At 33.3% G+C, this 43,045-nt stretch carries 25 protein-coding genes; 2 read left to right on the top strand and 23 right to left on the bottom strand.

Translation table 11 applies throughout. The features are described 5' to 3' along the window. The first annotated feature begins 233 nt into the window (after window positions 1–233). Window positions 234–1,229, top strand: a complete 996-nt coding sequence (locus tag ACXAHM_RS22000; RefSeq protein WP_474964963.1) for a LacI family DNA-binding transcriptional regulator — start codon at window positions 234–236, stop codon at window positions 1,227–1,229. On the opposite strand, the gene ACXAHM_RS21995 is transcribed toward ACXAHM_RS22000, so the two are convergent. The 14 genes from ACXAHM_RS21995 to ACXAHM_RS21930 all read right to left on the bottom strand — a co-directional run bounded on the left by ACXAHM_RS21995 (window position 1,226) and on the right by ACXAHM_RS21930 (window position 20,135). Further along, the gene (locus tag ACXAHM_RS21995; protein ID WP_474964960.1) at window positions 1,226–1,924 is read right to left on the bottom strand and encodes a bifunctional 4-hydroxy-2-oxoglutarate aldolase/2-dehydro-3-deoxy-phosphogluconate aldolase; all 699 of its coding nucleotides are present in this window, start codon (window positions 1,922–1,924) and stop codon (window positions 1,226–1,228) included. The genes ACXAHM_RS22000 and ACXAHM_RS21995 overlap by 4 nt on opposite strands. Next, window positions 1,924–2,922, bottom strand: a complete 999-nt coding sequence (locus ACXAHM_RS21990) for a PfkB family carbohydrate kinase (protein ID WP_474964957.1) — start codon at window positions 2,920–2,922, stop codon at window positions 1,924–1,926. Before ACXAHM_RS21990 ends, ACXAHM_RS21995 begins: the two co-directional genes overlap by 1 nt. Before the next feature lie 72 nt (window positions 2,923–2,994). After that, complete coding sequence (locus tag ACXAHM_RS21985) at window positions 2,995–4,230, bottom strand: glycoside hydrolase family 117 protein (protein ID WP_474964955.1); 1,236 nt, start codon at window positions 4,228–4,230, stop codon at window positions 2,995–2,997. Between the two features lie 87 nt (window positions 4,231–4,317). Then, window positions 4,318–5,325, bottom strand: coding sequence for an L-rhamnose/proton symporter RhaT (locus ACXAHM_RS21980; RefSeq protein ID WP_474964950.1), 1,008 nt, complete (start codon window positions 5,323–5,325; stop codon window positions 4,318–4,320). Between the two features lie 40 nt (window positions 5,326–5,365). Then, on the bottom strand, window positions 5,366–6,412 hold the full coding sequence (locus ACXAHM_RS21975; RefSeq protein WP_474964946.1) for an aldose epimerase family protein: 1,047 nt from the start codon (window positions 6,410–6,412) through the stop codon (window positions 5,366–5,368). Between the two features lie 48 nt (window positions 6,413–6,460). After that, a complete protein-coding gene (locus tag ACXAHM_RS21970; RefSeq protein ID WP_474964944.1) occupies window positions 6,461–7,582 on the bottom strand; it encodes a mandelate racemase/muconate lactonizing enzyme family protein in 1,122 nt (373 codons plus the stop codon). Window positions 7,583–7,604: 22 nt separating this feature from the next. Further along, a complete protein-coding gene (gene aldA, locus ACXAHM_RS21965) occupies window positions 7,605–9,068 on the bottom strand; it encodes an aldehyde dehydrogenase (RefSeq protein ID WP_474964942.1) in 1,464 nt (487 codons plus the stop codon). Window positions 9,069–9,103: 35 nt separating this feature from the next. Next, window positions 9,104–9,868: an SDR family NAD(P)-dependent oxidoreductase gene (locus ACXAHM_RS21960; RefSeq protein ID WP_474964967.1), complete on the bottom strand. Its 765-nt coding sequence runs from the start codon at window positions 9,866–9,868 to the stop codon at window positions 9,104–9,106. Between the two features lie 45 nt (window positions 9,869–9,913). Continuing rightward, complete coding sequence (locus ACXAHM_RS21955) at window positions 9,914–10,936, bottom strand: zinc-dependent alcohol dehydrogenase (protein ID WP_474964940.1); 1,023 nt, start codon at window positions 10,934–10,936, stop codon at window positions 9,914–9,916. 7 nt (window positions 10,937–10,943) lie between these two features. Next, complete coding sequence (locus ACXAHM_RS21950) at window positions 10,944–13,526, bottom strand: glycoside hydrolase family 2 TIM barrel-domain containing protein (RefSeq protein WP_474964935.1); 2,583 nt, start codon at window positions 13,524–13,526, stop codon at window positions 10,944–10,946. A gap of 179 nt (window positions 13,527–13,705) precedes the next feature. Next, a complete protein-coding gene (locus ACXAHM_RS21945) occupies window positions 13,706–15,052 on the bottom strand; it encodes a hypothetical protein (RefSeq protein ID WP_474964931.1) in 1,347 nt (448 codons plus the stop codon). Beyond that, window positions 15,036–15,233, bottom strand: coding sequence for a hypothetical protein (locus ACXAHM_RS21940; RefSeq protein WP_474964927.1), 198 nt, complete (start codon window positions 15,231–15,233; stop codon window positions 15,036–15,038). The genes ACXAHM_RS21945 and ACXAHM_RS21940 overlap by 17 nt, the downstream gene beginning before the upstream one ends. 74 nt (window positions 15,234–15,307) lie before the next feature. Beyond that, window positions 15,308–17,020, bottom strand: a complete 1,713-nt coding sequence (locus ACXAHM_RS21935; RefSeq protein WP_474964923.1) for a RagB/SusD family nutrient uptake outer membrane protein — start codon at window positions 17,018–17,020, stop codon at window positions 15,308–15,310. 19 nt (window positions 17,021–17,039) lie between these two features. Further along, window positions 17,040–20,135, bottom strand: a complete 3,096-nt coding sequence (locus tag ACXAHM_RS21930; RefSeq protein ID WP_474964919.1) for a SusC/RagA family TonB-linked outer membrane protein — start codon at window positions 20,133–20,135, stop codon at window positions 17,040–17,042. Window positions 20,136–20,418: 283 nt separating this feature from the next. Between ACXAHM_RS21930 and ACXAHM_RS21925 the strand changes: the two genes are divergently transcribed. After that, window positions 20,419–22,104 (top strand): helix-turn-helix transcriptional regulator, encoded by a 1,686-nt coding sequence (locus ACXAHM_RS21925; protein WP_474964915.1) that lies wholly within the window; start codon window positions 20,419–20,421, stop codon window positions 22,102–22,104. Window positions 22,105–22,166: 62 nt separating this feature from the next. Here ACXAHM_RS21925 and ACXAHM_RS21920 read toward each other — a convergent pair whose 3' ends face one another. The 9 genes from ACXAHM_RS21920 to ACXAHM_RS21880 form a co-directional block, all read right to left on the bottom strand. Next, on the bottom strand, window positions 22,167–24,293 hold the full coding sequence (locus ACXAHM_RS21920; protein WP_474964911.1) for a T9SS type A sorting domain-containing protein: 2,127 nt from the start codon (window positions 24,291–24,293) through the stop codon (window positions 22,167–22,169). A 220-nt stretch (window positions 24,294–24,513) separates the two neighbouring features. Beyond that, window positions 24,514–27,747 carry a T9SS type A sorting domain-containing protein gene (locus tag ACXAHM_RS21915; protein ID WP_474964909.1) on the bottom strand — a complete coding sequence of 1,078 codons (3,234 nt, stop codon included), beginning with the start codon at window positions 27,745–27,747 and terminating at the stop codon, window positions 24,514–24,516. A 434-nt stretch (window positions 27,748–28,181) separates the two neighbouring features. Continuing rightward, complete coding sequence (locus ACXAHM_RS21910) at window positions 28,182–31,286, bottom strand: T9SS type A sorting domain-containing protein (RefSeq protein WP_474964907.1); 3,105 nt, start codon at window positions 31,284–31,286, stop codon at window positions 28,182–28,184. A 718-nt stretch (window positions 31,287–32,004) separates the two neighbouring features. Next, complete coding sequence (locus ACXAHM_RS21905; RefSeq protein WP_474964902.1) at window positions 32,005–34,239, bottom strand: T9SS type A sorting domain-containing protein; 2,235 nt, start codon at window positions 34,237–34,239, stop codon at window positions 32,005–32,007. A gap of 397 nt (window positions 34,240–34,636) precedes the next feature. Next, window positions 34,637–35,893, bottom strand: a complete 1,257-nt coding sequence (locus ACXAHM_RS21900) for a glycoside hydrolase family 117 protein (protein WP_474964899.1) — start codon at window positions 35,891–35,893, stop codon at window positions 34,637–34,639. Between the two features lie 151 nt (window positions 35,894–36,044). Next, entirely contained in the window at window positions 36,045–38,543 is a 2,499-nt protein-coding gene (locus ACXAHM_RS21895; protein WP_474964897.1) for a glycoside hydrolase family 2 TIM barrel-domain containing protein, read from the bottom strand. Between the two features lie 23 nt (window positions 38,544–38,566). Then, the gene (locus ACXAHM_RS21890) at window positions 38,567–40,243 is read right to left on the bottom strand and encodes a sulfatase-like hydrolase/transferase (protein WP_474964894.1); all 1,677 of its coding nucleotides are present in this window, start codon (window positions 40,241–40,243) and stop codon (window positions 38,567–38,569) included. A 13-nt stretch (window positions 40,244–40,256) separates the two neighbouring features. Then, on the bottom strand, window positions 40,257–42,074 hold the full coding sequence (locus tag ACXAHM_RS21885) for an arylsulfatase (RefSeq protein WP_474964890.1): 1,818 nt from the start codon (window positions 42,072–42,074) through the stop codon (window positions 40,257–40,259). A 291-nt stretch (window positions 42,075–42,365) separates the two neighbouring features. Further along, window positions 42,366–43,045 (bottom strand): T9SS type A sorting domain-containing protein (locus ACXAHM_RS21880; protein WP_474964886.1); only part of this gene is annotated, 680 nt, incomplete at its 5' end.

Genomic DNA, 43,045 nt, shown 5'->3' with positions numbered 1-43,045 from the left:
CACCGAAACCTAGCTCAATATATGTGCAGGGGGATTTATTTTAATATTGAATGATTTTATACAATAATAATAGCTTAAACGTGCATTTTTTCAGAAAATGAAAACGTTTAGGACACTATTGTTTACAAATGTATAATCAAAGGACAAATGAAAAAAGTTTAACGTTTGCGCAATTACTTTTTCAAAGATTTATTTAAATTAGCAAAAGAATTTTTTAATAAGATTTTTTAGGTATGATGAGTGATAAAGGCAATGTAACGATTAAGGATTTAGCAAAAATGTTGAACGTTTCTCCAACAACAATTTCAAGAGCTCTTAATGGGGGGGAAAGAATTTCAGAAAAGACCCGAAAAAAAGTGGTAGAATTAGCAAAAAAATATAATTATCGTCCCAATCAATTGGCAAGAAATCTACAGAAAAAAAGCTCAAAAACAATTGGCGTTATCGTCCCAGAATTCAATCATAATTTCTTTTCTATGATGTTACACGGGGTAGAAGAAGCGACTCGAGAACATGGTTACAAAATGTTGATAAATACTTCAGGTAGAAACTATGAAAAAGAGAAAGAAACTTGCTTTGCTATGGCTTCTGCTCAAGTTGATGGAATTTTAATTGCATTATCGCAGGATATGGAGGATTATTCTTATTTAAATGAAATTAGAGATCAAGGAATTCCAATCATTCTTTTGGATAGAATCTGTGAAGATATAGATACATCAGCAGTTATCACAGATGATTTTTCAGGGGCTTTTAAAGCTGTAAATTATTTAATTAATAATGGGCATCAACGAATCATTCATTTAAAAGGGGAAGAAGGTATTTCTACTACATTTAATCGATATATGGGCTACATAGAAGCATTTAAAAGAAATCAACTTACTATAGAAAAAAGCCATATAATAAGTGATCAAGAACCAAAAATTCCACTAGAGGAAATTTTGCGTAAAAAAGAAATTCCTACTGCGATTTTTGCCTCAAGTGATTACCTTGCTTTCAGAGCTTTAGAGATTGTTCAATCTCTTGGGTTAAAAGTACCTCAAGATATTGCTATTATAGGATATGCTGATGAACCTATATCGAAATACACTACACCAAAATTATCCACCATTAAGCAATCTTCCTTTGAAATGGGAAAGAAAGCATTTGATCTTTTTCTTAATTATTCAAAGGAAGAGCAACACCACCATTTAATGATTGATACTGAGCTTATCATTAGAGAGAGTTCTTAAACAGATACTTTGGGAATAGTGTTATTTTGAATTCTGATAGCTTGAATTTGATCAATTACAAATCTCGTTTTTTCTTGAATCAAAGTATAATCATAAGCACCTTCATCGGATTGAATAAATAATTGATTCCCAATACCAACACAGTACGCACCAGCTGAAAACCATTCTTTTAAATTTTCATAAGTTGGTTGAACACCTCCTGTAGGCATAATGTTAGTCCATGGTTTAGGTGCTTTGACTGCTTTGATAAAACCAGGCCCGCCAACTTGAACAGCCGGAAAAACTTTAACAATTTCAGCACCTAGTTCTTCGGCGTATGAGATCTCTGATATAGAGCCACAACCTGGACTCCAAGCTACTTTTCTTCTGTTACATAATTTTGCCATTTCTGGATTCACAACAGGAGAAACAATAAAATCAGCACCTATCTGAATATATAAAGCAGTCGTTGGTGCTTCTTCTAATGAACCAATACCAATTGCTAACTCTGGTAAAAATTGATCTCTGTAGCTTACTAATTTACTGAAGATTTCATGAGCATTATCTCCACGATTAGTAAACTCAAAAACTCGGATTCCACCTTCATAGCATGCTTTTAATACGTTAATTGCTACCTCAATATTTTGATGATAAAAAACGGGTACAACACCCGTTTCTTTCATCTTTAATGCTACTTCAATTCTTGAGAACTTCATTATCTTAATATTTTTCCAGAACCATTAGATTCAATATAATGTTTTACTTCTTCTACAGAACAGATATTTTGATCTCCTTCGATTGTATGCTTAATAGCTGATGCTGCAATAGCAAAATCTATAGTTTCTTGAAGAGATTCAAAATTTCTAAGACCATAGATTAATGCCGCCATAAAAGAGTCACCACCCCCTACTCGGTCAACGATATGCGTTAGATCATATTCTTTACTTCTGTAAACTTTTTTTCCATCATAAAGTGCTCCACTCCAAGTATTATGATTAGAAGAAATAGAACCTCTTGAAGTAAATACTACCACCTTACAAAGTGGATATCGCTCCATTATTTTATCCCCTTCTATTTTAAATAAGTAATCGTCTATTTCTTCATTTAAAACATCTACATCTGGATGTGTACCTGACATTACATGGTTAAATTCCATTAATTCAGGCATAGTTTCTTCAGCGGTTTGCCCCCATTTCCAAAGATTACCTCTAAAGTTATAATCCATAGAGATCAATAACCCTTTTTGAGAAGCCATTTCAAGTCCCTCTAATAGTGCTTCTTTTGCTCCTTCGGATAATGCAGGTGTAATACCTGACCAATGAAACCAATCGGCATCTTTAAATATTGTTTCCCAATCAATTATCCCTCTTCTTAAAGTTGCCATAGAGGAATGTGCTCTGTCATATACTACTTTACTAGCTCTGCCACAAGAGCCATTTTCAAAGAAATATAATCCAATTCTATCACCACCATAACAAGTATCTTTCGTTTCTACACCAAAACTATTTAGATGCCTGATTGCAGCTGTAGTCATATCATTTTGAGGGACTCTAGTTACATAGTTTACGTGATCTCCAAATTGAGCTAAAGAAACTGCAACATTAGCTTCTGCACCTCCAAAATCTATATTTAGTGATCGAGTTTGTTGTAATCTTTGGTTACCAGGAGAGGATAAACGAATTAATAACTCTCCAAAACAGATAATTTTTTTCATGTTGAATATATGTATGTAAGTTTAAAAAATAAGGAAAGATAGCCCTATCGGATAGAGCTATCTAACTAAAACTTATCGTGTTGATTTTGTCTTTTTTGACGTCCTTTCATTTTTTGCAGAGTGAGATGTTTTTCGCTTTCCTGCAAAACGTTGAATATGTTGATAGTTATAGGATTTATATTTGTGAGTAAGACCCCATTCAAAAATTGCAAAAGGTTCATCACTATTGAGACTTCTATTCAATCCCATCGCATGAGGAGCACCGGGAATAACTGCTTGAATATTAAAATTAATTCCATCATTAGCATATTGAACCGTTCCTTTCTCAGGTCCATCGGTTGTGATTAATGAGATAATACCATCTTTGTGTTTGAATACACATATTTCATGACCTGAATTTGAAATTGGGTTGTAAGGTGACTTCACATAAGGGCCAAGTGGATTATCTGCAATGGCAACACCATGACGAATTTGACGTCCTCCAAAAGTAATTTCTTCACCCATTTGCTCCCCTTTGTAATACAAATAAAACTTTCCATTATAAGGAATTATACAAGGGTCATGCACTTTATGACTATCAAAGTCTCCTTTTTTCTCAACCAAAAAACGATTTTGCTCTGTTCCCTTCCAAACACCATTATTTGCAGGGCTTAAAATTGGTTCCTCTAATTTTGTCCAAGGTCCATTTGGAGAATCTGCATAAGCTAATCCTACTTGATTTTTAGTTCTTACATTATATGGTGATTTTATTGTTTGATAGCATAAATAATACTTGCCTTCATGTTCCATTACTTCAGGTGTAAAAACTGATCGATCATCAAATTTCCCTTTCTCTCCTCTCAAGACTGCTGGCCCTTCTTCTTTCCAAGTCCAACCATCTTCAGAAGTAGCATACCAAATATCACAACGATCCCAAGGGAATACTTTTTCATTTTCAATATCTCCACCAAATCCTTGTGTCTCTCCTACAGATTTTGAATAATAGACATAATATTTTCCTTCTATAAACAATAATGCTGAAGGGTCTCTTCTTACTACTCCTTCTTCATATGCTAAATCTCCTTTTAAATCATGAACAGTAAATTGCCCAAACCAATTATTATTTAATGAATCTGGCCAAGCCAATGCTCTTTTTGATGCAGCACTTAGATGTTCAGGATCCGTAATCCCTAAGAAATCTAATTTTTCTTGACTGATTTCATTTGTATTCTCTTTAACTTCAGTAAGTGGTCCTGTTGTCTTTGAACATGAACTCAACATCATTATTCCTAATAATGTAGCTCCTGATAATTTCTTTATTAAATTCATTTCAATAGTTATTAAAAAAATCGTTCTGTAAATAAGTAGTAAAGGATACCATAAATATATCTACATACTACTATTAAAAAAATTGGTTTAGATCAAACTGTTTCCTAAAGCAATCACACTGATTCCTACGACCATACATGATAAACCTACATAAAGCGATTTCTTTGCTTGTGGAGGTGCCTCAATCCATTCTTTTGTAATTAAACCACCAACGATAGCTACACCAACTGATACAGTATTGAAAATTGCATAACCTACTGTTCCTCCATTTTGCCCCAGTTTAAAGGCTGCAAAAGCAAATAATGCAGAGGCTGCAAAGTTAAAAATACCCATAATTGTAGTTAATAGTGTATTTCTTGGTAATTGTGGAGTGACAAAATTACTCCAAAGTTTTTTAGCAGATAATTGATAAATAAAATAGCTAGCAATAGATAATCCACCAAAGACATAAATAATGTACATTACAACTATTGAACTTACCCATTCTGCATTACCACTAGCAACTACAGCATCTCTAATGATCCCTCCGCCAACAGTGTTTGCATAATTAAAACCCGTAGCTAATAAGCCACCTACTACTGCTATCGCAATACCTGTAATCATATTATCACTTTGAACATCTGAATTTTTATCCGACTCTTTTTGTTTCAAAATACCTGCACGACCATTACTCATTACTCCGATGAGTACGATAATGATTCCTAACATTATGGTTCCGAAAACTTGTAAATCAGGTAAACCATCAATCATAAAAGGAATTAATGAGCCAATCAAAATAATTGTACCAATAAACAGAGAGAAACCAAGAGAAAGACCGATATAATTGATTGCTTTACCCCACATCATTACGCCTATTCCCCAAAGGAAACTTGCAATACCCATTCCTAAAATTACATTTATTGGTATACTCTGTACAATATCTACAAAGTTATCTACCAATAAAAAGGCTGCAATATTGGGGATAATAAATGTATTAATAATGAAGAATAATCCCCATGTATTTTCAAATTCAAACTCTTTTGTAAACTTCTCTGGCAAGGCGTATAATCCAAGCATTAGACCTGCAAATACAGACCATAAAATTCCTTCTAACATAATGTGTTGTGTTTAAAGTAGAACACTTTAATAAGGTGTACTACATGTTTGTAAATTTAAATACTGTTGTACTTTCAAATGGCTTTTCTGGTGTTGTAAAAACATCAGGTGCTCCATCAATATTAGGTCCGTTTGGATATCTATGTGTTTCACAACAGAAAGCTTTGAACCTTCCAAATTGATCTCCTGATTCTCTTTTGAGATTATCAGCTGTAAAATATCCTGTATAAAATAACATACCCGGCTCTGTAGTTTTGATGGTTAGTCCTAAGCCTGATTGTTTGTGTTGGAATGAAGCAACTTCCCTTAATGAAGTAGATGTATCAAATAAGAAATAATGCTCACACCCCGTTTCTAATTGTTGAAATGCTTCTGAAAGCAATTTTGATTTAGTAAAGTCTAAAACACTTTCGTTTACGGCTACTACCTCACCAACAGGTACGTTAGTTTCGTCTGATTTTAAATATTCTAATGCATTAATTTGAGCATAATGCTGTTCGATCGTGTCTTTAAAACCAGATAGATTAAAATAAGTATGATTCGTAAATGATAAGGGTGTTTTAAGATCTGTTGTTGCATGGTAATTTATTTCCAATGCATTGTCGTAAGAGAGCGTAAAAGTAACATTCACAACTATATTACCAGGAAAACCTTCTTCCATATGTTTACTTTTACTTTGGAACGTAATCGAATCACCAACTTCTGATTTTACTTGGTTTACACAAGTCCAGATACGTTTGTCAAGTCCTTCCAATCCTCCATGTAAATGATTTGATCCATCATTAGTTGCTAATGAATAATCTTTTCCATCTATACTGAATTTTCCATCTTTGATACGTGAAGCAAAACGACCAACAGTACAACCAAAATAAGGAGCATTCGCTTTATATTCTTCAGATAAATATCCATCCAATTGATCAAATCCACAGGCTACTTCTTTCAATTGACCTTCTTTATCAGGAACTTGAATTGAAGTAATAGTTGCCCCAAGTGTCATAATTTTCACACTCATTGCATTTTTATTGGTCAATTCGAATTGAGTTATTTTATATCCTTTATATACCCCGAATAGTTTTTCTTTAATCATATTGCTTGTACTTTTGGTTCATTCATTTCATTATAAACTGAAGCTAATTTATACTTGCTTTAGTACTTCAGATGTATTTTTAACTTCAAAACTAGAGAGCTTATTCCAATCAAATGTAACTCCAACACCTACTTCATCTGATGCAACTGCTCGATAGTTTTTAACCACCAAAGGACGTGTAGTATATTCATCAATTGGGAAACTATGTACTTCTAACCAACCGCTATTTTCTTGTGATGAAACTAAACTCACATGTAACTCTTGCATACCGTGAGAACACACTGGAATATTATTTTCTTTTGCTAATTGTGCTGCCCTTAACCATCCTGTTACCCCTCCACAATTTGATGCATCAGGTTGAACAAAAGATAATTTTGATTGCTCCATTGCATACTCAAATTCATGAATTGTATGCAGATTTTCTCCCATTGCTACAGCTACTCCCGTTGCTTCTGTAATTTCAGCGTATCCTTTATAATTATCTGGAATAGTAGGTTCTTCAAACCATAAGATATTGTATTTTTTAAAACGATTAGCAGCTTCTATCGCTTTTTCAACAGACATAGAATAATTAGCATCTACCATGAAAGTAATATCTTCCCCAATGTATTCTCTGACTGCTTTGATTCTTTCTATATCTTCGTCTAAATTTTCTCTTCCAATCTTAATTTTAACAGCATTAAAACCTCTGTCCATATAGGACTGCATGTTGTTTAATAACTTTTCGATAGGGAACATTAAGTCTATTCCTCCACAATAGGCTTTACATGTATTATTATGTCCCCCTGCCATTTTCCATAAAGGCTGATTGGTTCTTTTACCTTTGATATCCCAAAGGGCAATATCTATTGCAGAGATTGCAAATGAAGCAACTCCACCTCTTCCTACATAATGAATGTGCCACTCCATAAAATCATAGATCTCATCAATTTGAGTTCCGTCTTTTCCAATTAATGCAGGACCAAGATCATAATCCAGCATAGCTTTTATTCCTCTACCGCCTTTGCCTCCAGTGTAGGTATATCCTGTTCCAGATTGTCCATTTTCAAGGGTAATTGTAGAGGTGACCAATTCGAAATGTGTATGATCTCCATGTTTGGCATCTGAGAGCACCTCTGGAAGAGGTACCTCAAATAACCTATTTTCAACATTAATTATTTTCGTTTTCATGTCTGCTGTAAGTAGTCAATTATTAATATTTCACATAAAAAGTCTTCTTTTCCATGTACTGTTCAAAACCATACTTTCCGTCTTCTCCACCAGTACCACTTAACTTATACCCATTATGGAATCCTTGATGTTGTTCACCATGCCCTCTATTGACATAAATTTCACCAAATTCTAATTCATCATTCAGCTTCATAATCGTATTCATGTTTTGAGTAAATACCATTGCAGCCAAGCCAAATTCACAATCATTGGCATATTCAACAACTTGGTCAAAGTCATTGAATTTCAGGACAGGTAAGATAGGACCGAAAGATTCTTCATGTACTATTGTCATATCTTGAGAAACATCAGTAATGATTGTAGGTTCAAACCAGAATCCTTTTTCAAACTCTTTCCCTTTTGGTTTATTTCCACCAAAAGCGATTGTAGCACCTTCTTCAATCGATTTTGCCACCAAATGTTCCATATTTTTCACCTCAGATGCGTTCACTTTTGGTCCCATCGTGGAGGCAGTATCTAATGGATTGCCCACTTTTATATTTTTCACTTTTTCCATGAATTTTTCCATGAAAACATCATAGATAGATTCGTGAACATACATTCTCTCATTACAAGTACATACTTGACCACAATTATCAAAACGTGAATGGAAACAGGCTTCTACCGCTTGGTCAATATCAGCATCTTCAAAAACTATTGCCGGTGCTTTTCCCCCTAATTCTAATTGCACGTGAGCGAGGTGATCAGCTGCTGTTTTAAAAATTTGTTGACCTGCTGGCGTAGAACCTGTCATCGTTACCATTTTCGTAATAGGGCTTGCTACTAGGGCATTTCCTAATACTCTACCTTTACCCGTAACAATATTTATTAAACCTGATGGGATACCTACTTTCTCAGCAATAAATCCTAATTCTAAAGTGGCTAAAGGTGTTTCTTGTGTTGGCTTGACAACAATGGCATTTCCCGCCACTAAAGCTGGTCCAATTTTTCTACCTGCAAGTGCTAACGGGAAGTTCCATGCTGTTATCGCCACAATCACTCCACGAGGAATTTTTTGAATCCAAATTTGTTCCTTTGGATTGTTAGAAGGAATAATATCTCCTTCAATATGTCTTGCCCAATCACATGCATATTCAATAAAAGTAGCTGTAACTTCTACTTCCATTTCTGCAACGGATAATAGTTTACCTTGTTCTCTTGTCAATAAGTTGGATAAGTACGCCTTATTGGCTCTAATTTCAGCTGCAAATTTGCGTAATAAATTAGCTCTTTCAATTGCAGGTACTTTTTTCCAAGCTTTTTGGGCTTTTTCTGCTGCTTCTAAAGCTAAATTTGCTTCATGCTCATCACCCATTTGAACTTTTCCAACTACCTCTTCATTAATAGGGCTAATGACATCTTCACTCATCTTAGAAGATGCTTCAATCCATTCCCCACCAATAAATAATTTATATTCTTTTACTTCTGTTTTTGTAAGTGTATTCATAGTTATTGTTTTTATGGTTATGAAAAAAAATGAGATTATCTACCCATCCATCCACCATCCACAAGCATTACACTTCCATGCATATATGCTGCAGCTTCAGATGCTAAGAATACTACTGGTCCAGCGAAATCTTCAGGGTTACCCCATCTTGCTGCAGGTATTCTTGATAAAATAGATTCCGATCTTTCAGGATCATTTCTCAATGCTTCAGTATTGTCAGTACTGATATATCCAGGTGCTATAGCGTTTACATTCACCCCTCTACTTGCCCATTCGTTGGCAAAAGCCATTGTTAATTGACCAATTGCTCCTTTACTTGCAGCATAACCTGGTACTGTTATACCTCCTTGGAATGTTAGTAATGATGCTGTAAAAATCACTTTACCATGGCCTCTTGTCAACATTTCTTTGCCAAATTCTCTCGTTAAAATAAACTGTGCATTTTGGTTTACTTCGACCACTTTATCCCACATTTCATCAGGATGATCAGCGGCTGGAGTCCTCAAGATTGTACCAGCATTATTGACTAAAATATCAACTTTTGGATGATTACCTTTTACAGTTAAAATAAAGTTGTATAGAGATTTTCGATCGGAAAAATCACATTGATATGCCTTAAACTTTCTTCCTCTTTTCTCTACTTCCTTTTGTACTTCACTACCCTCTAGTTCCAATGAGGCAGAAACACCAATAATATCTGCTCCTGCTTCTGCCAAACCAATTGCCATTGCTTTACCAATACCTCTTTTACAACCTGTCACTAAAGCAACTTTATCGTTTAATTGGAATTTATTTAAAATACCCATGAGCTTATTTTTTTAATTTCGTTTGTTATATGAATTAGATTAGTTGTCGTTACATTTGATTAAATATTTCATCCCTTCAGGATTTTGATCTATTTCATCAAATACAGATTGTATGTTGTCTAAAGAATCCACTTTTGTAATTAGTTTTTCAAAAGGAACAAACCCTGAATCTGCGATTCTTATTGCTTCTTCATAATCTGCTTCTTCATATAATCTAGCGCCTAACAACTCAATTTCAGACCAGAAAAATTTGAATAAATCTACTTTCTTTTGTTCTCCACCATGGATAGCAACCATTACAATTCTTCCTCTTACATTCACCACTTCAGTCATAGTTTGCACACCTGGTGCAGAGCCTGAAACTTCAAATGCACAATCAATCATCTTCTCATTTGTCAAATCAGAAATACGCTCTATTAAATCTTCTTTGGCTGGATTGATAGTTTGAAACCCTAAGTCATTTAACATTGAAAGGCGAGTTGTATTGACTTCAGAGATAAATACATTAGCCCCTTTTTCTTTTAACACATAAGCGATTAAAGTACCAATTGGTCCTCCACCAATTACTAAACAATTCTCTCCTTTTTCAACTCTACCAATTTTCACATCATGGCAAGCAACAGCTAGAGGTTCAATAAAAGCACCATGCATTAAACTAAGTTTTTCCGGCAACTTATGAAGAGTATAAGCGGGAACAGTCCATGAATTTTGAAAAGCTCCACTTGAATCAATTCCTATAAATTTTAGATTTTTACCAACATGTTTAAATCCTTTATCAAATGGATGTGCATCCCCAAAATTTAATGGTCTTACAGCTACTTTATCTCCGACTTTTACATTTTCTACACCTTCACCTATTTCAGCTACCACAGCCGAAGCTTCATGACCTACTGTTTGTGGAGGGCTTACCCTTTGATCCATAACACCATGAAAAATGTGTACGTCAGTTCCACAAACACCACAATAAGCGACATCAAGTCTTACTTCTCCTTTCCTGGGTTTAATCTGTTTTCCTTGTCCTACAGAAATTTTCCCTTTCGATTCATAATATGCTGCTTTCATGTCTTTTTTAGTTTAATTCTGCTAATACCTCTTCATTTTCATTCTTTTCAATACCAATTGTCAGTTGAACGACATCTTCTTGTAGACCATCAACTTTTGCTTTGATATCTACTTTTCCACTTTCAGTAGTCGATTGTAGTACCAATAAAGCACGACCTTTATCTGTTTCTATTTTTCGTGAAATATGAGGTTGAATATTTTTATTAGATCCATTATCCACTCCCAACATTCTTAGATAAGAAGGAATTTCAAATTCTATTACCTTTTCAATATGCTTGACAGGATTTCCATTTTTATCAATCAACTGTGCTTCAACGTGTGCTACATCATATTGATTATTGATTAGCTGCGTTTTATCGATAGTTAACTGTACCGCTACCGGCTTCTCAGCTGTTGTAATTTCTGCAGTGAATTTTTGACCATCTTTGTAACCCACAGCCGTTAAAGTTCCTTTTTCAAATGGCAATCCCCATTTATAAATATGGTCCTCAAATTCTATTAACTGTCTTTTTCCTTTACTTTTACCATTTAAGAATAGCTCAATTTCATCACAATTAGAATACAATTCAACACTAATCATTTCTCCTTCATCATAATTCCAATGTTCATTCACATCGTGCCATTCCCATAGTGCTTTTTTCCATGCATCAGGCTTTTTCGCTACCATTAAACCTGTTTCTTGATCTATTTTATTAATCGACCTAGAAAGTTTTTGCGTAGCGATATATGTATGTGGAGTATCATCCCATAACGTTTTAATCATATGATAAGAAGGCTTTGGAAAACCTGCGAAATCAATCATTCCCGCATTGTTCCCTTTTTGTGGCCATGGACCTCTAATTTCACCTAGATAATTAATTCCTGTCCAGAAGAAAGTACCTGCAATAAAAGGTCTATCCATTACTGCTTTCCATTCATGATACTGAGCCAAGTTTTCAGTTCCCATGATTACTTTATCAGGATAATTTTCATGTCCATAATCATATAAAACTCTTCTATAACTATATCCCACAATATCCAATGACTTCCCATATTCTGTTTCATGTGATGCAGATGGAAGAATACAATTGGCAATTACAGGTCTTGTACTGTCCAGTTCTTTTGTCCACTTCACTAGATTTTTAGCCGTTTCGTCAATTGTTTTTTCTTCCTTTGGAAGTGTCTCTAATTGATTTTTTATCTCTTCTCTTGAATAAGGTGATTTTGACCAGAAGTAATTACCCTTCCAATTCATATTTCCAAAAAATCCTGTTGCTTTTGAAATTCTTGGGTAAGTCCATTCAATCTCGTTTCCAATACTCCATTGGAAAATAGATGGGTGATTTCTATGTGAAAGCATCACTGCCTCTAAGTCACTTTTTGCGTATTTATGGAAGTAGTTTGAATAGCCTTCTGTTTCTTCATTCTGTGTTTTTTCCTTTTGGTTAAAACGCTTATCTTTTGGATAATCCCACTCATCAAAAAACTCATCTTGTACCAAGAAACCCATTTCGTCACAAAGATCCAATAGTTCATTTGAAGCTGGATTATGTGCTATTCTAATGGCATTACAACCACCTTCTTTCAATACTTTTAACCTTCTTCTCCAAACATCTTTTGGCACAGCTGTACCTACTAATCCAGCATCATGGTGTAAGCAGACTCCTTTAATTTTCATATTACGTCCATTCAAATAAAAACCGGAGTCTGCCTTAAAAGCAATACTTCTTACACCAAATCTATTAATTAGTTCGTCCTTAGTTTCGTTGTTTTCGTTAACCTTAGTAACAACTGAGTATAAATAGGGATTTTTCACATCCCATAAAATTGGTTTTTCGATTTTAGCTTTAAGAATTATCTTCTTTTTACTATTTGCTTTTATCAGTTGAGTCGAAGTAACTCTATTCACTATTTTACCATTTCTATCCTTAATTTCATGGATCAATTCTATGTTTTTATCTTTTGGATAACTATTATTTATATATGTTTCAATAGATACCAATGATTCTTTTTCACTGCTCTCTTCAGTACTAATAAAATTGCCCCAAACTGGGATATGCAATTTATCTGTGACTATTAATTCAACATTTCTGTAAATACCAGCTCCAGTATACCATCTACTATCAGCATAATTAGAATGGTTCACTTTTACGAGTAATGTATTTTTTTCGTCTTTATTTATAAACTTCGTTAAGTCATAATGGAAAGGTGAGTAACCATAAGGATGAAATCCCAGCTTATGTCCATTTATAAAAACTTCAGAGTTATTGTAAACTCCATCAAATAAAATAAATGCTTTCTGATCTTGGTTTAAAGCTAAATCAAATTCTTTTTTATACCATCCAATACCACCACCATAAATATAGCCAGTTGCAGGAGCGAACTCATGATTTGCAGAATCATAGTGATTTTGAATTACCCAATCATGAGGAAGTCGAACAGCTTCCCAATTTTCATTTTGGAGCTCTTGTTCTGTTAATTTATTATCGGAATCCAGTAATACAAAGTCCCAATCAAAATTGAAGTCTTGTTGTCTTTCGTGCACTACCGATTCTTCCTGACAAGAAGACATTGCCAAGAATAAGCACAAAATATAGATATATAGTTTCATTTTTATCATTCAGTTCAGCACCTCTATATTCATAAAAATTTCAAGTATTTAATAGAGGTAAATGTTGTAATCAAAGATAAGGGGTAATTAGCTATTAAAGAGGGTGCATTTTGTTAGAAATAGATGCCTCAAAACATAATGCACCCTCCTTTGTAAGTTATTTTTCTTTTACATTTTATTTATGGTCTCAATTGTACTTCTGATACCACAAAGTTATCTATGTAGAATACTAAAGGACTTGGATTACCTTGGTTATTCGCTCTAATCATGAATGTGTAATCACCATCTGCTTGAGGAGTATAGAAATCTAGCTTTGCATAAATCCATTCTCCAACTTGAGTATAAGAATTAAAATTAAATCTACTAGCAGCCCAATTGGTACCTGGTTTAGTAAACACAATTAAATTTGGTACTTCACCTGCACTATCATCAATTGTAGATAATCCACTTTCAACTTTAATGTATACTCCAATTTCATAAGTAACTCCACTTGTCATAGGTACTGTTTGATCTTCTCCAACATCATTTCTATGTCCAATGATTGCTCCAGTTGTCACTTCTAATTTTGCACTTTTTGTTCCACTATACGCTTCCGAAGACATCGATAATGTATAACCGTCCCATGGTGCACCCCACCATAAATACGGCCAATTGGCTTCAGTTGAATTTTCAAAACCATAATCCACAGTACCACTAGTTGCTAAAGTGTTGCTACTTGGTAGGAATACCATTGGATTATCTTCAATAGCATCTATATTTTTAAAATCTGCTGATCTTAATGTTCCTGGAGTATAACTTACCCATACTTGGTCATCATTGTATAATTTTTCTCCATCTAATTCAAGAAGAACAATATTTCCTGAAGTAGGATCAATTGTCGCATTTCCAATTGAAGGAGTCCATTCAGAACCCTTATTCATCAATCTTACTGAGAAATTATCCACATTAATACTAAGTGGATCAATCTCTCTAGAGAAATCAATAGCAACTTTACCATCTTTAGCATATACTCCTGTTAAATTAACGGGGTCTGTAGAAGGAATAACTTCAATTAAATTTTCAAATACTAAAGTATCAGCGCCTGCTGGTCTCTGACGACCTGCTTGCAATGCTACATCATATAGGCCAAGTCTTTTGTATTGAATATCTGTCTCATCTGCAGTTCCATCAACAATTTGACCTTCATTGTAATGAATTGATTCAGGTGAAGCTCCAGTAGCTGTATAATACAAGTTAGCTGGCTCACCTACAGCACTAAAATAAAATCGTATGCTTCTACCTGCTGGCATCTGATTCGTAGATGTTAAATCTAGCTCCTCTCCAATTGTACCGTCAGGTAGCACAAATCGAGCAGATACTGTCATATCCACAGGCTCTAAAACAGTAACCGTATAACTTGTATCGATCTCATTCCCCACTTGTACTTCATCAACATAAGCAGAAGAATTGAAAATTTGTGATAAGGCTACCTCATGTTCTCCAACTTCATTAAAAGTAACATGGATAATATCATTTCCAGATGTCATTTGAGTAGATCCATCCTTCCGGAATTGTCCAAGTTCTTGATGAAACACCTCTTGATATATCACCAAAAGAGATCTTTCCACCTATTTCTACTCTATTTTCAAAATCTTGTTCTGAAGTAAAAACAGCGTGATGTGAAGGGTCAGCCATTGGAGCGTCCCATTCATTTAAATTACAGCTCATACCTAGAGCTACAATTAAAAGAAATACTATATAATTATTTTTAATCATAATAATTCATTGTTTGCGTTAGGTAATTACTGAGGTAAACCAGTGTTTATTTGTGTTTCATCAGTTGGAATTGGGAAATAATCATGTATTGCTGAGCTATACGTTGAAGCGGCTACCTGATAATCTGGTCTGATTCTTTCTGCAATATTTAACGGTGGTTGTCCTACAATTGTACTAAAATTGTCCAATCTCCACTGTTCATCCGCTTTGTTCGTATCCAATACTTCCTGTACAATACCCCAACGCACTAAATCTTTCCATCTATGTCCTTCATAGCATAGTTCAAGTGGACGCTCCACCATTCTTAAATGTGTCATTACATTTTCTATAGTAGGAGACACCATTTGATGAGTACCATGTACTTGTTCTGATCGATGTAAAGCAGGGAACGTGTTTCCATTTTCCAATAAATAAGTACTTATCGTTTTCACGCCTGCTCTGGTTCTTACCATATCTATATATTGAATTGCAGTAGCAACATCTCCTGTAGATTCTAATACTGACTCAGCATACATTAATAAAACATCTGCATATCTCATATGTCTCCAGTTGATACCAGATCTTTGTTGAGCTGATTCAAACTCAACTTGAAACCAATTAGAATGTTTTTTTACATAAGCTGATTGACCATACGCCCACCCTGTTTTTGAGCCTGCAGGTTCCATATAGTAATCTCCATCATAATCTTTTGGTACAATAGAAGCGTTCATTCTTAATGAATGTTGTAACCCCGTATTCTTAGGATTTAATGGATCTAATTCATCATTTAGCATCAATTCATGTAAATAATATGAAGCAATTACTGTATTATAACCACCAGCACTTAAGGGTGCTGTAGCCACACAGATTGAAGTAGCTTCTCCAGATGTTTCATTAGGGTTGTCATCGACAGTAGCTCCGCCTGCTCCAGGTTTTAAAACATCAGAATAAGTCGTTTCAAAAATTGACTCTGAATTAAATTCATTCTCATCAGAATGATTATCCAAAATCTCTGCTACTAAACTATATTCTCTACTATCAATTACTTCTTTAAAAAGAGCTGCTGCTCCTGCAAAATCCTTAGCATACAACTTCATTTTCCCTAGATAAGCTGTTGCCGCTCCCCAAGTTACTCTACCAATATCACTGCTATTTTCCCATTTTTTAGGTAATGTTGCCCTCGCAAATTCTAAATCGGGTTTTATCACAGTTTCATACACCTCTAAACGATCTGTAATGGGTTTGTTAAATTCCTCAGGTGAAGTCACAAGAGTAGTATGTACAACAGCACCATTGTATGAATTTACCAATTCAAAATAATAGAATGCTCTTAAAAACCTCACTTGACCTTCAATGAGACTTTTTTCTTCATCTGTCAATTCAGAACTTTCATTATTAAGGTTATCCAATACTTGATTAGCTCTGAAGATACCTACATATAATTCATTCCATTTTTCTCTTATGTATTGAGAAGCATCATTAAATACTAAATCTGCAAAAGGGTGTTGTGGATACCAGTTTTCTGTCCCTGCCAAATCTCCCATAACCATTTCATAACTTCTATTTTGACCACTTATTGATCCAAATTGAGAAGCAGCATAAACAGTAATTGTTGCCTTATTAAAATCATCACTCGTCTTCCAAAAACTTGCAGGAGTTATGGTATTAGGATTTAGTTGTGTAAGAAATTCATCTTCACTACAACCTGCTAAGGTTATAAAGGCTAACGTTAACCCTATAATTCTATATATATTTTTCATAAAAAAGTCTTAATCTAGTTTAGAAGTTCAATTTCATTCCTGCTAAAAATCTTCTTGTTACAGGGTAACTTCCTGCATCCACTCCTCTTGTATATAAACCATCTCCCCCTACTTCTGGATCATATCCTTCATAACCTGTAATTGTAAATGGATTTTGAGCAGTTACATAGAAACGTAAATTGTTTATTTTCTCTTTGAATAATTTAGAAGGTAGTGTATAGCCTAATGTTATATTCCTTACTCTTAAATAAGTACCATCTTCTAAGAAATAATCAGAGCGTGCTCTAGTATTTTCATGCTCTTGATTACCTCTAGCTGTTGGGATATTAGAGTCTGGATTTTGTGGAGACCACATGTATTGTAAATCTTTATGTCGTGAAACTCCATGGGCAAACAATGATGATCCATTATAGATTTTTGCACCATGTGAATAATACAACTGCATATAGAAATCAAAGCCTTTATAAGCTACATTGAATCCCATACCCATATTAAACTTCGCTTGACCAGAACCAGCATATACACGATCGTTATCGTTAATTACACCATCACCATTTTGGTCTTTATACATCATATCTCCCATCATAGCAGAACCATTTAATACTTGATATTCTTCAAGTTGTTCCTGCGTTTTAATTACTCCTTGATTTTCTAATAAGAAGAAAGCTCCAGCTTCGTAACCTTTGATCAAGAATGTAGTAGGATCTGTTCTACCTGCTCTAGTTTGGACAGGATAACCACCACTTAAGGCAAAACCTTCTAATCCATTTAGGTCAGTGACTTTATTTTCATTCTGTGCATATGTAGCAGTTACACTCCAATTTAAACCACTTTCATGCATCTTTTTATATGACATTGACAATTCAATACCTTGATTATACATGTTACCAGCATTTACAACGATATTGTTGTAATAATTCACAGCTCTTGTAGCCCAAGTACCTGATGAAGGAGCCAGACGTTGGTTTAATAACATGTCTTTCTTATCATTTTTATAAACATCGGCAGTGAATTGAATTTTATCATCAAATAAGCTAACGTCAATACCTATATTTTTAGAGATTGTTGTTTCCCATTTAATATCCTGGTTAGCATATTCTCTTTGGATTGCACCAACTCCTAATTCTTCACTTCCTTCAGGTCCAAATGGATAATCTACACCAGCTTCAATTACTGGCATCCACATATATGCTTGAATATTTTGATTACCTACTTCACCATAAGAAGCACGAAGTTTTAAATTATTGATAAATGATAGTGTTTCTGAGTTCTTGAAGAATTGTTCTTCTGAGATATTCCAACCAGCTGAACCACCAAAGAAAGTACCATATCTGTTTTCCTCTGAGAAATTAGATGATCCGTCATTTCTCACTGAAAAAGATAGAAGGTATCGATTATCATAGTTGTATTGAGCTCTCAACATTTTACCAATTAAAGTTCTTGTATTTTGAGAGCCATATGGTTTTGTTGCTGTCTCTCCTGCTCCTAATACTGGTGTATCATTAGATAATAACCCTACAACACCTACACCAGATCTTTCATGATGATATTCTTCCCATGAATAAACGCCTGTTACACCAATTGAATGTTTACCAAATTTTCTATTAAACTTTAATACATTCTCAAATGTAGTACTTGAGTTTTGCATATTATCTTTGTTTAATTGAGCATCTAACGTAGAAGCAAGTGGTACTAAACCATTGTTATTGTAAACCAAAAACTGTGGTCTCAAGAAAGTTCTGTCATATTCCCAAGTATTTCTACCCAGATTTACTTGATATGATAGGCCTTTAATTATCTCATACTCAAGCTGTAAAGCCATATTGGTAGACATTACATCTCGAACATCTGTGTTTTGTAATTGACGAGCTAACCAACCATAAGTCACATCATTTTGAGATTCTACAAATACTGAACTTTGGTTAAAAACATCTCCAAGAGGTGCATTATAAGGTTTTTGTAAAACTGCAAATTCATAAAGTCCCCATGGTTCTTGATTTGTTTCTTCATTCGTAACAGATAATGCGGCAAATGCTCTGAATTTATCTTTCTTAAACTCTCCATTAATACGTGTTGAAATACGCTCAAAGCCTGAGTTAATCATCACCCCATCTTGGTTAAAATAGTTTGCCGAAGCATTTAATTTTAAATTTGAAGTGCCACCAGAAACGGATAAGTTATAAGATTGCATTCCAGCATTATTATTTTGAACGTCACCTACAAAGTCACTATCATTATATAATGCATTAGGATTGAATAAGAAATGTATTGGTTCTTGATCAATTGCATTTAATTGAACTTTATCCACATACATCTGTTCTGTTGTATTCATTAAAGGTGTACCTGATGTAATATTTTGAATACCTGCATAAGCTGATAAATTTACATTCAAGTCATTATCTTTACCTCTTTTCGTTGTAATTAGGATGACACCTCCTGCTGCTCTACTACCATAAATTGAGGCAGCAGCACCATCTTTTAAGACTTCTAATCTTTCTATTTGTTCAGGTGCAATATTTGGGTTTCCTTGGAAAGGAATACCATCTACTACATAAAGTGGTCCTCCTGCAGATGTTGCTGATACGACACCTCTAATTTGAATATTAGAACCATCGCCTGGTCTACCAGAACTAGCTTGAACATCTACACCAGCAATTTGACCTTGTAATGACTCACCAACATCTGAAGTTGGGATTTTAAGAATCGTTTCAGAATCAACTGAAGCAACTGAACCAGTAATTTCTCTTTTCGATTGTGTACCGTAACCAATCACAACCACCTCATCTAGTGCTTCAACATCTATTGAAAGTTTAATATCAAAATAAGTCTTATTACCTACTTTAATTGTTTGCTCCCTATAGCCAATGAAGGAAATAATTAAACTCTGTTCAGGAGTTGCTGAAAGTGTAAATTCACCATCAAAATTAGTAGTTGTACCAGTAGTAGTATTTTGTAATTTTATATTAACTCCAGGTATTGGTTCACCTGACTCAATATCTATTACTTTACCTCCAACAATATTTTCTGAAACTCCTTGTGCAAAACTCTCAATATAGCAAAGTGAGAGGATACATAAGGTCAGAGTAATTTTAAAAATTCTATAAGTCTTACTCATACTTTAAAAGTTAATTTAGATTAAAAAGAGCTAGTCAGTATTCGATTTCATTTCACAACAAAAAAGTGTATTGAGATTGACTAGTGTAAAATAAGAATAAGTGTTCGCGAAACCCTTAACAAAGATGAGAAAAATTAAATTATTCCTATTATATTTGACTAGATCAAAACTGTACAGCACATTAAAGCAATGATATTTAAGCTTCTATAAACTATACAATCTATTTTTAAACAACTGATTATCAGTATTTTTGATTTTACAAAAACAAGACTTTTATTAAATTATGACTAGACAATATTTACTATTTTTTATCTTTATTTTAGGGCAAAACATTTACTCTTTTTCAGCTAATTTTCAATTTGACAATGATACGTCATTTAATTTCATTAACAAAAATGACGATGTTCAGGAAAAATTGAGTGTAAAAGATACACCTACATTATTTGAAGAAGCAGAATTGTTAAAATTTCAAAATCCAGATAGTGCAGAAAAATTATTTCAACAGTCTATTACAATAGCAAAACAAGAAAAGGATAGTACACAATGGATAAAGTCCTTGACGAGTTTATCTTACTTGTATGCCCACAATGGTGATTTTGGAAAAGCCTATGATGGATATTGGTGTGGACTCTCCATTGCAAACCAAAAAGAAGATGACTTATTGAGAGTTAATATATATAATGGACTTGGGTGGCTTTATAGTTTTTATGAAAGGGAACAATTGTCTAACCAATATTTTGACAAAGCAATTTCAATCTGTAAAATGAATAAAGCCATCAATAGATATCTTTTAATTGATAACTATTATGCTAAAGCAACACTTGCTCGAAAAAGTAGGGAATATAATCTAGCAAGAGCTTATTTAGATACATGTCTATTGGAAAAAAGTTTGATTAAAGAAATCAGCGAACAAAAAAATAACAACAGTTTTATTGATGCAGAATATGGTTACCTCCTGTATGAGGAAGAGAAATATGAAGAGGCACTAGCTCAATTATTACCATTAAATGATTATTTTTCAACAAAACAACATAGTTATCTCGTTATCTTTCACTATTTCATTGGTAATATCTATCAAAAAATGAAAAAATTAAACACAAGTGAGAGATACTATATAAGTGCACTAGAGGCTGGTAACCTTCATAAAAGTCATTCTGATTTATTACCATTGATTAATGAAGAAATTTCTAAAGTGAAATTAAAATTAGGTCAGCATCAACAAGCTTATGCCTATCTAAAAAAGGCAAAAGAACTAAATGAAAAACAGTTTGGGAGTCGATCTATTAGTAATAGAACTTTCTTAGAGATAAAGGATCAATTTAGAAAGGAACAAGAACAACAGAAAAAAATTCTACAAGAAAAAGAACTCGAAAAACTTATTCAAGAAAGTAGAATTAACTATCTAAGAAATATTATTTTCTACATCACAATTTCTGGTTTAGTTCTCGTTGTTTTCTTCATTTACAGAAATTTTAGGAATAAATATAAAGCAGATAAGAAACTGTTTTTGGAAAAACAGAAAATGGAAGAAGAAAAAATTAATGAGGTTCTTGAAATTAAAAACAAAGAACTTACTTCTTCTGTACTTCAAATTATTCAGCATGAAGAAACTTTAGCAGAAATAAAGAAAGAGTTAATCGAATTAAAGAAAACTCCTGACGCTAATCAAATCAATCGACTATCAAAGAAAATTAATTTAAATACAAATAATAACTGGAAAGAGTTTGAGGCTCGATTTGTAGAGGTCAATAAAAACTTTTACGAAGAATTGAATGCTCTTTTTCCTAAATTGACTCAAGGTGATCAGAAGATTTGTGCCTTAATCAAACTAAACTTTGATAGTAAGGGAATGGCAAAATTATTAGGAATTTCTACCGAATCTGTACATACAACAAGGTATAGGTTACGCAAAAAACTTGGCCTTTCAAGACAGGAGAATTTAGAGGAATTTATCTCAAATATTGGATAAGAAAACATTAAAAAAGGGTAAGAAAACAATTGTTTTCTTACCCTTTTTTACTCCTCAAGCTTCTAATTTAATACAACTTTTTTTGAGAGAAATTGACCATCAATATTCAGTTTTAAAACATAAATACCTTTTTGATATCCTGTTAGATTGATTGTTGAAGATTCTAACTTCTGATTGTCTATTATTCTCTGACCATTGAGGTTAAAAATTGAAAAAGAAATAGAGTTTGATGATTGAGGTATTATTAGAAAAACCTTACCATTAGATGGGTTTGGATAAATACCCACTTTTTTACTTTTGCTATCGATAGCATTAATAATATCATCTTTTTCTTCTTCTTCCTCCTCAATTTCTGTAATATAATCCTTAGGCATCCAATCTGCTCCTGGTATCCAATTCTCTCCCCCTCTTTCATAGGCACCTATATCTGGAGAAGAACCCACAAAGTTATTTGTAAAACCTGGTATTTCTTTGCCTGCATCTATCAGTACAGAACCTACTTGAGGCATAAAGTTCATTTTCGAAAGATCTTCAAATGGATCATTGGCATCTATCGCATTTTCATTTTGAATATCAGTTCCAATCCATGGAGCTTTACTACCATAATTATTAATGATAATTACATCGTCCATTGTGTAACCATTTTCCCATCTACCCATCACTTCAGACACTTGATAGATTGAATTATTATAAATTTCCAAGCCCCAATTATCCCAATTGATCTGTATACCAGTCCAAGAAACATCATAAACGACATTATTATATACTTTATACCCTTTACTGTGATTATCTAGATAAATCCCTGCCACTTTGTACCCTGCATGAGGGGCTGCATTAGAATGATGAAACCAATTGTGATGAATCTCAGAATTTTTATACTCTTCATTTCCTACTGTATAAAAAACACCTCCATCCGCATTGATTTTCATTACATCATATACATCATTGTAGGCTACGATGGCATTCTCTGCACTTACATATATACCACTTCTTCCACTTCCATGTATAGTATTATTTTCAATCACCGTATTTGGACAATTGGAACGAATTGGTTCTGCGTGAATTCCAATAGTATTAAAATTACGTACAACATTATTTTTAATAGTAGTATGTGAAGTACCTTTCCACCTCGAAAGCATAGAAATACCATTTGCAGTTCCTTTCTCAATAAGATTATTTTCAATTAAAGTATATTTTCCTTCAACTGTTACAGCGCCACTTCCGATTTGAGCATCTGTATTGTCCAATTCATCTAAAATAGGAATACCATGTCTTACAGTAGAATTTCGTAGAATATCATAATTTCCTTCTAATAAAACTATTCCTCCAAAAGTTTCAATACCATCAATTACAATATAATTGTGAGATACTTTAAAAGTAAATTCTCTTGCTCTGAAACCTGCATTTCCTGTTGATGGATTTACCCCATTGGGTGCTTTAAAAAACACTTCTTTTTTATTTTTATCATAAAAGTATTCTCTCTCACTATCCAATGCTTCTAAACTGTTGAAAAGGTAAAAAATGCCTCTATGATCATTTCTCAAAACGGTAGGGTTATGTACACCAAAAGGCCATTTATTGATATTTACTGCTTCAAAGTTAACTTGACTATTAGTTGTCGAAATAATTTTACGAGTCCAACTTGCTCCAGAGTGACCACCTAAATACCACATGTAACCTTCACTCCAATCAAAATTAGGAACACCATTATATTCAATATGACTTGCTGAACCTCCACTAATATATTTTGCATCTGGAGTATAAGGATCATTGTCTATATTATTTGGCCAACGAGCAATATCCATCATGTCATCATTATAAAAAAATGCATTTTTTTCAATTCCCAAAGGCATTGTCACACTCGCTTTAAAAATACCATTATCAACAGCTTCCCAATTTTCAAGTATATCAATAGCTGAAATCACAACAGAATCACCTTCTACGGCTTTGAAAGTAATTGGTGCACTTGCTGTTCCATTTTTCTGAGTTGTCACTGTTTCTCTATACACTCCCTCATGAATAAGAATAATATCTCCTGCTTGAGCAACATTAGCTGCTTTTTGTATAGTTAAAAAAGGTTGATCAGATGTACCTATATTAGTATCTTTTCCTGCCTTGGACACATGTAATTCAGTGGCATACATTATATTTGTACAACATAATAAAATACTAGTTATTAATTTTTTCATGATATTGATTGCTTGTTCTAGAAGTTCATTAACTCATTTCTTTTTATTTCATCAATGAATATATCATAGTACCTTGAATTACATGAGGTTTAAACACTCAAAAAAGAATATCAATGTAAAAAGACCCTTCTATTTATTACGCATTCTCCCCCTTGCATCACTGCAACTAAAAACACCACAAATAATGAATACATTGTGGTGTTTTATGATTAATAGAATATTATTGCTTTACTATTTTCTTATTAATTGTTTCTCCATCAACATTAAATTTCAAAATATAGATACCTTTTTCAAGATCAGAAATATCAATTTCTTTTTCTTGAGTTAACTGTTGATCAAATTGGTATGACTTCATCATTTGCCCTTGAATATCATATATTAATAATGTTGCTTCTTGAATCAAATGCCCCCAATGAATAGTAAGATTCTTGTCAGTTGGATTCGGATAAATATTTAATTCTACAAGTTCTTTTTCTAGTGTAATGATCCTTGCAGAAGAAGAGGATATAGGAACTTTTGTCAATTTAAACTTTTGCCAAGCTGTAGCTTCTTGACTAGTACAAAGCATATTGTTTCTCACATAAAGATCATTATTCCCTTTTAAGGCGTAGATTTCGTTACCAAAATCTTCTAATGTAAATTTCTCCCAATTCCCTATATTTTCTCTTGTGCAAGTTAATTCTTTAGACCCATTTTCAGAACTCACAAACAACCCATTATTACCTTTAAAAGAAACAGTTCCATCTTCGTTTTCTATTAATTCAAAAGTTTCAAAATCACCTACATTAGAAGAAGTCGTCTGTAGTTTTTCCGCATTCTCACTTGTAACATATTTGAAACTCCCCTGATTTTGTAATGAATACCTATTGTTGGGACTAGTTACTTCAAAAAATGTTGATTGATAATCTAGATTTGAAGCAAAATCACCTCCTTTAGGACGTATACAAATTCCTAATTTATAGTTTGAGCCTAACGACCATTCCGTCGTTGGAGTGATACTAAGTTCCACTGTTCCTGTCCCTGCATTAACCCTTGTTGTTTTATTAGCAAGCCAATAACCTTCAGGTGAATTCACAATCGCTACAATATCTAGTTGCTCTGCTGCTTCATAGGCGACATTAACCTTTACATCTTGCCCTGACTCAACCGATGTTGGTGCTTGATCGAAAGCTACCGTGTTTAAATTTACAGCATCAGTGATATTAAAATTAGAGGTCTTGTACTCATAATTCGAATCAAAACCTCCTTCTACAGGTCGTATGGAAACCCCTACTACATAGCCATTATCAACGGTCCAATTTTCATTAATAGGTAGCGTCAATGTCGTGGTACCAATTCCCTTTTCAATTGTTTTTCTTGTACTTGTCAACCAAGTACCTGAAGGATTATTTATTAAGGCTACTATATCATTTTGGGTTGCTGATTCATAATTTACCTGTACAGTGAAATTATCTCCTGATAATATATTATTGGGATGATCTGCAATCGTAATTTTGTTATTGAGATTACTTTCAAATGATCTGTTTATTTCTGTAGAAAAATTATACACTCTCATATTTACACTACTAATATGTCCACCATTATCTGGGAATTGAACTGTTACGGTAGTATTCGCATTCAATAAATGATAAGGAACAGGAATTTCTAATACTCCAAAAAATGCATCTCTATCTTCTTGTAATTCTCCTTTCACATTATTAGGAACTTGTACTAAACTTCCATTGACTTTTACAATTGGATTTTTTGATAAATCATGATCTCTACCCATACCAATTCTTACGATTGCTTCACCATATTGTGAAAGATTAAGCCCTGAAAATTGAAAAGTTTCTTCATTTCCTGAAATCGGTAAATAATATTTATTTGCATAATATTTTGTCTCATTTGAAGTTTCATCAACCTCTACATCATTTTGGAAAGTATACTCTATCACCATTGCAGATTCTGATAATAATGTCACTTGATTGGGAGCAGAATTATATATGTTTTCATCAAGTACCGGTAAACCATTATTACCATATAGATGTTTAATCTTCACTTGGTTTAAAGCATTTCCTTCATAACCATTTATATTAAGATCAATAGTTTCAGCATTTCTATTCAAATTATTTAAAACGACAAATAAGCGATTTCCATCGACTGTGGCTAAAGTTTGTATATCTACATTATTTGAACGGATATCTACTCTAGTACCGTTTACATCTTCCCAAAAGTCGTAAAACTTAATGAGTTCAGTGTATACCCAATCACCATTCGAAGAATTTGGCTCACCCTCTTTCCTTAGTAATCGAGTATTGTATGGATTACCATTGGGCTGTGTCCCCCATGTTGCTTTTAGAACAATAAAAGGCCATGCTTTAGCAATATGTTGAGATCGATCCATAAACTGCATGCCCAAGGTAATATAAGACCTCAATAAATGCCAATCCCTTTCCTTTGACCAAGTAGAGGTAATCAGCGTATGTACTTGAGAACCGTATTCAGAAATTAAAATGGGTTTTACTTCACCAAATTTATCCATACTTGCATGTTCCAACATATCCAGAGTAGCTTCGACTCTACTTCCCTTTCTCATGAGCCTTTTATTTCTAATTTCTGGCCAATCATAAAGATGTACAGACCAAAAGTCCATATTTTCACCACACATATCCATAAATTTGTTCCATCGTTTTTCCCATCTTTGAAAATTATCATAATCAAAATTCGGAAATGCAGAAGTATACCCACCTACAAGTAGATTAGGGTTTACTTTTTTAACTTCATGAGCTACAGCATTGTGATATCTAAATATTGCTTCAATATCTTCATCCGTCTCTCCACAATCTTCACAGCCATATAATCCATAAATTGGTTCATTGATGACTTCAAAATATTGGGGAGTTTGTTCAGACCCATTTCCATAAAATTCCTTGATAAAATGAGCAATATATTCTCCAGAAGCGGTACCAAAAGGTTCATTTTCAGTGTCCTTTTGAGAAAATGACCAACCTTTGTTTGTCAAAGTACCATCGGGATAAAATGGGTGTGCTTGCGTTGCTAAAATACTTGAATTATTTCTGCCTAAATAATTCACAAAATCTGCTCTATTTCCAAAAGCATCTCTATATTTTTTAGCCTCACTTCTTAGGTGATTTAAATCGACAAATCCCGGACGATTTGGGTCTTCTCTTAGTACTGAATTGATATTCCAGGTGATAGTACCTGTATTTCTACCCAAATAAACATCTCTATTATTTAAGAGATCATTTTTGATATCTACAGGATCTGAAGCACCATATTGTGTCCAATCATTTTCTCGAATCCCTGCATGCACACCGATGTACTTTTCTCTGTCAAAAGTAGATTCTCCTTCTTGGCTATGCATTACATTTAGATTGACATCTACCTCAATATTTTGGGCATAAGAAACTAGCCCCCAAAAGGTAAAAAGAACATTTAGAATAATTCGTTTCATTTTATAAAAGTATAGTTAGTAAAAATTTAGTTTTGGGTGAAAATGAATTTATAAAGTCAATGATACCGCGGTTAAAATAATCATTTTTCTTTATGGAAACATTTATGTATACAATGTATATAAATTGTACTTTACCCATTATTTATATTTCAATATTTGAAATTTACAGCTCAAAAAGCAAGAAAAAATACTAGACAAAAACTGTATATAGAAGATTTAAGGGTGCTAGAATTGATAAAAATATTGGCTTAAACATAAATAAACTGCATTTTAACTCAACAACATAAGCACTTCATACTTTATGTATATATTTCGAAATAAATTCAACACCAAAGTATCAAATATTGTATTTATTCGATATGTAAATATTCAAAAAACAAAAAAAGTAGAGCTGAAAAATCAACTCTACTTTTTTAGTGATTAGTTTTAAATAATTATTGAATCACTATTTTTTTCAAAATATTTTCTCCACCTAATTCAATTCTAAGAATATAAACACCATGATGAAATCCACTTAAATCTAATCTTGTTGAAGCATATTTTTCATTAAATTCTTTTTGTAATAATTCTTTCCCTTCTAAGTTGAAAACTTTGATATTTTTTAGATATTTTTCAGTACCCCATGAGATTTTCACTTCTCCTTTTGAAGGGTTTGGATAAAGGGACAATTCTTCTTCAAGGGTAATTCTTGATATTGTTCGAGCTGATGAACTTTCACCATTTAATTTAAATTTTTGCCAGTTCGAAGCTCCTGTACTTGTACATAACATATTGTCACGTACATATAAATCATTATTCCCTTTTAAAGCATAAATATCATTTCCGAAATCTTCTAATATAAACTTTTCCCAGATTCCAATACTTGTTCTAGTACAAGTCAATTCCTTTGTCCCATTTTCAGAACTCACGTAATTTCCATTACTACCTCTTAAGGAAATAGTACCATCTCCATTTTCAATAATTTCAAAATATTCTGTACTTCCAACGCTACCAACAGTTTCCAGTTGATCTGGGTTTGCACTACTTATATAGTTAAAACTTCCTTGATTTTGGAAAGAATATGATGTACTTGTAGCAGTTACATTAAAAAAAGTTGATTTATAATCTAAATTAGAATCAAAATCTCCTCCTACAGGTCTTATACAAATTCCTAATTTATAATCTGACCCAATATTCCAATTATAATTTTGTATTACATTTAATGATATCGTTCCTGCCCCTGCATTTACTCTAGTTGTTTTATTGGCTAACCAAGTTCCATTGGGTGCATTGACAATAGCCACAATATCTAACTGTTCAGAGGCTATGTAATCCACTTTTACAACTACATCCTCACCAGTTTTTACAGATGATGGAGATGAATTAAACTCGACTGAATTATCATTGATTGTATTGGTGACATTGAAATTGGCAGATACATAGTCAAGATTAGTAGAAAAATCTCCACCAATAGGGCGGATAGAAACACCTAATTGATAATTATTATTTACAGTCCAATTTTGAGGTTGATCAATCGTCATTACAGTTGATCCATTACCAGCACTGACAGTTTGTTTTACACTTGTTATCCAACTTCCTGAAGGATCATTTACCAATACTACAATTTCATGTTGTGCTGTAGAGCTATAATCCACATTAATCGTAAATGTTTCTCCACTTTGTACATTTGTTGGAAATTCTCTGATTACAACAGAATTTATTGATGTATTGTTATCATCAGGTGTCCAATCAGCTCCTGGAACCCATCTTGTACCACCATTCTCATAAGCTCCGATATCAGGTGCACTTCCATTGTAACCATCAGTATATCCAGGAATAATTTTACCTGAATTGACTAGATAAGAACCATTTACTGGTTCAAAATTCATGGCATTACTATTTTTAAAAGGATTATTTTCATTGATGATATTTTCGGGTTGAATATCCGTACCATACCAAGGTCCAGTGCTTGCATAATTATTTATGAGTACAACATCATCCATTGTGTAGCCATTTTCCCATCTTCCCATACCTTCCGAGGCATTATAGATGGTATTGTTGAAGAAGTCCAATCCCCAATTGTCCCAATTTATTTGAATTCCTGTCCATGAAACATCATACACAACATTCCTATATACCTTATACCCCTTGCTATTATTATCAAGATAAATACCAGCTACTTTATAACCTGCATGAGGTGCTGCAGTTGAACTATGAAACCAATTATGATGAATTTCAGAATTTTTATAATTAGCATTTCCTACAGTATAAAAGACGCCTCCATCCGCATTAATTTTCATCACATCGTATACATTGTTATACGCTACTTCGGCATTTGCACCACTAACATATATACCACTTCTACCACCACCATAAATGGTATTATTTTCAACAATCGTATTAGGACAATTAGAACGAATAGGTTCTGCATGAATACCCAAAGTATTAAAATTTCTTATGACATTATTTCTAATAATAGCATCTGTAGATCCCTTCCATGCAGCGAGCAATGAAATACCATTGGCTGTTCCTCCTTCAATTAAATTTTTCTCAATTAAAGTATGGCTACCTTCGATTGTGAGTGCTCCACTTCCAATTTGGGCATCTGTATTATCTAACTCATCTAAAATTGGGATACCTTCTTTTATTGTTGAATTTTTCACTGAATTATGATCTCCAGTAATTAATACTATACCACCAAACGTAGTTATTCCATCTAAAATAATATAGTTTTTTGTTAGCTTAAAAACATATTCTCTTGCTCGATATTCACAATTTCCGTTGGATGGATTCTCACCTGATGGAGCTTTAAAGTAGACTTTCTTTTCATTACTATTATAAAAATATTCTCTTTCGATATCTAGTGCTCCCTTGCTATTAAAAAGATAAAAAATCCCTTTATGTCCATTACGGTTAACGGTAGGATTATGAACGCCAAAGGGCCATTTTGAAATATCAACTGAATTAAAATTAACCCTAGAAGTGGTTGTCGATGTAATCTTTCTTGTCCAGCTTGCACCTGAATGTGCTCCAAGATACCACATATACCCTTCACTCCAATCATAATTTGGTATGCCTGAATATTCTATGTGTGAACCAGATCCTCCAGAAATATATTTAGCATCAGGAGTATATGGATCATTATCAGCATTATTAGGCCATCTAGCGATATCCATTCTATTGCTATTATAGAACAATGCATTTTTTTCAATTCCAAGTGGCATTGTCACATTGGCTTTATAAATCCCATTCGCATCTAAAGTCCAGGAATCGATTTTATTTACAGCAGAAACAACTACTGATTCATTATTAGCAGCTTTAAAAGTAATTGGGTTTGTCGCAGTCCCATTGTTGGATGGTTCAACCATTTCTCTATAGATTCCTTCATGGACAATCACAATATCTCCTGCTATTGCAATGGATGCAGCTTTTTGAATTGTTAGATAAGGATTAGCCTGTGTTCCTGTGTTGTTGTCATTTCCGTTTTTGGATACGTGTATTTCTTTGGCCATAGCAAAACCACAAATACACAATAATAGACTGGTAAGAAGTCTTTTCATTGATATTCGAAATAAAAATATTTAAAATGTAACAATCAAAAAAATAGTAGTAGCTATTAAAGTTTTGTTTACGTGTTATTTAACTTCAAAAATTTTCATGATTTTGAAGCAAATGATATTGATAATTCATATTCATTTTGATCTTTAATAAATAGATAGTAGTGTACTTTTCACTTCATACAATCATAGCTTTTCCTAATTTTTTTGCTGCTGAAATATAGATTTAATGTTCACTTCAATGCAAATCAAAAATCGTCAAACTATTATTATACGTATTTTATACCCTTATTTATTGATGATTTGACTCCAACCTGAAAAAATAAATTTCAATTTTTAGGGGGTAAAAATCCAAATTTTTTCCTGTCCATTAAATAGTAAATAGTTTATTACCTATGCTGTAAAAGATGATCCTGAACATTAGTTGTCACTAAGATCAATGTTATAACATCAAACCAAAATAAGAAAACAGCTATTAGCTTTTCATCAATAACAATAGGAAGATAGCCTGCAAAAAATGAGAGAAGTTTGCTATAGTTTCCAGTATTAATTACCACAATTTAGAATATTAAAAACATTTAATAAAGTGTCAAATGTTTCTATTTTGAAATTTGTTGATTAATTTATGATTAAAAAAAAAGCTGTTCAATAAAAAGTATCGAACAGCTCTACTGAGTATGAATCGGGTATAAAAATCGTTAAGCTACATATATTCAATCCGTTAATTAACTAATATTTTCTTCGTAACAATATGATTTTCATATTCAAATCTAAGTAAGTACATACCAGATTGCACATTGGGCAAAGTCATAGATAATCTGTTGGAAATAACGTTATTTTGTTTAATTACTTTCCCATTTATATCCATCAAAGACAAAGAGGATGGCAATTGATTTTGGTCCAACAGATTGACAGATAATTGACCACCAGATACTGGATTTGGAGCTATAATAATTCTTCCATACTTGTTAGAATTATCAACTGAAAGAGGATCTTCTGTATTATTATCTCCGTTAAAAGTACGCTCAATCTCAGTTGTAAAATTATATACTCTCATATTGATACTAGTAATATGTCCACCTGCTTCAGGAAAATGTACTTTTACAGTATTATTTGCTTGTAATAAATTGTGCGGTACCGGAATTTCTAACACACCAAAGAAAGCATCTCTATCCTCTTGAAGCTCTCCTCTTACGTTTTCAGGTACATCTATTACAGTTCCATTGACTGTTACTTTGGGCTGTTTAGATAAATTGTGTGCTCTACCAAATCCTAATCTTAATACAGCCTCACCTTGATCACTCACATCAATACCTTGAAAAGCAAACTCTTCTTCATTCCCATTGATAGGAAGATAAAAACGATCTGCATAATATTTACTCTCTTCAGAAGTTTCATTTATCTCTACGTCATTTTCAAAAACATATTCTAATACCATTGCTGATTCAGAAAATAACGTCACTTGATCAGGTGCATTACCTTGTGTTTTTTCATCAAAAATTGGTAATCCATTACTTCCATAAAGATGTCTGATATTGACTTCTTGTATAGTATTTCCTTCATATCCTTTGATATTTAAATCAATCGTTTCTTCATTCCTATTTAGGTTATTTAAAACCACAAATAGTCGGTTTCCATCTACTGTTGCTATTGTTTGGATATCTACATTTTCTGATAAGATATCTACCCTTGTACCGTTTACTCCATTCCAGAAATCATAGAAACGCACTAATTCTGTATAAACCCAATCTCCATCTGAAGTAGAAGGTTCACCTTCTTTTCTTAATAATCGTGTATTGTAAGGTGCACCATTAGATTGAGTTCCCCAAGTAGCTTTCACTACAATAAATGGCAATGCTTTGGCTATGTGTTCAGATCTATCCATAAATGTCATTGCCATAGAAATATAAGATCTCAGTAAATGCCAATCTCTTTCTTTAGACCAATGATCATTGATCATAGTATGTACTTGACATCCGTATTCAGATACTAAAATTGGCTTTACGACCCCAAATTTATCCATACTTGCATGCTCGATCATATCCAAAGTGGCCTCAACTCTACTTCCTCTTCTCAGTAACCTTTTGTTTCTAATGGCTGGCCAATCATATAAGTGAACTGACCAAAAGTCCATGTTTTCGCCAGACATATTCATAAACTTGTCCCATCTTTTTTCCCATCTTTGGAAATTGTCATAATCAAAGTTTGGAAAAGCTGTGGTAAAGCCACCGACTAGGATATCAGGGTTTACTTTTTTCACTTCTTGAGCAACTGCATTATGATATCTAAATATTTCTTCAAGAGCTTCATCTGTTTCTCCACAATCCTCGCAACCAAATTTACCATAAACTGGCTCATTGATCACTTCGAAAAACTTAGGTCTTTGTTCTGACCCATTTCCATAAAACTCTTTAATAAAATGAGCACTGTATTCTCCAGAAGCAGTACCAAAAGGTTGTTCCTCAGTATCTGCTTGTGAAAATGCCCATCCTTTTTTGGTTTTTGTACCATCAGGATAAAAGGGGTGATGTTGCGTCGCTAGAATACTTGAATTATTTCTATTTTGATAATTGACGTAATCTGCTCTTGTTTTGAATTTATCTCTATATTTTTTGGCTTCAGTTCTGAGTTGATTTAGATTTACAAATCCAGGTCTATTGGGATCTTCATTCAAAACTGAATTAATATTCCATGTAATGGTTCCTGTATTTCTCCCTAAATAAACATCTTTATCATTCAAGAAGTCATTTTTAATATCAACAGGATTAGCTGTTCCATACTGTGTCCAATCATTTTCTCTAATTCCAGCGTGAATACCAATGTATTTTTCTCTGTCAAATTGGGCATCTCCACCTTGATTATGTTTTACATTAACATTGACATCTACGCCTATATTTTGTGCTGATACTTCAGCCACAAAAAATGTCATTAAGACATAAAGTATAATTCTCTTCATTTTATTGTTTAGTTAGTAAAAAATAAGTTTAAAAAAATAATCTTTTCACTTCGTTTTTTTGCAATGATCAAAAAAAATAGATTACTTTTTTATGAATAGGCAACTACTTTTTCTTATTTGATGTTCTCTTAATTTCATCAATATAAAAGTAATTATCACCTCACAATAATCATTAAATATCTAGATCATCACAATTAAATCAACTAGACAAAAACTGTATAAATGTTGTTTTTACCTTCAAAAAGGGCAAAAAAAGTAATATTACAGGGTAGTAATTCATTTTCTGCTACTAGACATTTTAAGAATCATAAATTACTATCTCATTTACAAAAAAAAAGAGGAAGTGTTAAAAGTTAAACACTCACCTCTCTCAAAGTAGCAAAGTTAGTCTACAACATCATTGAACTGATGATAATAAATCTTCTGTTTGCTTTTTAATTCTTTTCTTTTGTTTTGGAGTCAATCCCTGTTTGTAATAAGTTTCTGGCTTGTGATACACTTGATGGTTTTTCATTTGTGGATCGTCTATTTTTTGACTTAAATCACAATCAAAACGTACAAGCATTCCATGTCTCTTTCCTTTTCCTCCTACACCTACAAAGTGAGATATACCCCACGTAATTCCTTCACCATCTTCTGTATTAGTAAATGCATCTGGAACATGTGGTCCTGCTGCAATTGGCATTAGTTCTGTAATGGAAGCAATATCAAAATTTACCCAATCTTCAGCGTATTGAATTGTATTATGTTCAGGTCCATCTTTGTAGACTAAAGCTGCAACTCCACCTTTAAACGGAAATAATGTTGTTTCATGTCCTGAAGTAATAACAGGGTTTAAAGGATGTTTTTTAAATGGTCCAAGAGGGTGATCCGCAATCGCTAATCCTTGCATTCTTACAAGGTTAGGTTTTTCATTAAAGTCTGATTTATAATACAAATAAATTTTTCCATCGTGTACTAATGGGTAAGGGTCATGTATTGAGTATTGATCCCATTCTCCTTCTTTTCCATTAGGAATAACTATTTGATTATAGGGAGTCCAAGGTCCCTCTGGAGAGTCTGCATATGATACGGCAACAGGACAATCATCTCCTCTTTTACCGCTAGCTTCCATAAATCCTTGATAATATAGATAGTACTTTCCTTCCCATTCTAATATATCTGTGGTGGTTACTGACCTCCACCCAACATTAGGTTTCTCAGGTCTTTTTATCGCAACTCCTTGTTCTTCCCAATGAAAACCATCTTCTGAAGTAGCATACCAAATTTCTGATAAATCCCAATCAGATGAAGGAATTGTATCGTTTGAATTTGCTGCTCCTTGAGGAGGTGTTGGTGTATTTCGATAGGTATACCAAACATAATATTTACCATTATGGTAAATGACTTTAGAAGGGTCTCTTCTTGTTACAGTCCCATCATGATCATGGTAATCAAAGCTTGTTATCTCTGTATATTTAAATTGACTAAATAGTTCATTATTTTGAGGTTGAGGTGCATTATAATCATTATAAATTCTATTCATTGCCTCGCTTACTTCAAGGTTTGGTTTTTCATCCGGTAGAATAAATGGGAATGCTTTTTCTTCATTTTCATTCGTATGACATGCTTGAAGTCCTCCTAAAAGAAGTAAAGATATAATCCATTTTTTCATTTCAATTTAGTGTTTTAGTTCAAAAATTAGTTTTTCGTATTTCATTATTAAATATCTATTTTACATTAAAGCACAAGTGTAAGATTATACACTTGTGCAATATGATTTTTCAGATATTGAGCTCGTTTGCTATCTGATCTTAAAGTAATTATTAAAGTGAAGGAGCATTTAATTTAATTTCAATTTCAGCAGATTTTAAACCTGGTGAACTTGCTTTCAGAATAAAAGAACCTTCTGCATTTTTTTGTGCCTTAACAATAGCTAATGCTTTACCACTAAACACTTCCATTTTATTGCCTTGTAGTGAAGTCAAAGAAGAAGCATCTCCATTACCAACACCAGCCATTAGTCCCTGCCCTTTAATTTTAAAAGAAATATCATTTCCAGCTGTATAACATAGATTTCCATTTTTATCTACTACATTCACCGTAACATATGATATATCTTTACTATCATTTGCTATTAAAGATCGATCCGCTTTTAATTCAATATGATGAGGTTTACCAGCTGTTTTGATTACTTTTTCAGTCATTACTTTACCGTCAGTGTAGGCAATAACTTTTATTTCTCCAGCATGGTATGGTACTTCCCAACTTAAGCGATATTTTGACATATATGGCTTACTCTTATCCCAGAATTTATGAATCATAGGAATTTCAGTTAAGTCTACTCCTTTTACTTTTTTTCCGTAAGATTTTCCATTGACAATAAGTTCTACTTCCTCGCAATTGGTAAAAGCATGAACTGGAATAACATCACCTTCTTTACCTTCCCAATTCCAATGCGGTAAGACATGTACCATTGGTTCTTTTGTCCATTGGCTTTGGTATAAATAATAACGGTCTTTTGGGAATCCACAAATATCTGCTATACCAAAGTAAGAAGAATGTACTGGCCAATCATCATTCCAATAACCGTTCGTTGAATTGTCTCGACCTCCATATGGTGTAGGTTCACCTAAATAATCAAAACCTGTCCAAACAAACTCTCCTAAAACATTTGGGTTTTCAGCCAACATATCAAAATCTAAATCAGGAGGTGAAGACCAAATAGGTCCTATTAAATCATAACTCGTTACTTGTTGTGAAGGGTGTTTTTTATATGTTTCAATAGGAAAATGGTAGACTCCTCTAGAACTTGTACATGAAGATGTTTCTGAACCATAAATCGTCCAATCAGGATGTTGCTCTATTATTTCTTTGTATTTCATTGGCTTATAATTAAAGCCTGGAATATCTACTTCATGTGCTAATTTATTAATCACAGAAGCGGGGTAATAATTAAAGCCTGCAGTCACTGGACGAGATAAATCTTCGTCTTTTGTAATTCTTGCTAAACGACGAGTTTCCTTCCAACCGTCTTTTTTACTTTGCTCTAAAATTTCATTTCCAATACTCCACATGATAATTGACGGGTGATTTCGGTCTCTACGAATCATATCTCTCAAATCTCTTTCACTCCATTCATCATAAAACTTAGCATATCCGTTTTCAACCTTTGGAATTCTCCACATATCAAATGCTTCATCAATCACAAGTAGACCCATTTCATCACATAATTCAAGAAGTGCTTTTGAAGGTGGGTTATGACTTGTTCTAATTGCATTTACTCCCATTTCTTTCATAACTTCTAGCTGTCTTTGCTTTGCTCTACGATTAACAGCTGCTCCTAAAGGACCTTGGTCATGATGTAAACAAACACCTTGTAATCTTACTCTTTTATTGTTTAAAACAAAACCTTTTTGTGGACCATAATCAATGGTACGAATACCAAATTTAGACTGTTTAATATCTAAAATTTGCTTTTCATCTAGAACACGGCTAACTATTTTATATAAACTAGGGCTATCTAAATCCCATAATTGAGCATCGTCAATAAAAAAATTATGTCTGATCTCAATTTCTGTATTTCCTGCTACTTTAACTTCTTTAGAATTTCTAGTTACTTCTTCCCCTTCGGGTGAATAGATCACAGTTTCTAATTGAACTATTTTTGTTGTCTTTTCAGTATTTACAACTTCTGTCTCCATTTCAATCATTGCTCTATTTCCTCTCACATCAGGTGTAGTGATGAAAGTACCATTGAAAGCAATATGTACAGGTGCTTTGTATTCTACCCAAACATCACGGTAAATACCTGCACCAGGATACCAACGAGAGCTAAGATCCTCAGGAGCACACTTTACCGCAATAATATTTTCTTCTCCAAATTTTAGTTGAGAAGTCATATCCAATTGAAACCCGATGTATCCATAAGGTCTTTCTCCTATTTTTTTGCCATTTAAAAAGATTTCAGAATTATTCATCACTCCTTCAAAATGAATGAAAGCCTTCTTTCCTTCTAATTCTTTTGGTACTACAAAAGATTTGCGGTACCACGCTTCTCCATGAAAAGGGAGACCACCTGCACGAGCATTGTATTTTACATCAAAAGGTCCTTCAATTGCCCAATCATGGGGTAAGTTTAGTGATCGCCATTTACTTACGTCTAGCGTAGGATCCATACCTTTTTCTTGAGTTCCTTTACTAAATTTCCAATCCTCATTAAAGCTATTTTCCTGAAGGTTATTTAATCCTTTTTGAAGAGTTTTTTGAGCACTCGCTCCCCAACTCCACAAGAGTAATATCCCTATTACGGTAAGTTTTTTCATCTTAGTAATTTGTAATATTAGTTTTATAATTCTTTTCTTTTTTGTGTTTCTGCCATAGATTCATTTGTGAATCTATCTACATCAGGTTGCCCCTTCCCTCTTGCTTCTTTAATCTTTTGATTCCAAACCTGTCTCATCTGCATAAGTTTGTTTTGATAAGCTTTTTTAGAAACTAAATTATCCTGCTCTTTTGGATCTTTTTCTAGACAATAAAGTTCTTCGTAGACAGTTTCTTCTCCCATAAGTGGTCCCTCTGCATAACTTCTATATACTGCTATTTCTTTATCAGTAACACCATAAAGTGCTTTATTCGTTTTAAAACCTAATGCTTTAGTATATTTAATTCTATCTGACGCTGAAAAGTTTTCATTTTTGTAATATCTTATATATTTCCATTCTTTATCTTGTACCGCCTCACATCTTGGATTACCAAAATGATTAGACCATAGGTTTTCAGTATATATATACTCTCTTACTTCCGTTTTTTCCCCTTTGGTTAATAGCGGTGAAATATTTTTCCCCTGGAATGAACTTGGAATTTGTACTTGTGCATTATCTAACAAAGTAGGTGCAATATCAATACTCTGAACGAGTGCATCTGATGTTTTTACTCTATGTTGTTTTGGAACTCTAGGATCTAAAATAATCATTGGAACATGTGTACAGGTTTCGTACAAAAGCCCTTTTCCACCTAAACCATATTGTCCCATCAATAATCCATGATCAGAAGTGAAAACAATAATAGTATTTTTATCCAAATCCATTTCCTTGAGTTTATTCCTCAATTTACCTACGAGCCTATCAATTCCAGTCATCGCTTGATATTGACGAATCAACCTTTCTTTCGTTTCTTCTGGAGTATTGACATAGTCATAAATATTCTGACGGTCAATAGTGTGATGAATACTGTGAGGTAATTTAGGTGTATTGATTTCATTCTTAGCAAGGTAATTTGATGCTAATTTTATATCCTGATCTCTGTAAAGTGACTTATATATTTCAGGGTCACTTTCTCTCATTTTCATGCTTTCAGTTCCAGCGCCATGAGGTAAATTGAAACATATATTCAATAGAAAAGGCTTATTATCTGGTCTTTTGTCCATTACCTTAATAGCTTTTTCCAATCGATATTCATTATTATCCAAAGCATCTATTGCAGCTTCACCTACCACTTCAATTTGTGTATCTTCTGCAGCTTCAGAAAATATTTCATGTCTTTCTTTTGGATAAAACCCCAAATGTCTATGTCCTGCATACCAATAATCAAATGATTTTTCAATAACTCCAGATTGATATCCATTTGGACCAACAGGTGCATGATTCTTCCCAACATAAGCAGTATAATATCCACTTTTTCTTAGTAATACAGGATAAGACTTATTCCAAGCAGTCTTTGCTACTGCAGTTCCCGAATTAAAGTTGACACCATGTTTTCTCTCAAATTGGGATAAAAACATAGATACTCTACTAGGCATACAAATGGGACTTGTAACATGAGCATTCGTAAACAATGTTCCTTCGTCCGCTAACCGATCAAGATTTGGCGTCTTAACAATCTTATTTCCAGTAATTCCCATATAACCATAAGACTGATCATCTGTTAAAATAAAGATGATATTTGGTCTATTGTCCTTCTCTTGAGCGTTAATTTTTAGGAGAGGAATTGTTAGTATAAAAAATAAAATAATTCGATTTTTCATTTCTTAGTATATCTTAGATTTGTGTATTTTCAGTTGGAGTGACATAAGTATAAAAAGCCCCTTGTATAGTATTCTGAGCTGTTAAAAAATAAGCACTCATTGTTGTTTCTCCTTCTGCTACTTCTACCTCAATAGTCACTTCTTTACTTCCATCACTTATAGTAGTCTCCCATACTTTTTCACCTATTTTTATATAGGCTTTTGTAAATGTATATGCTTTCCCTTTTGGTAAAATATATCCTGGGGCTTCTGTAACTAACTTTGGAGCAGCATCCATCAATCCTAAATTAGATTCTAATGGCCATCTTCTTAAACTTATTTTATATTTTCCTGACTTTACAAAATGTACTCTCCACTCTCCATTTCCATCTACTCCTTTTCGTATCATTTTTTGATTCCAAGGGATTTTTTGACCTTCAGGAATATGCCAATCATGAGCTGTTAAAAGTGACGTTTTCTCTTCTTTGCTTCCCAATTTAATGTAAGGAAAACGTTGAAATTCTTTTTCAATATCCTTCCAATTCTCCTCATAAGCTTTTCTTAATCGAGCTACTACTTCAGGGTATTTATCAGCAATATCATTGGCTTGTCCTGGATCTTTTTTAATATCATATAACTCTTCCCCATTGATCAACCTCCAATTGTTTTCCATAGTGTATGAGTTACGCCACTTCTCTGGGTACTCCAATCTTTGAGAGTCACCAATTAAGATTCTATGCTCTGGGTTTTCTTTATTCTGAAGAGATTTGGATAAATCAATCCCATCAAAGGTGATATTGTCTTTGTCATGTAAATTACAAAGTCCCATCAAAGTAGGTAATAGGTCAACATGGGCTGTTAATCCATCTAATTGTCCCTTTTCAATATTTCCATCTTTCCAATAAATATAAAATGGGACTCTATGTCCACCTTCATATGCACTCCCTTTTGTTCCTTTCATTTTGGCATTAAAACCATCTTTTAAATGACCATCTTTGAATGAAGCACCATAGGCAGTACCATTGTCTGACATATAAATCAAAATAGTATTATCAGCAATATTCCATTCTTTTAGTTGCTTTCTTAATTGACCGATATTCTCATCAATATTGGTAATCATACCATAGAATTTTGCTCTGTTTCCTTTTACATTTTTCTTTAAATAGGGTTCAACATATTGTGTTGGTACATTCAATGGGCTGTGTGGAGCATTTGTAGATATATAACAGAAAAAAGGCTTCCCTTCTTCTTTTTGCTTTTTGATAAATTTAGTCGCTTCTGTAAACCATATATCAGTACAATACCCTTCTACTTTTTGCGCTTTACCATTATGAAGATAGGTATCATTAAAATAGTCGTTATTCCAATAATCTGGTGTTTGACCTATCCCCCCACCACCATGAGTGAGTACTTCATCAAAGCCTCTCTGATGTGGAGCAAATGGATAATTATCCCCTAAATGCCACTTCCCAAATAATGCTGTTCTGTATCCATTCTCAGCGAAAATTTCTCCCATAGTCTTTTCACTTTCAAAAAGAATTGAGCGACCCATTACTGTATGCCAAACTCCTACACGGTTGGATTGACGTCCAGTCATAATTGCAGCTCTCGTTGGTGCACATGTTGGACTTACATGGAAATCCGTTAAACGTACACTTTCATCATGTAAAAGGTCAATATTCGGAGTATTAATTACTGAATTTCCATGTGCCGAAATATCACCATAACCTTGATCATCTGTTATGATTAAGATAACATTAGGAGGAATATTCGAGGCTTGTTTCAAGATACTTGAACATGCACTCAATGAAGTTATGATTAATAATAAAATAAAGCTGTAATAATTCGTCATGGTTATCATTTCTATACATCAAAAAAGGAATGTCATCCTATCCTTCTATTTCAATACTACATTTACAAAACTATTAGTTATCAGGTAAAAATTAGGGTAAAAGTGTATAAGATACAGGGGTCATTTTTATACCTCTAAAAAATGTACGTTAATTATATGTATTGTCAGCTTAAAGTAAGCTGAACTAAATACTCCTTCCTTCTTAAAATGAGGATATTTACAGATTATTTAAGCATAAAAAAACCCTTATCACATAACGTAATAAGGGTTTTTAATCGCACTATTTTTTAATTATTTTTTCACTACTCTTATCACTTTAGAAGCATTTTCTGTTTTCACTTGGATTAGGTAGATTCCATTAGAATAATTAGATAAATCTATGGTATTCTTTCCCATTGGAAGAGATGTAGAATCAACTAATTGTCCTGATGTTTGAAGAATTGAAACTTCTGCCTTATCTGTTAAATCTAAAGTAAGTTGATTATATGTTGGATTTGGATAAGCGATCGCTAATTGAGATGCTAAATCTTCAACACTGTTTACGATTTCTTTTGCTTTTACAGTAATCGTTACTTCGTCACTACTTTCTTGTCCTTCATAAGATACTTTTAATGTAAAAGTATACATTACTTCCTCCTCCAAAACAGGTGCTGTAAAGGTAGGTTTAGCTGTATTTACAGCCGATAATGTAATGCCTTCTGGTGCTGTCCATGTCAATACTGCCTCAGCTGGTGTTGATAAAGATCCATCCAACATTACTTCTACACCACTTTCAACCGTTTGATCAGTACCTGCATTTGCTACAGGTATAATAACTTCCGCCACATTCTTCACTGTCACAACTACTTCATCTGTTGATGATTCTTCACCATAAGTAACCGTAAGTGTAAATGTATATTCCATATCTTCATCCACTTGAGGTGCTGTAAACGTTGGCATAGATGCATTTACATCGGATAATGTAATGCCTT

The sequence above is a fragment of the Flammeovirga sp. AWQ4_249 genome (assembly GCF_056161045.1).
This window is presented reverse-complemented; position numbering and strand designations above follow the sequence as displayed.

What these genes read in the sequence shown, in the direction of transcription:
- ACXAHM_RS21955 (WP_474964940.1), bottom strand. Translation starts at nt 10,936, where the DNA reads ATGAAAGCAGCATATTATGAATCGAAAGGGAAAATTTCTGTAGGACAA.
- ACXAHM_RS21950 (WP_474964935.1), bottom strand. Translation starts at nt 13,526, where the DNA reads ATGAAACTATATATCTATATTTTGTGCTTATTCTTGGCAATGTCTTCT.
- ACXAHM_RS21975 (WP_474964946.1), bottom strand. Translation starts at nt 6,412, where the DNA reads ATGATTAAAGAAAAACTATTCGGGGTATATAAAGGATATAAAATAACT.
- ACXAHM_RS21995 (WP_474964960.1), bottom strand. Translation starts at nt 1,924, where the DNA reads ATGAAGTTCTCAAGAATTGAAGTAGCATTAAAGATGAAAGAAACGGGT.
- ACXAHM_RS21890 (WP_474964894.1), bottom strand. Translation starts at nt 40,243, where the DNA reads ATGAAAAATCGAATTATTTTATTTTTTATACTAACAATTCCTCTCCTA.
- ACXAHM_RS21895 (WP_474964897.1), bottom strand. Translation starts at nt 38,543, where the DNA reads ATGAAAAAACTTACCGTAATAGGGATATTACTCTTGTGGAGTTGGGGA.
- ACXAHM_RS21945 (WP_474964931.1), bottom strand. Translation starts at nt 15,052, where the DNA reads ATGACATCTGGAAATGATATTATCCATGTTACTTTTAATGAAGTTGGA.
- ACXAHM_RS21985 (WP_474964955.1), bottom strand. Translation starts at nt 4,230, where the DNA reads ATGAATTTAATAAAGAAATTATCAGGAGCTACATTATTAGGAATAATG.
- ACXAHM_RS21900 (WP_474964899.1), bottom strand. Translation starts at nt 35,893, where the DNA reads ATGAAAAAATGGATTATATCTTTACTTCTTTTAGGAGGACTTCAAGCA.
- ACXAHM_RS21910 (WP_474964907.1), bottom strand. Translation starts at nt 31,286, where the DNA reads ATGAAAAGACTTCTTACCAGTCTATTATTGTGTATTTGTGGTTTTGCT.
- aldA (WP_474964942.1), bottom strand. Translation starts at nt 9,068, where the DNA reads ATGAATACACTTACAAAAACAGAAGTAAAAGAATATAAATTATTTATT.
- ACXAHM_RS21935 (WP_474964923.1), bottom strand. Translation starts at nt 17,020, where the DNA reads ATGAAAAATATATATAGAATTATAGGGTTAACGTTAGCCTTTATAACC.
- ACXAHM_RS21980 (WP_474964950.1), bottom strand. Translation starts at nt 5,325, where the DNA reads ATGTTAGAAGGAATTTTATGGTCTGTATTTGCAGGTCTAATGCTTGGA.
- ACXAHM_RS21930 (WP_474964919.1), bottom strand. Translation starts at nt 20,135, where the DNA reads ATGAGTAAGACTTATAGAATTTTTAAAATTACTCTGACCTTATGTATC.
- ACXAHM_RS21915 (WP_474964909.1), bottom strand. Translation starts at nt 27,747, where the DNA reads ATGAAACGAATTATTCTAAATGTTCTTTTTACCTTTTGGGGGCTAGTT.
- ACXAHM_RS21885 (WP_474964890.1), bottom strand. Translation starts at nt 42,074, where the DNA reads ATGACGAATTATTACAGCTTTATTTTATTATTAATCATAACTTCATTG.
- ACXAHM_RS22000 (WP_474964963.1), top strand. Translation starts at nt 234, where the DNA reads ATGATGAGTGATAAAGGCAATGTAACGATTAAGGATTTAGCAAAAATG.
- ACXAHM_RS21970 (WP_474964944.1), bottom strand. Translation starts at nt 7,582, where the DNA reads ATGAAAACGAAAATAATTAATGTTGAAAATAGGTTATTTGAGGTACCT.
- ACXAHM_RS21920 (WP_474964911.1), bottom strand. Translation starts at nt 24,293, where the DNA reads ATGAAAAAATTAATAACTAGTATTTTATTATGTTGTACAAATATAATG.
- ACXAHM_RS21990 (WP_474964957.1), bottom strand. Translation starts at nt 2,922, where the DNA reads ATGAAAAAAATTATCTGTTTTGGAGAGTTATTAATTCGTTTATCCTCT.
- ACXAHM_RS21940 (WP_474964927.1), bottom strand. Translation starts at nt 15,233, where the DNA reads ATGAGCTGTAATTTAAATGAATGGGACGCTCCAATGGCTGACCCTTCA.
- ACXAHM_RS21905 (WP_474964902.1), bottom strand. Translation starts at nt 34,239, where the DNA reads ATGAAGAGAATTATACTTTATGTCTTAATGACATTTTTTGTGGCTGAA.
- ACXAHM_RS21925 (WP_474964915.1), top strand. Translation starts at nt 20,419, where the DNA reads ATGACTAGACAATATTTACTATTTTTTATCTTTATTTTAGGGCAAAAC.